We start from the raw sequence: 57,671 nt of genomic DNA, 5'->3' as shown, positions 1-57,671 counted from the left end.
GTCCTTGATCGCGATATGCCTGGCAACGGCCTGTCGCAACTCGACGTTTCGCGCCGCGAAGCGCGAAGCGTTCATCTTCAGGGGAACGGGCCACTGCGCCTGGAAAGGCAGGAGAAAATGGGAAAGCGGCTGACCGTCCGGAAAGGCCGCGCCGGTAAAAAGACCCGCCAAAGCGGCATCGAAGGCCGTGAAATCCGGGCTCCCGTCCGCCGCCAGGGTCGGGGTCAGAAAGTCCAGGACCGGGTCGCCGGCCTGCCGGTAGGGAACCAGGGTGAAGGTGCAGCGGAAATGCCGGAACAGCCGGTGGATGGACAAGAATGTTTCCCGATCGGCCGGCAGCAACCGCAGGTAGTCGCCGTAGGAATTCATCTCCACGAGGAAGGCTGGGTGCACCGGCAAGGTCAGGGGCAGCACCGTCAGCGCCAACGGCAGGGTCGCACCGCCGCCCTTCCAGGTGACGCGGACCTGGCCGTGCACCCGGTCGCACTCGAGCCCCCGGGGCGCGGACAGCTCGACGACGATAGGGAAGGCCCGAAACGCGGCGGTGGGGGGGCGCTCGACGGGCAGCCGGCTCGGAATATCGAAGGAAGGCTTGTCGTCCCCCATGGGCACGGCCACCTCGGGAACGTTCCAGATATGCCAGGCGCGGTAGGCCGTCCAGGGAACCTGTTCGGACAATTCCACCACGATGCGGATGCCCTCCAGGCGCTCCCCGGCCTCGGGCAACAGCACCAGTTGAAAGGCCCCCGTCTCCCCCCGGGCAAGGCGCAGCGTTATCGCCGACCCGTTCCAGACGGGATTGGCCTGCCGCCACGCCCTGGCCGGGACGTCCATGTCGTGGCCGGTCAGCGGATCGAGCATGGTCAACATGTCCACCGCCGCGACATCGGCGGCCAGGGCCGATCGGCAAAGGATCAGGCAGCACAGCAGGAGGCCCAGGGCCAAGCGGTAGGCCCCTTCGATGCGGGCGGCCACCTGGGGCCAGGTGAAATTGCGTCTGACCTTCTCCCGTCCGGCCTGCCCCATGGCCGCAGCCTTCCGGGGATGGCGCGCCAGCCAGCCGACCTTGTCCGCCAAAGCCCGGGAGTCGCCCCGGGCGATGAGGAACCCGGTCTCGTCATGGTCGATGATGCAGGGCGTGCCGCCCACGTTGGTGCCAACGCACGGCAGGCCGCTGGCCATGCCTTCCAGCAGCACCGTGGAAAAGGCCTCCATGTGCGAAGGCGCCACCACCGCATCGGCAAGCTGGTACAGCTCCGGGATCCTGGCCCGCTCCACCCTGCCCAGGAAAACGACGACATCCGTCACGCCGCTGGCGTCCGCCGTCAGAAAGGCACGTTCCAGGTCGGGGCCGTCGCCGCAAAGCAGCCAACGCGCGAACGGAACGCATGTCCGCAGGGCCGCGGCCGCTTCGAGGACGTCGAAAATCCCCTTATGCTCCTCCATGGATCCGACGAACAGCACCGTGAACCACTGCGCGTCGGCATTCCTGCGCCAGTCCTCTCCGCCGCGCGGGGGGTGGAAAAGCTCCGCGTCCACGGCATTGGGGATGCGCAGGATCCGATCGATGGCGACCCCGGCCGTCAGCGCATGGGTTTCCTCGAGGGCATTGAGGGCGATGACCACGTCGGCGCCCCGCAACAGGTCGAGCCAATACACGCGCCGACGCCACACATTCCAATGCAGCCTTTGCCTCAGGGACGCGGCGGCGTGGGCGGCCGCCAGGAGATGGCACGTGCCATGGGTGGTGATCACGTAGGCCCGCCCCAAGCGCCGGGCGGCGCGGGCGGCGGCGTGGGACACGTCCCAGATCGAGTGGGCGTGGATGACGTCGGGATCAAAGGCCTCCATGAGCCCGATCAATTGGTCCTGAGCCCCGGGATCGGCCCGCAGGACCGTCAACCCCTCGGGAGAATGTCCCTGGCCGTCCTCGTTCCAGGTGGCCACGGCCACATGATGGCCCGACAACGCCTGCTCCCGGGAAAGATGCTCCACATGGCTGGTCACACCCGTGACCCGGGGATAGAAATGCTTGCAAGCATGGAGGATTCTCATGTCCCCTCCTCCACGGCCAAGCGGGCCAGCAACTCCAGGGCGGCCGTGTAGGCGCACACCACGGGCCGGTCCCGAAAATAGATGATGCAGCCTTCGCTCGAGGCGTCCACGGCAAGTCCGGCCAATTCGGGCGGGACATCCGACGGCCGCCGGCAGGCGTCCAGGTAGCAAAGCGCCCTGGCCACCGCCGGCAGGGGCCGTGTGTCCCGCGTTGCCCGGGACCATTCGACCAGGGCCAGGGCCAGGGCGGCGGTCGTTTTGGCGCAGGCCCCGAGTGCGGGCTGTCCCTGGCTGTACAACCAGGATCCGTCGGCCTGCTGCGAGGCGACGATGAAGTCGGCGAGCCGCCGCGCCCCCCGTTCGATCAGGCCCGGGGCCCCGAGACGCAAAGCGCCGGCCAGGCCCATGAGGACCCAGGCCTGGCCGCGCAGAAAAACCTTTGGCACCACCCGCCGGGGATGGCTTTTCCACTCCGGAAAAAGAGGGTCCCCGGATTTGCAGGCGCCGACCGGATCCCACCAGGCCCGGCCGATATGCCCATCGGGGCGGGCCGCCTTCTTGAGGATATACCCGGCCGCGCGAAAGGACGCCTCGGCCGACCAGGATTCCCCGGGAAACAGGGCCAGGCCGCGGCCCAGGATGCCTGAATCGTTTATCTGGCCCAGATACCGCCAGGTCTGGGACTGCTCGAAGTAATAGCCGGAAATCCCGCCCGATGGCGTAAGCCCCGAGGAGGCCGCCAGCAGGAGGGCGTCCCTGGCGGCCAGCGTATAGACGGGCACGCCGGTGTATTTGCCCAGCCGCTTCAGGCCGGAGGCGATGAAGGCGGCATTGAACGGGACAACCCATTGGCTGACCCCATGCGGCGATTCGCGATAGCGCGGGTCCGTCCATTCCGGAAAGCCGCCCAGGCAGTTCGGATGGGTCAGCCGCGTGGCCAGCAATCGATCCCCCACCGCCCGGGCCGCGGCATCGAGGCCCGGGACGATCCTGCGGCTGGCGGCGGCCGACAGGGCTTCCAGCACGATCCCCGTGTCCCAGCGCCAACCGGCCAGCCGCAACGTCTTCTCGGTCAGGTCATAAAAGGACCAGACATCCCCGTTTTCGGCGATCATGGCCAAAAGTCCCCGGGCAAGGCCCGAAAGGACGTCGCCGGCCGGCACGCGCGCGGGAGCGGGGACCGAGGCCGGCCCCAAATCCGCGCCATCCAGGGTTTGCAGACGCCAGGGCCATCCCGGCGCAAGGCCCGCCTTCCCGATGTCCGCCAGCGCTTCCACCACCGGGAAAAGCACGACGTCGCCGGCTCCCCGGCTGACGGACAAAAGGTTTTCGTCGCGGCAAAACGGTTCCGGCCCCAAAAGCAGACGCCTTCCCCGACGCCAGCGCACGTCTGCCGGCCGGCCGTTCACGGTGATCCGTCCCGGCGCGCCGCCGCTTTCGAACAATACCCCGGCCAACCGGGCCGGGTCCGCGCCAAGGGCCGGGAAGACGAGCCGTTTCCGCCCGCAAAGCCCCTTCAGGCGGTCCGTCAAGGACGGTCCCCGCCCGTTTGCCCGATCCCCGGCCTGCGGCAGCACGGCGACGTAGCGCTCCATCATGGACATGCCCTCCTCCCCACCTGCGCGAGTTCATCCCGGCAGCGCATGATTTCCTGCTCCACCACTCTGGCGTTGCCGATCCAGGTGGGGCCGGCGAGAGCGGACTGCCTGGCCGCACGGCCAAGGCGCGCCCGCAGGTCCGGATCGCGGCAAAGCCTCGCCAGGGCATGCCCCCAGGCCCCGGCCACGCCCGGATCCACCAGCAGACCGTTCACGCCGTCGGCGACCGCCTCGCGGCCGCTTCCGGTCCGCCCGGAAACCACGGGCAGGCCGCAGGCCAGATACTCGGCCACCTTCATGGGCGAGAAGTAAAAATCCTTGCGTCCCGGATAGCAGGACACGGCGATATCCACGTCCACGAGCAGGTCCGGAATCCGGTCGTGATCCACCGGGCCGACGAAACGCACCCGCTCGGCGATGCCAAGCGCCCCGGCCAGACGACGACAGGCCGCCTCCAGGGGACCGCCGCCGATGACGACACCCGCCGCCCCGGCGCAAAGGGGCAACGCCTGGGCCAGCACGCGGAGAAACTCCTCGCCGCCCCTGCCCGGGGAAAGCGCCCCGAGCCAGCCGATCAAAATCGTCCGCCCATCCACGCCGAGCAGCCGGCGAAGCCTCCCCTTGGGCCGATCCGGACGAAACGCCTCCAAGTCCACGCCGTTTGGCATCACCCGAACGCGGGCCGGATCGGCCCCAAGGGAAACGGCCTGTTGACCCAGCTTCTCGGAAACGCATACGACCCGGTCGGCCCTGCGCCACAAACGCCCCTCCTCCCTGGCGGACCACCAGCCCAGGGCCCGGGCGGACGCCGCCGGGCCGAACCGCTCGTCGGCCAACGAGGCGTTGACCTCCAGGACATGCGGCACCCTGCCCCCCCCGGCCGCGCGCACCGCCCGCGACGCACCCGCCTGGCACAGGGCGTAGCGCTCGTACACGGCGTCAGGCTGGAAACAAGCCATGATCCGGGATACGGCCCGGCCGAACCGAATGGGGTGAAACAGGCACTCCTGGGCCTGGTCCGCAAGCTGCGGCAACGTCTCGTAGTAGAGGCGCGATTTCCAGGACCCCCCGGAGGCGGGGCGGCGGGAGACGTTCCGGGCCCCTTGGCTGGCCGCATCGGCCGCGGCCGGGCCTGCGGCCGCCGAAGCCGCTACCGTCGAGACAGCGGCTTCCCCTGCCCGGCCCCGGACGCGCTCGATGAGCGCGTGCACGGCTGGCCAGATCCGCTCCTCGGCAACGACTTCCACGGGCATGGACAGCTTCGCGGCTCCGCCGGCGTTGCTGACCACCAGCCGCACCTCGTGCCCCAACCCGGCCAGGGCCTTGGCCAGGCAACGCAGATGCACCGAAGACCCCGCGCTTCCCCCCAGGGGGATGCCCCAATCGGCGCAGCAGACGAGAATCCTCATGTCCGCCCCTCCGCCCGCCAGCCGCCGGCCAGGGCCACAATCCGCCGGGCCTGCCCTTCCAGGGTGAACTCCCGCTCCACCCGTTCCCGTCCGGCCAGGGCCAGACGCGCGGCCAGGTCCCCGTCCCGGAGTATCAGGAGGATTTTCTCGGCCAGGGAGACCGGATCATCGGGCTTCGCCAGCAGGCCGCATCCCTCGTCCAACAACTCCGGGATTCCGCTTAACCGGGTGGAAACCACGGGCCGTCCCAGGGCCATGGCCTCCATGAGGGACACGGGGATGCCGTCTTTGTCCCCATCCGGACCCTGGCGGCAGGCCAGGACGAAGACATGGGCCCGCCGCAGCCTGGCCATGGCTGCTTCGGGTTCCAGGGCGCCGGTGAAGCGCACCGCCCCGGTCAGTTCCAACGCCGCAGCCAATCGGGTGAGTTCCGGGCGCAACGGCCCGTCGCCCACCAATTCCGCCTCGAAAGCGATGCCTTCGCCGCGCAGCAAGGCCAACGCCCCCAACAGCACGTCAAAACCCTTTTTCGGCACCATGCGGCCGATGGACACGAGTCTGGACACCGCGCCCCGGGGCGCGGGACAGACCGGCAAGGCCGCCAGATCCACGCCGCAATGCACCACGTGGACTTTTTCCCGGGGCAGGCCCAGGCGCTCCACCAGCATTTTTTTGTTATAGCGGCTGATGGTGGCGACGAAGGCCGCTTCGGACAGCCTGGAGGCCAGCTTGTCCGGCTCCACGAAAATGTCCGCGGCGTGGACGGTCAGGCTGAAGGGAACTCCGGTCAGCCGGCGCACGTAAGCCAGCATCTCCGCTTGTTCCCAGCCGAAATGGCTGTGGATATGGGTCACCCCATGCCGGGTGAAAAAGGCCGCCAGGGCCGGGGCCTTGATGCGGTCCGTCGCTGAAAGCGGCTGCGGTCCCGGCCGCAGCAGACACCCGAGCGCCCTTCCCGGAGCGTCGGCCAGAAGCCGGAGGTGTTCCAGGGCCAGTTCCGGCAGCCGCCTCTTGTCGACATCGCGCCAGTACAGCAAGGCGTCGCCGGCATCCGGCTTCCATCCGCCGCCCTGGCCCGGCCCGGGGCGGCAAAGGGCCGCCACCACCGGCGCATGCCCGGTCAGCGCCGACACGGCGCGAATCTCCCCGCTCACGAATGTCTGCGAAAGCACCGGAAAGGTGCGCAGCAGATATCCCAGTCGCGGTCGACCGCGCGTGCCCGCGTTCATCGCGCCGCCCTCAAGACGCGCCCCGGATACAGGATGCTGGCCGTGAACGCGTCGAAGGGCCTGCGCTTGGCGCTGCGCCGTATATCCATGGGATCCAGGGAGCCTGGGCGGTTGCATCCCGAATACAGGGAAAAGGCCATGGAGTAGCCCGCTTCCCGGGCCATCCGCTTGGTCTCCTCGCCGAAACTGTCGCGCCGTCCCACGGGATAGGCCAGGGAACGGACCGGCCTCCCCAGCTGCTCCTCCAGGAGGCGTTTGCCCTCAACGAGTTCGCGCCGTTGCTCCTGCGGCGCCAGGGTGGCGAGCACACGATGGCTATGGGTATGCGCGCCGACGGCCATGCCGGCCCCTGTCATTTCCCGCAGGTGCTCCACGGTCATGAGTTCGGCGTCCTGCAGCGCGGCCGGCGGGAAGGCCGTTTCCAGCTTCTCGGCCAAAGAGGCCGTCAGATGCCGGGTCTTCGCCTCGGGCAAGGTCTTGTAGCGTTCCTGGAGGATGTTGATGCAGGCCTGCCTGGCGGATGGCCCGTCGAGGCGGTGGCGCACCCCCTCCAGCTCCAGAACCGGCACGGGGCTGCGCCGGACCAGATAGGCCACGATGTCCCACCAGCCCAATCTCCGATCCAGCAGGGGCCCGGTGGGGATGAAAAAAAAGGCCGGCATCCCCCGCTCCCGCAGCGCGGGAAAAGCCAGGTCGTAGTTGTCCCGGTAGCCGTCGTCGAAGGTGAGCGCCACGGCGCGCCTGGGGAAGGCGCGCCGCCGCGCGAGGCAGTCGAGGAGCTCCTCCTCGGAAAGGATCCGGGCGTTGTCCCTGAGCCAGCGAAGCTGCCGGCGGAAATAGTCGAGGGAGATGCCCCCGTACACCGTCGGATCAAAGGGGGTGTCCGGAGCCCGGGCGTAGAGGCGGTGGTAGTTGACGACCACCAGGGCCGTGCGCAACCGCTCCAGCCTGTCCCAGAAGAGTTCGAGCCTCCAGGCCAGGGCCTCGGTCAGAGATTTTACATCCATCGCCATCCCCGCCTCAGGCCAGCTGCCGCCAGGTCGCGTCGAGCAGGACCAGCCCCTCCGAACCGGACACATTGCGGTGGCGCTCATCGCCTTGCACCTGGAAATTCAGCAGGTTCTCGCCGTAGAAAATGCGCTTCTCCACCCCGCCGCCGCTGACGCCCAGGCGCAGGGAGTAGATGCCCGGCGTAAAGGGAATCCGGGAAATACGGCAGACCGCCTCGTGTTCGCCGGGGCCGACCTCGTCTATCCAGATCTCGTCACGGCTGTCGTAGGTGGTCAGGTAAAGGAAATCGGAGGTATGCACGCCGATGCCGAATTTCGGCCGCACCAGGGGATTGCCGTTTCGGTACAGGATGCGGATTTCCACAGGTTCGTTGGCGTGCACCCGCCGCAACGGCTGGCCATCGGGCGTGGTCATCGACAGCGACAGCAACTCGAAGCCGTCCGAAGACTCGAAATCGCCCCAGACAGGAGAAGCCCGATCGTAAATGATCCTGTCGCTTTGTTCGAAAAACGTCTGGCATACTTCCTGTGTCGGCCCATCGGCGACGATCTTGCCGTACTCGAAAAGCAGGACCCTGGTGCAGATGCGCTGCACCTGGCGGATATTGTGACTGACAAGCAACACGGTCTTTTTCTGGTTGAGGATGAGGTCTTCCATCTTATCGAAGCATTTTCGCTGGAAGGCGATGTCCCCCACGGCCAGCACCTCGTCGACGATGAGGATGTCGGCCTCGATGTTCGTGGCGATGGCGAAGCCCAACCGGACCTTCATCCCCGAACTGTATTTCTTCACCGGCGTATCCTCGAAGGGCCTGATCTCCGAGAACTCCAGAATGGGGTCCACCAGTTTTTCGATTTTCCGCCGGGGGACGCCGAGAATGGAGGCGTTGAGGTAGATGTTCTCCCGGCCGGTCAGTTCATGATGCAATCCGGCTCCCACCTCGATGAGCGGAGCCACCCGTCCCCGTACCCGGACGGCGCCCGCGCTCGGCGCGGTAATGCCCGAGAGGATCTTGAGCAGGGTGGATTTGCCCGCGCCGTTGGAGCCGATGATCCCGACGACCTCACCGGATTGGACGGAAAAATCGATGTTATCCAGCGCTTTGAACCGCTCCGGCTTTTCCGGGGTCCGCCCTGTGACCGTGCGCAACACGTTGCTTACGCTCTGCTTGAGGGTCACGATCTGCCCCAATTGGAATTCCTTCGTCATGGCGACGACTTCAATGGCGGTCATGGCTGATTGCCGCTCCTCGGATTTGTTCGTGTCGCGCAAGGGGATTGCAGAGGCGACACTAGATGACATCCGCGAAAGAATGCTCCGCGCGTTTGAAATATTCGTAGCTGGCCGGCAACAGCATCGCCACGAACAGGGCTCCTGGCCATATCACGGAAAAATCCGGCGGTTGGTTGCGCAGCAACACGCTCTGGAAGGCGTCCACAATGCCCACCAGGGGGTTTAGGGTGTAAAGGAAATAGAGCAGATCGGAATGGACTCCGGCGGCTTGCGAGACCAAAAGCACCCGTTTGACCAGGGACAGGGGATAAATGATGGGCGAGGCGTACATCACCAGGGATATGGCCACCGGCAGGAACTGGGACACGTCGCGGTAAAAGACGTTGAGGGCCGCGCCGGCAAGGTTCACGGCCAGGGTCGTCAGGACCAGATAGGCCAGCAAAAGCGGCAGCCAGGCGGCCTGGGTGGTAAGCGAAAGTCCATACCAGGCCATCAGCCCCAAAAGCACCGCGAAATCCACGCAAAATTCCACCATCTTGGTCAGGACGGACACCAGGGGGAACACTTCGCGGGGAAAATAGATCTTTTTTACCAACCCGGCGTTGAGCACGATGCTGTTCACCCCCAAAGCCACGCCCTCCTGGAAGAACACCCAGGGGATCAAGGCGGTGAAGGTCAGCACCGGGTACGGGATCGAACCGCTGTCGATGCCGATAAAACTGCGCATGAGGGTGAACACCAGCATGAGCATGACGGGTTTGAGCACCGTCCAGGCGATGCCGAGGTAGGCCTGCTTGTATCGGACCACGATTTCCTTCCAGACCAGCGTCGACAGCAATTCCCTGTAGTCCCAGAGACGCAAGGCTGCTTTCACGTGCGACATGCCATCGTTCCTCATAAGGAGATGTAGCGCCGAAGCGCCGGACCGAGAGTGTTGGCCACGGCAAGGGGCAGCCGACTCCAGCAGACCGCAAGCGCCCGGCGCGACACGCCGGGGCTGCGTTTTGCAGCTGGCGGCCACCGACGGCCGGATGGAGCGAAGCGCTCCCAGGCAAGCCCCAGCTCCCGCCCGCCCCATTGGAGTTTGAAGCGGTGCGTCCCGACGCCCGGCGTGCAACGGCCCATGTCGAACTCCTCCGCCCCGGCGGCCGCGGCCTGGGACAGCATGGACCAATACAAGAGCATGTTGGGATTGGCCCGGTTGTGTTCCCGCAGGGACGAAGCCCAGGGTTCGAAGGCCGTCCGTCCCTGGACCATCCAGATGGCGGCCGCGGCCGGAGTGCCATCCGACATGGCGACCACGGTCACGCGGGCCAGGTCCTCGAACCCGCGCAGCACCGCCTTGAACCAATCCAGGGAATGGACCGGGGAACCGAGATCGCGCATGTTCCGGGAAAAAACCCGGTAGAAGACCGACAGCAGCTCCATGCCGCCGGTCGCCGCCGTCAGGCCGTCGCGCTTGGGCTTGTTGATCTGGCTGCGCAGTTTGGACCGGAAGGAAGCCATGAGTTGCTGCGCGCCCTGGGGCAGCGCCATGCGGATGAGGACTTTGGCGCATTCCCCCGCTTCGGGCCGCGACTGGCGCAGTTCCAACCCGGCCGCGCCCTGCCGGCGGGTCTGTTCCAGCGCCTGGTCCACCAAGGCCTGCCTTGTGGCGGCATCCTCCGCCAGGGGGCCGCAGCAATCACAATATGGCAAGGAGACGAGCCAGCCGCGAAGACCGGGCAGGCGCATGCGCACAAGGGGCAGCACACCGGCCACCTGGCCGTCGCGCCAGGCCGCGAGCGGCGTGGGGGCAAAGCCGTAGGCGCGGCGGATGGCGTCCATCCAGGCCCAGCGGTGAAACGGGGTCGCCTTGGGGTGGCCGGCCACGAACGCGTCCCAGGCTTCCCGCTTTGCATCGTCGACGACAAGTACGCGCATCCCTGGCTACCCCAACATGTTTTCGAGCGGCGCCAATCGCGCTGACCAGCTGTAGCCTTGCTCCACGCGCCGTCTGGCGCACGCGCCCATGCTCGCCGCAGCTTCCGGGGACAGCAGCAGTTTCAGGGCGGCTGCGGCGAAGGCCTCGGGGTCGTCCGGGGCCACGGCCAGGTCCTGACCGGCGACGGCCTCGATCCCCTCAAAGGCCTGCGGCGTGGCCAACACCGCCTTGCCCATGGCCATGGCTTCCAAGACCTTGTTTTGCACCCCCCGGGCCAGACGCATGGGGGCCACGGACAAGGCCGCCTCGGCGACATAGGGGCGCACATCGCCCACGCCGCCCGTCACGCGCACCCCGGGCAGTGCGGCCAACGCGCGCACCGGGGGGGTCGGGTTGGCCCCCACGATCGTCAGGGTGGTTTCCGGCAGGCGTCGGCGCAGACGCGGCAGAACGGCGGTGGCGAACCAGACCATGGCGTCGATGTTGGGCCGGTAATCCATGGCCCCGCAAAAGACCGTCCGCCCTCGGACGCGTGCGGCGGGATCGGGCGGGACAAAATACTCCAGATCGACGCCGTTGGAGAGGGTGCGGACCTTGTCCTTCGCGCCGCCGATCCGGCGGAAAAGCGACGACTCGGCCTCGGTGACCAGAAGCGTGATCTGAAACATTTCGGAAACCAGGCGCTCGTACCGGCCAAGAAGCCGTGCTTCCAGGGCGTACACGCGGTTGAGCGGCCAGGCGGTGCGGCCGGCGTAGGCGCGCCACTTCTCGGAATCCACATCCACCAAATCCAGGAGCATCCTCGGCGGCAAAGGTCCCGGCGTCGCGCGCAGGTATTCGGCCATGGGCGCGCTGACCGCCAGGGCGGCTTCGATTGGCCGCGAAGCCAGGACCGTATCCACATAGTCCTGCAAGGAGCCGTCGCGGAAGCATTCCACGGAAAACGACGTTCCCCTGATCGCCCCCAAGGGGGATCGCAGTCTGCGCCACCAGGGCATCCGCTGCACCGCCAGGCTTGCGCAGTAAGGCCGCAACGCCTCGCGGTGGATCAGGTCGCCCGGGTCGTCCGCCAACATGCCGAGATGGATGCGCCACCCCCGTTCGGCCAGATGGCGCACCAGATGAAAGGACCTGATCTTATCCCCTTTGTGGGGGGGATAGGGAATGCGATGGCACAACACGAGGATTTCCCGCGCTCCGCCAGGATGCACGGTCGGCGTATCGCCTGTGGATCGTAGCGTGCCTTCACGCAGCATCATCGTTCTCCGGTCACAAGAACTCTGCCGCCGATAACTTCCCTTGCCTTTTGCTTCTCTACGCCGCCGAAACATTCCCCGCGATGGGGGCTGCTACCTAATCCGCGACTTGCGCCGATTGTTTTTTCCCGTCCGTCCGGCGGCTTCGTCGACCCTCCCCGCCGCCTGCGGGAGCATACGCCGGGCGTATGCGGGCCAACCCTCCCGGGCCAACGGGCCGCCCTCCATCGCCCTGCCGGTCGGCAAACCTCGACGGCCACAGTCCCCATCGTTTTGGGAAAGTCTTTCTCCTCCAACAGACTTCAAACACGATCTATTTTCGATGCGACCCGGATCGGCCGCGACCCTGGCCCATCCCCCGCGCACTTCTCTGGCCGCGGCACGTTTCCTGAGACCTCGTCCTTCGGCACGCTCTGTAAGCAATCCCGACAAAGACTGTCGGTTCTGGCCCTCAAAATTCGCCTCCCCGGCACACGCCGATTTTTTTGTTTATTATTCCACCATACTAAGCGCCATCCCCAGAGGCACGGCGCTTGCTCTAGCGGAATCCGAAACATCAACCCCGAACATCGAACCAACGCGGCAACAGTTGAACGCGAACCGCACGCTCATCGCAACGCACCAATATAACTATATAATTTGGCGAGTTCCATACAATATTATGCATATCCTCAACATTTATCACGGCGACCAAGCCACAGCTCCATACCAACCATACAACATACGAGGTAGCCAGCTCATGACCTGCTCAACCAAGCCAATATGTATCGTGACAGGATGCGCAGGAAATGTCGGCTCAAACTTGACGAAGAGGTTACTTCGGATGGGGTGCATCGTCATCGGCGTCGACAATCTTTTCTCAGGATCGTTAGACAACATGACCGACTTCATCGGCGATCCGGCCTTTCTATTTCACAACAAATCCATAACAAATACATTGTTCATGGAACAACTCATTAAAAAACATTCTCCAATATCTGCCATATTTCATCTGGCGGCCATTATCAGCGTGCCCTATTCCATGGACCATGTCGCGCAGACCATGAAGGTCAATCATGAGGCATCCAGCTTCCTGCATTCCAAGGCCATACAGTACGAATGCCGGACCTTCGTCTTCGCTGGTTCCGCCGCCGAATACGGCAGTCCCCTCCTCAGACCGGTTTTCGAAGCGGACGCCGGCGATCCCATAAGCCCCTACGGATTGTCCAAGTATCTGGTGTCGCAGGCCATCGACCAATCGGGATACGGGTGTTCCCTGCGTTTTTTCAACATCTACGGCCCCACCCGCGCCAAGGCAGGGCCCTACGACGGCGTGGTGCGCAAGTTTCTGGAAAGGACCCAAGCGGGACTTCCCCCGATCATCCATGGGGACGGCATGCAACTACGGGATTTTCTTTTTCTGGAGGACGCCCTGCGGGCCTTGACGACGGCCGCGGGCTTCATGAGGGGGTGGCCGCTTTCCGGGGTGTACAACGTAGGCACCGGTTGCGGGGTCAGCATCAACATGTTGGCCAGGTTGACCGTACGCATGGCCAAGCGAACCAACAAACCCATCTACGCCGAGGCGCGTCAGGGCGACATCCGTTACTCCGTGGCCGATAATTCGAAGCTTCTGCGCGACACGGGCTGGATTCCGGGCATTTCGATCAAAGAGGGCCTGGCCAAGACCGTCGCCGGCATGCGCGAAATCGCCGCCCCCCTTGAGCGGGAAGCCCAGGTCGTCCGGTAAAACGACGGCTGCGTCTTTGCCCCTTATGGTCGGGGTGGCCGCCCGCGGCTCGGGAACGGCTTGCCGAGCAAAGCCACGACCCGGGCCGCGTTGTCCGTCCACGTCCGCCGGTTTTCGACCATGGACCGGCGGGCGGCCTGGCCCAATCGCTGGCGTAAGGCCGGATCGCGCACGAGGGAGCGGACCTGTCCGGCGAAGTCGTCCCAATCGCCGGGAGCGAAAAGCAGGGCATCTTTTCCGTGGCGCACCACCTCGCGAATGTTGTCCTGATCCGGGGCCACCACGGCCTTGCCCGCAGCCAGATACTCGAAAAGCTTCATGGGAGAGGCGTATGCCGTAGCCGCCGGCTGAATCGCGATATCCACCCCCTCCAGAAGGCCGGGCAGGACCCGGCGGTCCGTGGGTCCGGTGATGGTCACGCGGTCCTCAAGGCGGCATCGGCGAATCATCCGTTCCAGATCCGGCCTGATCGGCCCGTCCCCGACCAGCAGCAAAGCGACCCCCTCCCGGAACAGACCGTGTTCATGGAGGGCGGCGACCATTTCCAGCAGCCCGTGCCACGGCCGGAACCAGCCGACAAACCCCAGCCTGACGGGGAATGCGGCCTGGCCTGCGGGCTTTGCCGGGTCGTCGAAGTCGCCGGGATTGACCCCGTTGTGCATGACCGCGATCCGGGCCGCCTCGGCCCCCCTCTCCACCAGCATGCCCCGCAGCACGCCGGTGACGGCGATGGTCCGGGTGGCGTGGTTGACGATATACGTCTCCATCGCCTGGGCCAGGCGTCGGAAGGCCAAACCTCCGTGCAGCGCCTTTTCCCTGGCCAGGGGGGAGTTCACCTCGAGGACCAGGGGGACGCCCGTCAGTTTGGACACCACGATTCCGCTCAGGTTGTAGAGCGAGTACCGCTCGTAAACGAACGCGGGGCGATGCCGTCGGACGGCCCGGTAGAGCCGGGGCACGCCGACGAGGTTGTACCCCAGTTCCAGCAACTCGTAGGCCGCGGGCGGCAGGCGGGCGACAAGACGGCTGACCAGGCCCGGACGGGAATCCCGCCCCACCTGTTCCCGGGCGTGCAGCGCCACCTTGGCCACCGTGTAGCCCAGCGTTTCGAACGCCCGGCACATCTCGTGGACGTGGATGCCCTGGGCGTCCACGCCTTGGGTGCGGTGGTGATAGACCACGACGGGCCGTTGCGGTTCACTGGACATCTTTGCCCAACGCCTGCCATTCCTTGAGGGAATAGGTCCGCTTGTTGTCGGGGGATTCGCACACGGGAAAGGTGCTGGAATAACGGTCGCCGGCGGCGGTCATCGAGGCGATGACGGCCGGACTGAACTGGAGCGGGATCACGGCGGCGTTGCGGAAATCGTTGCCCGACAAGCGCAGGCCCGTGCCATGGGCCAGGCCGAGGACGCCGCTCCAGGCGCATGACTCGAAGGTGTTGGCCTCGATCACGGCATTGGGGGCGTCGAGGGTGATGCCCTGGCCGTAGATGTTCTTGAAGTGGTTGCGCGCGACCATCGGCGCCGTGGTCCCGCCGACGAGGGTGAGGCCGGCGCCGCCTTCCTTGGTGGGGAAGGAGCCGGTGCGTTCGAGCTGGTTGTCGGTGATGACCGGCCCGGCCACCGCGCCGTTGATGTGGATGCCGTTGACGTGGGTGTCGCGGATGATGTTTTTGGCGATCACGATGTTCGCCGCCACGTCGCTGACATAGATGCCGTGCTCGGAATGGCAGCGCTCGATGCGGTTCTCGACGATGGCCGTGCCGTCGCTGCGGTAGGACATGATCCCGTAACTGTCCACGTCGCGGATGGTGTTGCCCTTAAGGGTCACCGACTGGCAGTTCCCCACGGTGACGCCGCGTTGGAACCCGGAGATGGTCAGGCCCTCGATGACCACGTGGCTGGATTTTTCCAACAGGATGCCGGAACCGTGAGCAAAGCTTTTGGCTCCCTGATCTCCCCGCCCCTCCAAGGAGGCGCCCGGTGCGGCGGCAATGCGGATGGGGGCTTGGGGCGTGCCCCGAAGCTCGGATATGCGCAGGCTTTTGCCGTATGTCCCCGGCATGAGCCGCACGACGCTTCCGGGGGCCAGGGAACGGAGCCGATTGCTGAGCGTGTCCGGATCGTCGCCTGGCCGCACCTGGACTTCCTGGCCGGCAAGGACGGAAGACGCTTCAAGGAGCAGAAGCGGCAGCAGGGCCGCGAGCAGCATTTTTCGGAAGAAACTCATGGGAGACCTCCTGCGGGAAGTTCGGGGTGTGCCGCAACACGCACGCATAAAGCGCCGCATACCGCGCGGCGATGCGCGACCAATCGTGCGCGGCCGCGATTTGGCGCAGTGCGCAAGGATCAACGGTTAAGGCCAGGACGCGCCGGATGCCCGCGGCCAGCGGCTCGGGCTCGGCCGAGTCAAGCAGCACCCCGGCGCGGGGATCGGCCAGGGCCTCGGCAATGCCGCCCAAGGCCGGGGCCACCACGGGCGTCCCGCAGGCCAGGGCCTCATGGATCACCGTGGGCCAGCCTTCGCTGTGGCTGGAAATGGCCAGCGCATCGGCGGCCTGGTAATAGGCAGCCAGCGCGTCGTGGGACACCCGGCCGGCAAAGCGCACGCGCCGGGCAAGGCCAAGCTCCCGGGCCAGGCGCTGGAGGGCCGGCCCCTGGCTGCCGTCTCCGACCAGCGCAAGATGCACGTCCGGGAGCAGGACCAGGGCGCGCAACAGGCGGTCGTATCCCTTGACCGGCTCCAGGCGTCCCGCGGCTGCGACCAGGGGAACCCCTGCTTCCAGGTGCAGGTCCCGACGCGCTTGCCCCTTGTCCGCCAAGGGGAACCTGTCGCAATCCACCCCATTGGGAATATGGAGGATGCGTCCGGGGTCTACGCCGAGGCGGGCGATTTTTCCGGCCAAGTCCTGCGAGACCGCCACCACGGCCGCAGCCTGACGCAGGGTCTTTGCGATGATGCGCCTTCGCGCCGGATGCCGGGCCAGGACATTGATGTCCGAACCGTGGCAGGTGACCACCAAGGGAAGCCCGGACCGGGCGGCCAGGCTGGCTGCCGCGGCGCCGTCCGGATAGGCGTAGTGGGCGTGGATGAGGTCGGGCTCGAACGCCAGGGCCCGGCGGAAGCATTTGCCGCTCCACCAGGCCATGAAACGGCTGTCCAGGGATTTGAGCAGCCTGGGGATGGTCCAGAAACGACAGCGATCCGTCTCGACGATCCCCTCCTGGGGCTGGCCGCAGCGGCGGGGAACGGACGCCAGCCAGTGGTAGCCGTTTTCCGGGACCACCAGCCGCACCTGGACCAGCCGGGTCAGGGCGAGCACCAGTCGGGCGACGAATATGCCGTGAACGGCGTTCGCCGCATTGGGATACAGCGACGTGTAAACCAGAACCTGCATGGGAGTGGCCCCCTGGCCAGGCTGCAGCCATGGACCGCCCAGGACCGGAAACGCCGGCCGGGGAATGTCCTCTACCCGCCTGCCAGCCCTTCGGGTTGCATCTTTATAAAATATCCCTGTATCGACGGGAAACTAGGCTTGGCGCACCGCGCCAGTCACGCCACGGACAGCCGCCCCTGCCGTCAAGTCGGCGGCCCTGCTTGCCGGCGAGGGCAGCGCGCGCGGAACAAGGCCGGACAGCACGGCCGCCATGGCGATGTAGACGAAAAGAAGCTCGGAATTTTCCCGACTCAGGAAGGAGCCGCCGACGCAGAAAGCGATTATCCCTGCGATGACTCCGCGGCAATGCAATTGCGCCCAGGCATCCCCGGCCCGCCTGGCCCGCAGATAGGCCCGAAACGTCGCGACAAGCGTCAACACGATCATCATGGCATAGAGGAAAAGCGTTATCTCTCCAGCTTCGGCCCCCACTTGAAACCAGGTGCTGTGAGCCACAAATCCTTCCGTCGTGTTGAGGCGTCGTTCGTATTCCTTCACAAAATTACCCCATCCCACCCCTTTGAGAGGATTCTCCCGCATGACCTCATAAGCAATCCTCCAGTAATACACCCTTTCCGTACCGTTGTATTCCTCGGGATCGTCCGACGGCCTCTCCCAGGCCGACTCGGCCTGTTGTCCGAGCCCGAAAATGCTCTCCACCCTGTCCACATAAGAGCCGGGCATATAAAAAGAGACCACGAGCACCATCAAGCAGCCGACCCAGACGGCCCGCCACGGCTTGCGGTCAAGGAGCAAAAAAACCAGTCCGGACATGGCGGCAGCCAGGAAGCCCCCCCGCGAATAGGTGAGGGTCAGGGTCAAAAGCCCGCCGATTGCCGCCAGCCCGAAGAGGATGCGCGCCTTCCACCCCCGGTGCCAGTGAAGGGCCAGCGCGACGTAGAACAGCGGCAGCCCCATGGCCAAGGCCAAGGCCCAGTCGTTGGAGTCATTGATCCAGCCGGCGACGCCCTGGATGCCGACCCAGGCCTGTCGCGTTTGGGTTTCCACAAGGCTTTTGAGGATATCGTAGGACAAGCAGGCCACTATTCCCCAGAAAAAGAAGCTGTAGTCCTTTCGATCCGCCATGGCCCAGACCGTCAGCATCGTCAGCAGCCCCACCTTGAGGAATTCATCAAGGCGCTTTTCCGCCAACTCCGGCTGCACGGCCGCCAGGGCGCTCACACAGGCCATGACCAAAAAGGCGGCCATGGTCATCATGGTCAGCGGGAAACGGAAGTTGAGCCTGCGCACGTTGAGCAGGCAAACGGCCAGCCCCATCCCGGCCGTGATCTTGGCCAGGGGAATGCCCATGAAGATGGGATAGCTCGCCTGGGGGTTCATGATGGAAGTGCCGAAATACATGACCATGGCGGCGACCGGACGCACAATGGCCAGACACCCCAGGGCGATGTAAAAGAGCAAGAAAAATACGGTCATCACCCACGGCTGGCTAAATGTCATCGATCCGAAAAGCCCCAAAAGGGAATTGATGCCCATGATGCGATCCTGCTGGCTCGTGGTTTGGCGAGCGGGTGGGATGTTTAGGAAAGGCGGCTTGCGGGAAGCGGGCGTTCCAGGGAAAAGACAGGGAGCGGCTCCAACGCCGCCAAGACCATGCCCATCGGTGCGAACGCCATGTTTTCAAACAAGTCGCGTAAGCGACGTTCCATCTTCTCCAGGTTGTAGTAGTGCCGGAACCGGGACTTCCAGCCGGCCTTTATACGGGGCTGACCAGGATCGATTTCCCAGGGATGGAAATACACGGCGCACGGCCGGCCTTCGTCGCGAGCCAACCGGGCGAGCCCCCATCGGGTGAACCAACCGGGGAAAAGCCGGAGATATCCTCCCCCCGCGATGGGCAGGGCCAGGGAACGGACCAGGAAGTTCAGGCGCAACGTCGTCGGAGGAAACTCGAGGATCTTGCCGCAAGGGCGCGCTATGCAGTGGGGATACGGCGGGGCTCCGGGAAACCCGTACAGGTCGTGCACGACAGGGAACACGCTGGAATCATACGCGAACCCCTCCTCTATCAGGATATCCAGGGCCCATGCGGTCGCCGGCGTGATGGAGTAGCTCGGGGCGCGGTATCCCCGGATCGGCTGGCCGGTGATATCCTCCAGCAGGGCCTTGGCCGACGCAACGTCCCGGCGGAAGGCTTCTGGCGTTTGGAAGAGGATGCGTCGGTGTTGAAAACCGTGGCAGGCGATCTCATGGCCGGCGGCCTGGACGGCCCGCACCAGATCGGGGTGGCGCTTGGCCACCCAGCCGAGCACGAAAAAGGTTGCGGCAAGCTTATACGCAGCCAGCAAATCCAGCGCGCGCCGGGTGTTGGCTTCGACCCGGGATTCGAGTCCGTCCCAGGTCCCGGGCGCGATGACGGATTCGAAGGCGCTGACATGATAATAATCCTCCACATCAACCGTCAGGGCATTGCTGGGAGGATCAGACATGCTCGCCTCAGAATCTTTTTGTGAGGGCTAGGCCCACGATATTGACGTGATAGGTCGAGCTATCGGAATTATAGGAATCGTTCAGCTTAAGCCGGTAATAGCCCTTGAGTTCGAATTCCTTCGGCAACTCGTAGCGCACTTCGGCCGTGCCATAGACCCTCTGGACGCTGTTGTTGCTCGTGATCGTGTCCACACGGCTTGCGGAAACGAGGGCCGCCAAACGCGCGGTGAGTTCGTATTCAAGTTGAGCCGACAGGGTGAAGTCATTGGAATGCTGCGTATCAGGCCCGGAAAAGTCGGAATAGCCCGCATTGGCCGTAACCTTGGCCCGGTCGAACGCATGGGTGACTGTGGCCGTATACAGAGCCCGGAACGAATCGTAGACCGAGGTGGGATTGTCCACGTAATCGCCCTGACTTTCCAGAATGACGGCTGTCCTCCCAAAGGAGTGGGTCAGGCCGGCTGACCAGGTGGGCATAAGGTTGACCGAAGCGTCGTCAGGGATTGTCTCCACGGCGCCAATGCGGCCGTAAACAAAGCAATCCTGCTTGTACGTATATCTTCCGACCACAGAAGCGATATAGCGGTTGAGATTGCGCTGTTCCGTGAACTGCCGTTCGCCCCGCACGCTGACCCCGACCTCCAACCGGTCTGTCATCTCGTGCAGAAGATCCGCGAACGCCGCATTGATGTTTTTGTTCACCGTGTCGCTGCCCCCGGAATAGAGATCTTCCTTTGCCATGACGCCAAGCCTCGCCTGGGTGCGGTCCGTAATGCGGGGGGTCAATATAGCGGCGAACGTGGAAATATTCTGATTGGTCTGATCGGCTGTGGAGTCGGCCGCCCTGGTCTGGCCTTGGGCAGCATTGGTGAAGACCATGTGATTGCTGTCCGTGGCCTCGACGGCCAACAGATCCTTTATGAGTTGCAGATTCAGTTTAGCCTCAAGATTGTTGATCATTTCATTCTGCCGCTGCCCATTGTCATAGATGCGAAGTTCACCTTGGTAGTCAACGGAAGCCAGGAACCGACTGGCGGAATATTCCGCCTGAATGGCCGGACTGAGCAGCGAGACAAAGTCCGACCTTGGATGCGATGTCTCATTGACGTTGTCGTTATATTCCTGGCCCACGGCAATGGTACCCTTATAATTCAGCTCGGCCCGCGCAGAAGGCGATGCCCCAAAGATAAAAACGACTAAGCCGATGAGGAAACAGTATTTTTGCATGGGCCCGTACCTGCCGGTTAAGGTAATCACTCAACTTGCAGCGGGTTTATAAACTGCATCCTCGGTATTATCAAGTTTCATGGATTTCCTAACAGCAATCTTTTAAACCATGATCTGCTTTTTTCTTTGTGCTCCAAAACGGAAGAAATGGAACCATCCTCCAGGACTTCCTCTGTTAAATCAATTACATTTGGATCGCATGTCAGCAATGCCCTTTTTTCCGAGTCCGTTACGAGAGGCTGCGGCGGCGCTTGCATTATTTTTGAATCGACAGGCAGGGACGCCATTTTCTCTCTTCCGGGATTGGGAAAGGCAAGCCTCGAATCCGTCGCTCTGTTCGATACTGCACTGGCCGAACCGTTGCCCCCTCCCGCCATGCATTGGCAAATGGCATCCACCCGCTGGTTCAGGGTTTCGAAAATCCGGCGCAGTTCCCCATTGAGGGTCTGAAGCTGGCTGACCTGGCGCGACTCGAGGCGTTGCAATCGGCGATCGATTTTCAGCAATATCCCCTGCCGGGAGAGTTGATTGAACCGTGCGTCCACGGCGCCATCTCCCTTGTCCTGCTCTTCGGGGACGCCTCGGGCGGTGCTTTGCCAATACTGCTCGTTGAAATTCAGGTCCTGGGCGATTTCATGGATCATGCCCGGCCCGACCTCGTGGGTCTCGTTGGCGAAGGCGTCAAGCAGGACATAATCGCACAATATATTGATGAGCCGTGGAATTCCCCGAGTGTAGGAGTGGATGATGGGAAAGCATTCCGCGGCGATCCGGAGGGCGTCCCGATTTCCCGCGGCCTCCAGACGGTAGCGGATATAATGCTCGATCTCCCCCTCGGCCAGAGGCTCGATGTTGCAGATGATCTGTATGCGCTGGCGCAGTTGCAGCAGGTCCGGATCCGACAGCACCCGCCGCAGCTCTGGCTGCCCGACCAGGATGATGTGCAACAGCTTGCTGTTCTCTGTTTCCAGATTGGAAAGCATCCGGACTTCTTCCAGAACACTCTTCGAGAGGTTCTGGGCCTCATCGATAATCAGCACCACCGGACAGCGTTTGGCATACTGCTCGATGAGAAACTCCTGCAGGTCGCGCAACAAGGCGGGCTTGTCCTTATCGCCGATGTCCAGGCCAAAATCCGCGTTGATCATGGCCAGAAGCTGTTGCGACTCCACCTTGGTATGGAAGACGCGGGCCAAAAGCACATTGCGCAGATGTTTCTTGATCAACTCCCGGATAAGCGTCGTCTTGCCGGTACCGACCTCGCCGGTGAGCAGGATGAACCCCGAATGTTCCCGAATGCCGTAGTCAAGGTAGGACAGCACCTTTTTGTGGGACCGGCTTGGGTAAAGAAAGTCAGGGTTCGGCAACAGCTCGAAAGGCTTTCGCCGGAAATTAAAGAAACTCTTGTACAATTGCTGCCCCTATTATCCTCATTCCAGGCATGAGGAGTAATCGTAATCCGCGTAAGATGCGGCCGTCGGCGCGTAACTCGTGGCGTTGTAGACCAATCCCAAAACCTTATTGTTGAGCAACGTCATGCATTCCCGGACCTCCTCAAGGGAACATTCCCCTTCCCTGACCACCAGGACCACGCTATCGGCCAGATCCGACAATGCGCGCGTTTCGGCAAAAAGAAGTACAGGCGGCGTGTCGACGAGCAGGATCCGGTCGGGGTAACGCTGCTTCATTTCCGTCATGAGCCGGCGCATCGAATTGGAGGAAAGCAACTCCAGGGGATTTTTGACGGTCTTTTTCCCCGCGGGCAGCAGCACCAGTTTGGGGATGCCGGTCTTGACCAACGCGCTGCCCACGTCCAGCCCTTCGGCCAGGCAGTCCGCCAGCCCCTTCTCGGGTTTGACGTCCAGGTATCGATGGCAGGACGGCAGGCGCAGGTCGGCGTCCACGACCATCACGGTATGGTCGTATTCCTGGGCCAGGCTGATGGCCAAATTGGCAGTGATGAGCGACTTGCCCTCGCCGTGGTGGGCGCTGGTGATCAAGACGATGTTATTGAAGGTTCCCGGCGACGTGATCGCCTTGACCAGGGATTCCTTCAACTTCCGGAACTCCTCCGCTTCCAGGGAGGCGGGATTTTTGAGCACCACCAGTTTTTCCTCCGAAAGACGGCCTGGTTCGACCGGCGTCGGAGGCGGCAAGGTCGTGTTTTCGTGTCTGAATGAGGACCATGCCGCGGGCGGGGAAATTCCGGATTGCCGTTGGGTGGCTTTGCTCAGGGCGTCTTCGATTCTGCTCATGGTGCACGTTCGCCTTTTTCGGTTGCTAAAGGGAATAGAGACCGATTTTCTGCAGCCAAGTGCCTGTCACGCCCATGGCCTTGAGACTCTCCACCGCCAACACGCCCAGAACGAGGACGAAATAACCGCCAGCCATGGCCAGGACGAGCCTGTTGCGCTTGGCCTGCTGCTTGGCCTCCACCGCGGTGGTCATGAGGGGAATCACGGCAAAGACAGGCAGTCCCAAGGTTCTGAGCTCCTGAAGGGACCGGATCGAATGGTCGTAGCGCTCGGACAATATCACGGCGGCCACTCCAGCGACCAATCCCAGGAGAATTCCGATGAGAATGATGACCGGCCTGTTGGGGCTGACCGGAACCTCGGGAGCCACGGCCGGATCGATGATGCGAAAAACGGTAGACTTGTCTTTCAGCTCCATATCCTTCGAGATTTCAGATTGCCCGTATCGGGTCACCAACTGGCCGTAGAGGGCGGCATCCTGATTCTTTTTGGCGATCAGGTCATCGAGGGCGGCCATGACGCGGGGCCGTTCCCGAAGCAGGGCCATATTGCCCTCGATGATCTTGTTTTGGCGCTCCAGCATGGATTTGACGGTGTCGATCTCGGCCTGCAAAAGCCGCGAAGGGGGTGCGCCATCCCGGGCGCCTGCCCCGGCTCCATTGCCCGCGGAACTGCTGCGGTTTACCAGCAAAGCCGCCCTGGCCCGAATGACCTTGGGATGCTTTTCGGTATAGATGTGCAGCAACCGGTTCAATTCGGCCTGCCTCTGGCTGACGTTGGATCGGTAGACCGGGGCCTTGGCGTTGAGCGCCAGGTTTTGTTTGGCCTCAATCTGGGTTTGGCGGGCTTTGAGCTCCACGATCTTCTGCTCCGCCTCCCTGATGTCGGTACGGAGATAGGCCTCGTCGCTGGTCAAGATAATGGTGTTTTCGCTCTTGAAATTATTGATGACGACGTCGGCTTCCGCCAAACGTTTCTTGTATACCTCGATTTGTTCGGCCAGAAATTTTGTGGCTTCCGTTGATTCCTCGCGTTTGATGGAAGTATTTTGCTCGATGTACAGTGACGCCAAAGTATTGATAAAATTCTTGGCGAAGTACGAGGACCTGTCCCAGAAACTGATGATGACCACGCCTTGCTTTTCATTGAGATTGACCATGATGCGGTTTTGCAGGTCCTTGATGTACGCTTCCTGGTCGTTTCTGGTCGGCAGCAGCATATCCTGATCCAAGTCCTTGATGACCTGCAAAAGAAGGTTTCGGCTGGTCAGGCGCACGGCCAAAGTCTGTATCTTGTTCTGCACGGACGGCGAAACAGCCAGGCCCTTCACCAGATCAGTCAAGACGTTTTGTTGTATAAAGATAGTCGTTTTCGCCTCGTATTTTTTCGGAATGAGATAGCTTACCGCAATGGCGGTCGTCATGGCCAGGAGCGCCACCAGTAAGAATATCCCCTTCTTGAGATAAATAAGCCGCTTGTAATGCTGGTATTCTTTTATAACAGCAAACATACCCCCCCCGTGTGCTAGAAGAAACTTTCGTCCACGATAACGAGGTCCCCGCCGCGCAGGACTACGTTTTGCGTCAAATCGCCGTCACGAATCAGTTTTTTAGCCTGGACCTTTATGATTTGCCCGTTTCCTTCCGTTGTCCGAATAATCCTGGTGTCGTTGGGGCTGGCGAACTTGGAAAACCCTCCGGCGTCCAGAATGGCTTCGAGCAAGGTCATGCCTTCACGGTAGACCACGAGCTTGGGGACGTTGACCGCGCCGACCACGTACACGCCCCGGTTGGAAGCGGTGGGCGGCAGCAGGATCGTGTCCCCGGCCATAAGCGGGATATCCTGGGAAACATCACTGCCCACGATGAGGTCATGGAAATCCTTTTTGATGTCCCGACCATCGCGCACCACGCTGGCGGTTCGCAAATCCGCGCCGCTGATGTCCCCGAGGCTGGTCAGCAGATTGAGCAGCGTGGCATGCTGCGTGATGTCGACCACCGCAGGCTTCACGCCCCCGCCCGTCACGAAGACCTTGTTGTTGCCGGAACCGACCACCGAGATGTTGACCGTCGGCTTGAGGATGTATTCCTTGACCCTGTCGGTGACCTCGGCTTGCAGTTGCGCCGCGGTCATGCCCACGGCCTGGACCTCCCCGCCGTTGGGAACGGCGAGCTTCCCATCGGGGCGTACCGTTGCATCGCCCGAAAATTCAGGCTCGCCGGCCACACTGATATGGATTTTGTCACCGGCGGTGAACGTGTAATCCTTGGCCTGGGCCGCGAAAGGCACAAGGGTGAGGAACGTAAAAAGAACCATCGCCATGAACTGGTTTTTATCCGCGGAACACCAAGGCCCCATGACGCCAGAACAGATCTTGCGCAGCATAGTGCTTCTCCACTTCAATGAATTCTCAAACGTTTCCAACACGACAGGTCCATATTGCACAATAAATCTTCGCATAAGCACACATAGACAACTATTTCACTTATAATAATGGCTGCACCACACTTCAAACATCACTGCCAAAACCTCGACATGTTCATCTCGACCCCTTGCACAACAAGACAACGCCTATTGTTTTCAAGATAATGCGCAAGTCAAACAAGATGGAAATATTTTTGATATAGTATAAATCGTAACGGAGTTTTTCCAGGGCATCCTCAACGGAGGCTCCGTAGGGGTAACGGACCTGGGCCCAACCGGTCACCCCCGGTTTCACGAAATGCCGTTCGGAGTAGTAGGGAATGATCTTCTTGAGCTTGTCGATGAACTCGGGGCGTTCCGGCCGCGGGCCCACCAAGCTCATTTTGCCTTGCAGGACGTTGATGAGCTGGGGAACCTCGTCGATGCGGCTTGCCCGCAGGAACCGTCCGAGCCGCGTCACCCTGGGGTCGGCCGTGGCAGCCCAGACGGCCCCGGTGCCGTGTTCGGCGTCCTGACGCATGGTGCGCAGCTTGTAGAGCACGAAGGGTTTGTCGCCCCGCCCCACCCGCGTTTGCCGAAACAGGATGGGCCCCGGGGAATCGAGCTTGATGGCCAGCATCAAAAGCGGGGCGAACGGCGCCAACAGCGCAAGTCCGACCAGGGAACAGCAAACGTCCAGGAAGCGTTTGACCAGGAGCAACCCCGGGGTGATGTTGAAACCGTGACAGAAGATGAACCAACTGGGATTGATGTCTTCGATGAGGAGCTTGCCGGTGATGCGTTCGAAAAAACTGGGCGCATCCAGTACCTCGATGCCGCTGAGCTTGCAGTTGAGCATTTCCTGGAGAGGAAAAACCCCGCGCCGCTCCACCAGGGAAATGACCACTTTGTTGGCCTTGAGCGCTTTGGCGACTTCAAAGATGTCCTCGGACTTCTGCTCCGGCAAGGATTCGTCACGGCGCGGAAAAGAGAAGGCCCCCGCCAACTGGAAACGCTGATTGGAGAGGCCGACGAGCTCCTTGGCCTTCTCCATAAAACCGTCATTCCCAACCAGCAGCACCCGGTTGACAAGATTCGGCAAGGCCATGGGGATATTTCGGGAGATGTCCCTCACCAGCATAATGCCAATGAACATGCTCAGTGCGTACACAACGATGTCGGCATCATCCGCCGAGACAGGCCTCAGTTCGGCTATCGTGCGGAAAAGCGCCACGGAAATGGCACAGGAGAGAGCCGCCTTAAGAAAAATGTTGGCGAGCTTCATCTTAAATTGCATCAATGAATACAATAGATTTACAAAAATATATGGCATTGCCACAATTACAACATACCAAAAAACCTTGCCACAGCACGATTTCTCTTCAAAAATATCAATATTTATAGCAGCCAGCACGGCGCATGTTACAACCACAGCAAACAGCACATAGACTCCGAACCATTTCAAAAGAGACTCATGCTCATACTCTTTAAGGCAACAGCATTCTGACATGGTGCACCTCATGAATGTCAGCCCATACCCAATCAGTCCTTATATACAATCGCCATAGAGAGGTGACGGGAAATGTCTTCATTGTTCGGAGCCAGAAAAGCAGCTTCTTGAAGAATAAATATCGCGTCTGGCTGGCGATCGTTTTTGAGCAAAGCATAGCCCAGCGTATCGAGAATGATCGGATTATCTCCTTCCAATACATTCGCCGCCATGGCATATTCCAGCGCTTTCCCGACGAGCGACGGCTTATCCGCATAGATCATGGACAATGTGTTGAGCACCATGGGAATGCTCTTGTCCCGACGCCACATGCTTTGCCGGTTCCAAACCATGCTGTCGCCTTGCGCAACGTATTGCCCGGCCTCGCCCCCAGGCGCGGTGGCCATGCCAGACGCCGGGGCCGTGGAGGCGGATGCGTCAAAATAACGCGCCGCTTCCTGGGTCCGACCCATTTGCAGCAGCAGCGCCACCAATCCCAGCCGCGCGCCGGCCACGGACGGCTCCGCCGCAAAGCTCTGACGGACGATGCGCTGCGCGCCGGACAAATCCCCTTCCTCGACCAGCGACACGGCGCGGGCCATGTCGTTGGCCGAAGCCACATGGCGCTCCATGAGCCTGGTCGCTTCGGTTGCGGCCCGCTGCCAATCCTTGCGGTACACGGACAGACGGAATCGCTCGGCAAGGGCCGTATCCTGATCTATCGCCTCGATTTTTTGGATGGTGGCCAGACTGGCGGCCGCGTCGCCAAGGGCGGCCTGGAGACGGGCCATGGCGACGAGCGCAGGAAGGTGATCCCCCTGCGCCCCACGGCAATCGCCCAGCACCTTCAAGGCGCTTTGCAGATTGTCCCTGCGGACGAGAAAGGCGACCAGGTCAAGGACGATGTCGCACTGCCTGGATTTGGCCGCTTGCTCCAGATGGGTGCGGGCCTCCTCGAAACTGCCCTCCTCCTCGAGACAGGCGGCCAAGGCGGCATGAGCGACGGGATCCTCGGGAAAACGGATGAGGAGCTCCCGATACTGCTCCACGGCTTTGGCCGTGTCGTGCACCTGGAAAGAGATCGCGGCCGAGAGGCAATAGGCCGCCGTCAGGGCCGGATCCAATGCCTTGGCTCTTTCCAGCAGTCCCAGAGCCTCGTCCGTTCGGCCTTGCCGGGCAAGGATGCCGGCCTTCGCGAGATGAGCCAGGGCCGCGTCTGCCTGGCTTAATCCTTCCTGATCCAGCACGGCGGCAGCCGCGTCAGGGCGTTGCCGTTTGTTGAGCAGGCCGGCAAGGGTCAGCCGCCCCTCCAGGCTGTCCGGCCTCCTGGCCAGGGCCTGCCGCAATTGCGCTTCGGCCTGATCCACGTGGCCCAGCAAAACCAGGATGCGGCTTTTCTGCAGCTGCGCGGCGATGGCTTGCGGCGCATCCTCAGGAATGGCTTCGTAATAGCCCAGGCTTTTGTCGAATTGTCCTTTGAGGAGATAAATATCGCCGAGCATGCGTTTGGCCTGTGCATCCTCAGGCTTGAGTTGCAGAATTTTTTCCAATTCTGCCCTGGCGGCCTCGGGCCGCCCCATCCGGAAATGCAGCCTGGCCAGCAACTGTCGGGGCTGGACTTGCTGGGGGCTGTTGTCGAGAACAATTCCCAGCTCGCTGATGGCCATCTCCAGTCTGCCGTCGCGTTCATACGCCTGGGCCAGGTAATAATTGGTTTGTATGTCGGAGCGCAGGCGCAGGGCCTGCTGGAAGTTGCTTACGGCCTGCGCCGACGCCCCGCGGGTCAACTCCAGGAGTCCCTGGAGCTTGAATCCCTCGGGGCGATTGGGAAAATCCGTCATCAGTTTGCGCGCGACGCCTTCGACACCCTCGAATGCGCCCTGACTGGCGAAGCGATAAAAGGCTCCGTAGTAACGTGCCTCGATATCATTGGGAAATTTGGCGACGATGCGCTCATAGGTTTGCATGGCCCCGGCAAAATCATTGCTCATGGCCTCGACTTGGCCCAGCAGGCGCAATCCACGGTAATTGTCGGGATTGGCGGCCAGCAAGACATCCAACTCGGCCCGGGCTTGCGAAAGCTGCCCCTGGTCGAGCCGAACCCCGGCAAGCCCGATCCTGGCCTCGATCTGTCCCGGGTTCAGGGACAGGGATTGCTGATAAGCTTTGGCGGCCTCGGGCAAATTGTCGACGCGGAAATAGGCATGGCCGAGCACTTCCCAGGCCTCCGCCGAATCGGGGTTCCGGGACAGGTAGCCCGCGAGTTCCTTCAACGCCTCCTCGGTCTGGTTCAGGGCGACACGAATCCTGGCGATCAGGAGCGGAAGCTGGCTGGGGGGATTGGGGCTGTCCGCCAGCTGCTGCGCTTCCTTCTCGGCCTGCTTCGACTTGCCGAGGGCGAGATAAGCCGAGGCCAGTTCGTAACGCGCCTGGCTATCCTTGGGGTCGCGTTCCAGAAGCGCCTTGTAGACGACCATCGCGCCCTTGGCATTGCCTGCCGCCGCGAGACGGCTCCCCTCGGCCAGGGCCTGATCTCTGCCTTGCTCCCGGCAGCCGGTCATAAACAACGTCAGACCGACCAGGAAAAGCATCACCCACCTGACAGTTCTCGGCATCGCCTCATCCTTGGTAGCAAGTTGGCGCAACATCACGGCCCGACCCCCTCCCCGCGCCCGCGAGTTGCTTGCAGGCAGGCGTCCGTATCGGGGGCATTCTTTAGGATAGGGCTTTACTGGAGGCATGAAGCGGAAGAAATGGGGATGATGCCCCATTCGGACTGGGGGACTGCTCCCATCCGCCCGGTGAAGCATCTGGAATTGCACATATAAAATCTGGCCAGACGACAATTCGTACGGGGGTAACGCACGCTGCCCCGCTCCGAGAGGATAGCCGAGGCACTGGCCGCCTCTGTTAAAGCGCTCTATTTATCAAAAAATATCAGGATATTATAAGGCATCTGGCAAATCCTTGGAACCGAAGATGATAGCCTTGCCCTACCGATTTGTTAATATTATTTCGTATTGTGTTTTCCCTCCTTTTGATTAGACTATAAAAATGGAAACTCAGATTATTATCCCCGAACCGCTCAACGAACTCGTTCACCCTTTCCGTCGCACGAGCTACGGTCCGGGATATCCGTCCATTATTGCCGCCATTGACGTAACCAAGGCCGACCATCGATGCGCCGTCCAGAATTTTTCCTTCACTGTACCGAATATGCATGTCAGGCAGGGAGACACCAGGAAGATCTTCTGCCGGGTTTGTTTCACTATCCATCCGCATTACGAAGTCATCGCCGAGGTCACGACACACTGCCAAATCAACCGAGCGAAAGGCATCTCCTGTCGCACAAGGAGTTGCACAACCGGTTTCCCGTATCATTCGCCTGGTGTTCAAACCCGCGCACCGGCAGAAAGAGGCCGGCAATTGACCTAACGCCTCGTCGAGGAGGTGAATCATTTGTGGCTGGTCCTCTGGAAGTCGGAGTTGAGCCGGCCAACAATCACGACGAACATCTCCCGCGCTTTGCCGTGCTCCGGCCAAAGGCACACTTCGCCTCCGCGAGTGGGAATGGCTCTCCGTCGGTGGAACGCCATCCCCTGCGATGGGCTCGTCGACTGCGCGGCAGGAGGATTTTCACATGTTCGTTGACGCCGTCCGCGTTCTCCACCGGAACCGCCCGGGCCAGCGAATGGATTCAAGAGGGTAAAGGCGGCTCCTGTGAGCGTTTACCATTGGCAAACTCGCTCTGGAGAAAAAGCGATGCGGAAATCTCGATTTTCAGAGACGCTGATCGTCAAGATGCTTATGGGAACCGAAGCGGGACGGCCCACCTCGGAAATTTACCGCAAAAACTGCATCAGCTCGATCAGGATATTCAAAGGCAAGTCAAAATACGGAGGCATGGAACCATCTGGCGTGCGACACCTTGCGCCAAAAAGACAAGCCAGCGAATCTATCAAGCAGACAGACACATTCTATCAGTCTATCGTAGAAAATCAAACCGAACTCATTAGCATATACAAGTCAAACGGGATTTGTATTTTTGTCAACAATGCTTTTTGCCGCTTTTTTGGCCAGAGCAAGGAGCATTTTATTGGTAACTATTGGCACCAGAACGTGTTTTCGGAAGACATTCCTAGCGTATACGACCGAATTGCAAGCCTAACACCCGACAATCCGGTTGTTGTCACAGAATATCGTGCAATCAACGGATCCGGCGAAGTGCGTTGGATACAGTCAGTAAACAAAGCTCTCTTCAACAAAAGCGGAACAATCGAAGAGACACGGGCCGTGGGCCGAGACATCACCGAGCAGAAGCAGAAAGAGAAGTTAAAAGATGACGTCGAGCGCATGATCCGACACGACATCAAAACGCCCCTTGCAAGCTTGATCGCACTGACACACTTAATATCCAAAGGACGCCTGAATGAACAGCTTGTAAGGCACTTGCCAAGACTTTATAACGCCGTGAGACAGATTGCCATCTTGATGGATTCGAAAGAAAAAATTGAAAAAATGGAACGGGGGACCTTCATACCACAAACAACTCAAATTAAATTTATCGACATTTATCAAAACATATCCTCGACGCTTGCAGACATATTGGCAGAAAAAAATATTGCCCTGACCCACAGATGTGACGATTTGAATATTTACGGCGACGAATTTCTTGTCGAAAATATGTTTCAAAATATAATCAAAAACGTCATAGCACTATCTCCGCCGAATAATGCAGTTACCATCTTGCACAGATCAACTACATCTCACATATTTGTCGACATATGTATCAAAGAAACAATTCCTCAATCCATAAAAGACGCTTTTTTTGAAAAACAATCTACAAATATAAAAGATTTCAAGAACAGCCTGGGTGCATACCATGCATGGTTAATCGCCAAAGCGCATGGCGGGCACATTATCTTCACTGCTTCGAACATCAATGAAACAACATTGACAGTAAAATTTCCAGCCCCAACACAACGCCGGAATAATCAAGGAAACTGGCCATGACCACCCAAGGAACCATGCATAAGCCATGAAGTGATACGGCAATGAATATACACTCCCGCACGAGGGGCTCCGACCCTTCCCAATCAGGGCCCTCTTGCGAACCAACATGGCCATGGACAAATAGTGAGGTTGCCATGAAATCTATCCGTTTGATCCTTGTCGACGACCACGAACTCGTGCGTGAAGGCGTTCGCTTTTGTCTCAGCGGACTCCCATCCATCACAGTCGTAGGCATTGCGGCAACCCCGGCGGAGGCCTTCCAGCTTATCACACGAACTTCCCCAGATGTCGCCATGATAGATCTGGGCCTGCCTACCATAGAGACAGGGATAGGCGTCATAGAGGACATCAAGTCCCGACATTCCAAAATAAAAGTGCTCGCATTCACCGGCCACGATGAAGCCGCCGTGATCCGTGGCGCCCTCGCCGCAGGAGCCGACGGCTATCTCCTCAAGTCGGCATCCATCATCGAATTTTCCACAGCCATCAAGGCGATAGCTAACGGGAAAAAGTACTTAACACCTGACGTATCCGCCAATGTCGTATGCGGATACCTGGGCTATAAAAACGCACAAGATACGCCGACACAAGGACTTTCCAGGCGCGAGAGAGAGGTTCTTAGCCTTTTGCTGCAGGGCAAAGGGAACAAGGAGATTGGATCCATCTTATTTATTAGCCACAGGACTGTTGAAAAACACAAGGCAAATTTAAAGACAAAATTGAACTGCGAAACGACTGTCGAATTGGCTGTTTATTGCATGAAACACGGTGTCGCCATATAGACAATTAGCCTTTCACATACTCCGGCCCTGTCAATTCCTGCGGGCGGTGGCCCGGATTGAATTGTTCCCGATCATTCGGGAGCAAGCTCCGGGCGTCATTTACCCAGTCCCGGATGCGTGCGTACCTCGCCCTAAGCCCTACCCCGGCCCTTGATCACCACCTTGGCTTCGAGCCCGGACCGAAATCACACCACACAGAGGCATTCGTCTCGAATTTGCCATTGAAGCTTCCGACGATGCTCTTTTGCCAAGGCTTGCCAGGGGCCAATCAAGACCATGCCCCGCCCGGGTCAGCGCACAGCGAAACAGCGACACAGCAACGAGCTCAGGGTCGTTATCCAACACAGAGGGCGCGACACGGCGCGTTCGCTCGCCAGGCGCGAAAACGTCCTCTCAATTGGCTTCGTAACCATTGAAATATCAATAGGTTAATACTTCCCCAGCCAACCATTCCCTTCCCAGATTCTGAAAATCCTTTTGGGGGCGGTGAGGGTAACAACTCCATCGGCTCGTGAATCACCCCAGGTCGAATGGGGCATTCCCCGCATTCCGTCTATCCCATGCTTTCGCAAACAATGCGCACTCAAATGGAGGAGCAGCTTTCACAAACCAAGCATCCGTGCAGGCTGGAAACAATCTTCGACAATGCATCAACGTGTTAGACATGCAAGACATTCTCAATTCATACACAGCATAAGCAGCCCCATAGAAGTATGGCACGATAAAACAAGTCGTATACAATAAAACAAATTAAATATTTAAACACTATACAGGAACGACCATGCACATAACACGTGGCACAGTGCACAAACAGTCAGACACCCACTCTGCCTCCATACAATCCTACACCCTGGGACCAGCCATTCGCATGCAATGGCTTCCACTCGCGCTAGGGATTGTTGTTCTCGCTCTGTGCTATAGTCAAATAATACCGTCTATGGTCCGAGATTGGTATTTTGACGACAATGCTTCTCACGGGTTCTTCATTCCTTTGATCTCCTTGTATATCGTATGGATGCGACGATCCGAGCTGGCAACAAGCCCTGTCGACTCCAGCAAGATCGGCCTGTTTCTGATCGCTGCCTCGGTGATCATGCTTGTGGCGGGTTGGCTGGCCTTCGAACTTTTTACCATGCGATTGTCGCTCGTGATTGCGCTGTGCGGTTGTGTTCTCTATTGGTTCGGCAAAAGGGTATTCTCTCTGCTGGCCTCAGCGCTGCTCTTTCTTGTGTACATGATTCCTCTTCCGGCAATTGTGTACAATGCTGTCGCCTTCCCTTTGAAGCTCTTCGTCAGCTGGCTTTCCGTCGGCATCCTCCAAGCCATGGGGATGATGGTCGTACGTGAAGGAAACATCATCATGTTTCCCAACATCACTCTGGAGGTCGTGGACGCGTGCAGCGGCCTGCGCTCCCTCACCGCGCTTTTCGCCCTGTCGACAGCCTATGCCTTGATCCTCATCCGGTCTCCCCGGCATCGCATCATACTGGTGGCCTCCACTCTTCCCATCGCTGTCGGCGCCAACGTCCTGCGCGTCACCGTCACGGGAGTCCTGGCCCGTAAATTTGGAGCCGCGGCGGCTGAAGGCTTTTTTCATGAGTTCACCGGCTTAGTCACTTTCGTTTTGGCTTTGGCCGCCTTGGCCGGCCTGCATCAGGTATTAAGGAGGTTCAAGTGAGAATTCACTGGCTCCGATTTGTATTCGTTTACAGTCTGTTCTTGGCCGCATATGGGTACATGACCCTGCACAAAGAAAAGATACAGCCCCTACCCAGACCGCTTTCAGAATTTCCTGCACAGCTTGGTGACTGGCATTCTGCCAATGCTGAATACTTTAACCAAGAATTGTTGTCTGTTCTTCGTCCAAGCGACTATCTCTATCGCCACTATCTAGGTCCTGACGGGAAAACAATTGACCTCTACGTTGGCTACCACGACGGGGCACAAGGGGCAGGACCGATCCATTCCCCTAAAAACTGTCTGCCGGGGAACGGCTGGCTGGAAATTTCCTCACACACCCAGGAGATGGAGATTGGCAAGAACCATATACATCTGACGAAGGCGCTGTATCGACAGGAAGATCAGCAGAGACTGTTCTTGTATTGGTTCATGGTCCGTGGTCGAACCCTCTCCACCGAGATCGGACTCAAACTGGCTGAAATCGCCAATTCTGTCCAAAATGGACAACGCGGAGCTTGCTTCGTGCGCGTATCCCTGCCCATAGAGGAGGATTCGACCGAAGCTGTGTTCGCAGCCGAATCATTCCTCAAACAGCTGTACCCGATCCTTCACACCTTCATATCCTCATAGACAAGGCGGAATGCCATGCAAACCATTCTTGTCGCCCTCTCCAGCATTTTCGGATTGCTTGTGTGCATGATGGTCCTGTTTAGGCGTCAATTCACCTGGCCCGATACGCTCCTGCTTCTCGCCCTGACGGGATTGATCGTCACCGAACTCCTGAACTTGCCAGCCGTCGGCTCTCTCGCCGCCCCCCTGACCTTGGAACGCTGGAGTCTTGCGTCCCAGGGACTGGCCGTGTGGGCTCTGGCAGGTTTCAGTCTGGCCTATGCCAGGATCAGCCGGCCCCATTCCATGTCCTGGTTGAAGGCGCTCTTCCTCTCCTCCTGCGGCCTCTTGCTTCTGATCCCGCTGACCATGCCCGCGCAAGCCCTGTTCTCGCCCCCCCTGCGCCAGACCCCTTGGATCATTCCCCTGACGAAATTGGGGTTCTACCACCATCTGGGCCTTCTTATCGCCGTTCTCTGGTGCCTGTTCAATCTGGAAGCGACATTGGTCAATGCCACGCATGTCAAACGCTGGCGCATCAAGTTTTTCGTGCTGGGCCTCATGGCCATTCTCACCGCCCAATTCCTGGTCGTCAGTCAGGAACTGCTCTACAGCGCGCTGGATCTCTCCCAAAGCCCGACGCGCGGGATCGGCGTTCTCTTGGGAGTCGTTCTCATGGGGTATTCACTGGCGACCAGAGGCGGAGAACAAAAAATCATATTTTCTCACCGCCTGGCATACAAGTCCCTGGTCATTTTCGCAGCGGGCATCTATCTCATCAGCATTGGCCTGATAGGTCAGGCCGGACAACATTTCGGATTTATCAATAAATCAGCGATCATCTCTGGATTATCCCTTTTCGGGGGGATATTCCTCGCCGCAATATTTCTCTCTGAAACATTACAGCGCAATATCAAGCTGTTCATAAGCAAGCACTTTTACAAAGACAAATACGATTACCGCTTGCAATGGCTGAATTTCATCCATCGCCTGGCTGAAACGCACCAGGCTCAGGACCTCTATCAAGCCGTCCTCCTCCAATTTTGCGAAAGCCTGGGCATGGGGCAAGCAGCCTTGTACCTGCGAAATGCCAAAACCGGCGACTTCGATCCGGTCCATCAGTGGGCGATGGCCAATGCCGATACCGTGCTTCCGTCGAATCATCCTCTGTGCCGACCCCAAACGTCCCCAAAATTCGTGGCGGACCTGCGCCATGCAGCGACGTTCCCTCCCGCGCCCCCGGCCAGTTTTTGCATCGCCCTTCCGCGTGGACAGGTCCTGGAAGGATTGATTCTCATCGCGCATCCGTTCAACGCCGAAGAGGTGTACGACGAAGAGGACTTCGAACTCATGGAGGCTCTGGCCCATCAGGCGGCCTCCGCCATCATCAATATGCATCTGGCCGATGCCTTGGCCGCTGCGCGGGAAATGGAAGCCCTGGGCAAGGTTTCGGCCTTTGTTCTTCATGACCTCAAAAATCTCGTCCATGCGCTGTCCATCCTGGTGGAAAACGCCAAGACCTACATCCAGGAACCGGAATTCCAGCGGGATCTGTTCGAAACCTTGGACAACACCGTGGCCAAGATGACCTCGCTCATCCGCAAGCTACGGGAAATCCCTCCAAGCGAATCCTTGAGGCGCGAAGCGGTGGATCTCTTGGAATTCACCCAGGAGTCCCTGCGAATCGCTCCCCAGGGCACCCTGCGGGTGCATGGCGACAGCGTACCCGCCACAATTGATCGCACTGAAATGTCCAAAGTCCTTATCAATCTCTTCCATAATGCCCAGGAGGCGTGTCAGGGGAAATACCCCGTGATGGTTGAGGTCGGCCGACAGGGACAACCCTATATCAAAATCAGCGATTCCGGATGTGGAATGGATGATGAATTCATAAACAAACATCTGTTTGTTCCTTTCAATACCACAAAGAAGGATGGAATGGGCATCGGACTCTACCAAAGCAAACAGATTGTCGAAGCCCATGGTGGGCATCTCGTGGTGGAAAGCCATCCAGGCCAGGGATCCACCTTCACGGTCCTGTTGCCTGAAAGCCACCACTCCTAGCGGCAGGGGTCGAAGACATGGCACACATCCTCATTGTTGACGACAACAACGAGATCCGGCAGCAGCTCAAATGGGGGCTTTCCAACTCCCCCTATGTCTTGCATTTCGCCAGGGATGCCAAGGAAGCCATGGAAATCTTCCACTCGGTCAAGCCGGGAGTGGTTGCTCTTGACCTGGGGTTGCCGCCTCGCTCCGAAGACGCGTCACAGGGAGTGAGCTGTTTGGAAAAAATGATCGCGGAAAGGCCTTCCTCGAAAATCATCGTCATCACGGGATTCGACGGCGAGGCCAACGCCCGAAAGGCCATCGAACTCGGCGCTTACGACTTCTTCCGCAAACCCGTTGACATCGGGGAACTCAGGGTCATGATCCGACGGGCCTTCCATCGTCTGGAGATCGAAGGCTCCGCACCACCGCCCCGCCGCAACCAAGCCCGCGGGCCCAAACCCGTCCACGGCATTGTCGGCGGCTGTGAAGCCATGGGTGAAATATTTGCTTTCATCAACAAGGTGGCGGCCTCGGATGCGCCTGTTCTCATTTACGGCGAGTCCGGCACGGGGAAGGAACTGGTGGCCAAGGCCATCCACGAGGCAAGTTCCCGGCGGGAGCAAGCGTTGGTATCCATCAACTGCGGGGCCATTCCTGAAAATCTGCTCGAATCCGAATTTTTCGGCCACGAGCGCGGGGCCTTCACCGGGGCGACCAGCACGGTGCGGGGCAAAGTGGAATATGCCGAGAACGGCACGCTGTTTCTGGACGAAATCGGAGAATTGCCTTTGAATCTGCAGGTGAAACTGCTTCGCTTCCTGCAAGACATGAGCATTCAAAGAGTCGGCGGACGCAAGACCATCGAAATCAACGTTCGCGTCCTGGCTGCCACCAATGTAAACATTCATGAAGCCATGCGCCTCGGGCAATTTCGTGAGGATTTATATTATCGTATTGGCGTGGTCAGCATCCAGTTGCCGCCGCTGCGCGACCGGGGTGAGGACGTCGTGTTGTTGGCCAATCACTTCCTGGATATCCACGGCCGCCAACTCCCCAAAAAAATCCTGGGGTTTTCACCCCAGGCCTTGGACGCCATTCGAAATTATCCCTGGCCGGGCAATGTTCGTGAACTGGAAAACAAGGTCCGGCGCGCGGTGATCCTGACCGAGCAACCGTACATCGCTCCTGCCTGCCTCGGATTCGGAGACGAGTTCCCGGCGGCGGGCATCGTCAATGCCAACAAGACGCTCCGGGACGCGAGAACCCAGTTGGAGCGGCAGATGCTGGCCCAAGCCCTGCGGCGCTTCGAAGGAAACATCGTCAAGGCCTCGGAGTCTCTTGGGGTGAGTCGGCCAACCTTTTACGATCTCTTGCGCAAGCACGATATCGATCCGAAAGCCTTCAGCAATCGGTAACATCCCGGCATAGCGGCCAATGGGCCTCCTCGGAAGCCAGGCTTGTCCAGGCCCAGGCGCTGGAGCGCGTGGGCAAGGCCATGGGCCGCGGGCTATCGGCGCGGCAGACCCGCATTCCAGCTTCCTTCATTATGCAAGGATGTTGCACAGTACGCCCTTCATGAACGCAGCCGAAGGTTGACAAAGTTTTCAGCCGCAATGTTGGCGTTCTTTACAACTCCACAGGCCAAGTCCCGACAATTCAATAAAATATCCTGACGTTTCTTTATGTTACGGCATGGCACGCAACATGCTAATACACTGTCAGTGCTGAGGAGTTCATCGCAACAACTTAATCGATGGAGGAAGACACAATGTTACGCAACAGTATTCTCGGACTGCTTCTTGCCTTTGCTCTTGTCGCCAGCACCGCGCTGGTTTCTTCTGCGGCCGACAGCCTCGACCTCAACGCCACGCAGTCATTGGGTCACGGCGGCGACGGCTGGGGTCACGGCGGTGGTGGCGGCGGTGGCGGTGGTGGTGGCGGCGGCGGTTGCGATCCTGGCGCGACCCCCGAACCGGCGACCATGCTGCTCCTCGGCTCCGGTCTGCTCGGAATGGTGGCTTACAGAAAGCGTATGCGCGCTTAACCGCCCAGCCCAGACTTTTCGCGCGCAGGATCGATATCGATCCTGCGCGCGCTTTTTTTTTCGCCGCACGACACTGCAGGGTGCTGCTTGAGCCGATGTCCGCCGCCTGGAAGGCAAGATCAACCCGGTTGTCGGGTCTTGTTTCCATCGAGCCGATTTTCCATGGCCCAGGCGAGCACCTTCACCAGCTTGTTCAAGGACACGGGTTTGGCGAGGTATTTATCCATGCCGGCCTTGAGGAACCGTTCCTGGTCGCCGACCAGGGCGTGGGCGGTCAGGGCCACGATGGGAATCGTCGAGGACACCCCGGGGGGCGGCGTTTGCCGGATGATCTTTGTGGCCTCCTCCCCGTCCAGTTGCGGCATCTGCACGTCCATGAACACCAGATCGAAAGCGCCATGAGCCAGCTTCTCGAGGACCTCCTTGCCGTTGGCCGCCTCCCCCACGACATGGCCCAGGTCTTCCAGGGACACTCGAAGATACAACCGGTTGATGGGATCGTCCTCGGCCACCAGGATCCGAAGGGAGTCCGAGGGATGTTCCGTCGGCCTTGCCGGGGCCTTTTCGGCCGGCTCGGCAGCTTCGACCGCATGGAAGGAAGCCGTGAAGAAAAAGGAGCTCCCGGCGCCCGGCCGACTCTCCAGCCAGAGGCGCCCGCCCATGAACTCCACCAGCCGTTTGGATATGGCGAGCCCCAGCCCCATGCCGCCATAGTGCCGGGAGAAGCTGCCATCGACCTGGACGAAACTCTCGAAGATGGCTTCCTGCTTGTCCGGGGCAATGCCGATGCCCGTGTCCTCCACGGCGAACTGGAGCATCACCCCGGCCGAGTCAGCCTGGCCGGGGGCTTCCATGACCGCCACCCGGACCGTGATAGAGCCTTGATCGGTGAACTTCACGGCATTGCCCACCAGGTTGGTGAGCACCTGCCCGAGCCGGGTCTGATCGCCGACCAAATGTTCCGGAACCGCGGGGGAGACGTCCATGGAAACGGCGAGGCCCTTGGACTTCGCACTGGAGGCGAACAGTGCCAACGTCGCTTCCAGGGCCGGGCGAACCGCGAAGGGGGCGGGCAAGAGCACCAGCCGTCCTGTTTCGATTCGGGTCAGATCGAGGATGTCGTTGATGATGGCGAGGAGCTGTCGACCGGATTCACTGGCCAGGAGCAGATACTCCGCGGCGCTTTTGCCAAGGCCGCCTTCCCGGCGGACCAGATCGATCATGCCGAGCATGCCGGCCAGGGGGGTGCGCAGTTCGTGGCTCATATTGGCCAAAAAATCGCTTTTGGCCCGGCTGGCCGCCTCGGCATCCAGCTTGGCCCGCATCAGGTCCTCCCGATCCCGATTGCGTTGGCTGATGTCCACCAGGACCGTCAGGCAGGTGGTTTCGCCTCCGGGCCCGGGCTGGTCCGTGCTCACGGCTTGCAGGTCAGTATGGGGTTCAACGGAGCGGAGGGTCAGCTCGCATTCCTGTCGGCCGCCGCTTTTGAAGACCTTGGCAAGGTGGGAGTACCAGATCGGCTGGGAGTCCTTTGCCAGAAACGGGAAAAAGGGGCTTCCGACTATGCGGGATCGCTGTGAGCCCAACATGGCGCAAACCGTGAGGTTGGCGTCGGACACGAGTCCATGCCGGGTCGTCGTCATATAGCCTACCGGGGCGAAATCATAGAGCTGGACATACTTGTCGCGCAGGATCTCCATGTGGTCCCGGGCCTCCCGCAGCTCCTGGTTCTGCTGCTCCAGCTCGATCTTGTGCACGTCGAGATTATGGCGCAGGCACCGGACATCATCGGCCTGGCCGACCCGCTGGGCCGTCTCGAGGTGAGCGCGGAGTTGGTCGTCCCAAAAAGGGTTCACCAGCACCGCCGAGGCCCCGGAATCGAGGGCAAGATCCATGGCGGAGGCTTCCATGGCCTGGACCACCAGGACGATGGTCGCGGCCGAGGCCGCCCGGATGGTCCGGCAGGCCGCCGAGGGATCGGCGACGCCGAGACTGCCGCCCCCCAGGAGCACGACCTGCGGGTGCAGCTGCCCGGCGAGGCGTGCCGCCTCCTCGGCCGTGGCGGCTGTTGCGGCCACGGTGTAGCCCAGGTCCTTGAGCCGGTCCTCCATCTCCAGGAGCAAAGCCGGAGCCCCTGCCAGCAGAATGTCGCGCGTCGCCATAATGCCAGTAAACCTTCAAGACCAAAGGTTGCGTTGAGAATTGCTACCCGGAACCTTCCTTGGCAAACGTAAGCAGGATATTGGCGCTCTCCTCGCCCTCGACCGCAATCAGACGCACATCGACCCGCAACGCCCCTGTGCCGAATCCCGCCACATCGTGCTCCACGACGACGTTCTCCGTCACGGGCCGCCCCTGCCGGGCATTTTTCAGCGCCTCGCGCAGGTCCGGGACATCCCATATGCCGTTTCCCACTTCAAAAAGAAACTGGCCGACGATTTCTCGCGGCGTGGTCTGAAACCCCATGCAATAGGCATGGTTGGCCATGGTCACGCGCAGTATCCCGTCCAGGACGAGAAGCGGGGTTTGCATGACGTTCATGATGCCGCCGAGCAGGCCCAGGGCCTGCGCGCCCCGCTTTTCGGTCATTTTGAGCTTGGTGATGTCGTTGAAGGTCAAAACCAGGCCTTCGATGACATTGTCCACCGTACGGTAGGGCAGGATGCGCATCTGGTACCAGGCCCCGTCCTTGGCCCAGACTTCGAACTCCTTGGAACGCAGGGTTTCCAGCACCTGCCGGGCGTCATCCACCATGGACACGTAGTTGAGGTTGGTGGCGATGTGGCTCACCGGCCGGCCCACATCGGAGTGGATGAGGTTTAAAATCCGCTGGGTGGCCGGAGTGAAACGCTTGATGTTGAGGTCCGCGTCCAGGAACAGGGTGGCGATGTCCGTACCCGAGAGCAGATTGGACATGTCGTTGTTGACATGGGAGAGCTCGTCGATCTTGCTTTGCAGTTCCGAATTGAGGGTGACCTGCTCCTCATTTATGGATTGCATTTCTTCCTTGGCCGTCTCCACCTCCTCGTTGGTGCTTTGCAATTCTTCGTTGGAGCTTTGCAGCTCCTCGTTCATGGATTTGAGCTCCTCGGTGGTGGTGGCGTACTCCTCGGACACGGTCCGGAGGTTCTCCCGCATGGCCTGGAGTTCCAATTCCAATTCCTGGACGTATCGGCTCTTTTGTCCGCCCCCCTCGGTCAGCTCGGCCTTTTTCCTGCACCTGGGCTTGTCCACATCGGCGAAGGAGACCAAAAGCAGACTCTGGCCATTGGGCGCGGTGGTCACGAAGTGGACGGTCAGCTGGGCGTGCTGGATTCCGCCGTCGATCTTGACGGCCAGGTGGCGCAGCGACACGTCCTTTTTCGTAGAGGCGGCCAGGCCCACGGCTGCGGTCAGGTCGGCCTTGATGCCCTCCCTGGCCATGGTGAAGATGTTGGCGGCGGGCTTTCCCGGGGCCAGTTCCAGGTATTTGCCGGTCCTTCCGTGGATGTAGAGGATCTCGCCGGATTGGGTGGCCAAGACGGCGGCCGGAGTGCACTTCTCCAGAATGAAGCGCTCGGCGATGATCCTGGGGTTCGGGGCGGGCGCCTGGCCGGGCTCGACGTCGTTGCCGGCCTGATCGGCCGTATCGGCCCGGGAGAAGGCGAATGGGGTGGACCGGGAATACAGGCCGTGAGACACGTGGGAGACCTTGCGCAGGTAAATGCGCCACTTTTTGTCCTGCTCGTGAAACAAGTCCGTCAAGTTGCCCAAACTCTCCGAAGTGCCCAAAAACAGGAGGCCGCCTTCCACCAGGGCGTAGTGGAACAAGGCCAGCACCCGTTTCTGGGCGGGCATCTTCAGATAGATGAGAAGGTTGCGGCAACAGATCACGTCGAGCCGTGAAAAGGGCGGGTCCTGCAGGACGTTTTGCACCGAGAAGACGATCATCTCCCGGATTTCCGAACGGATCTTGTAGCCCGCGTCAGTCCTGGAAAAAAAACGCGACAGCCGTTCCTCGGGCACGTCCGAGGCGATGTTCAGGGGATAGGTTCCCTGTCGGGCGCCCTCGATGCTGTGGCCGTCAAGGTCCGTGGCGTAGATTTGGATGGCGAATTCCCGCCCGGTTTCCAGGAGGGCCTCCTTGGCCAGCATTGCCAGGGAATAGGCCTCCTCGCCGCTGGAGCAGCCCGGGACCCAGAAGCGCAAAAGCTTTTTCACCGCAGGCTGAGCTCTGATGTAGTTGACCAGTTCCTGCTTGAAGGCCTGGAACGCCTCGGCATCCCGGAAAAAAGTGCTGACCCCGATGAGCAGGTCGCGAAACAGCTCCTGGACTTCCTTGGGATTCTCCTTGAGGAACTTGGCATAATCCGGGAGTCGGCGAATCTGCTGGAGGTCCATGCGCCGTTTGATCCGGCGGTTCACGGTTTTGTGTTTGTAGGGCGAGAAGTCGTTGCCGGTGTTCGTGCGCAGGATAAGGAGGACCTTTTCCAGGTCGCTCTGGGGCGTCTCCTCGCCCTGGGCGGCGCCCCTTCGGGAAGTCGTGGCGGCCCGTTTCATGTATTGAATGATCTGGGCGGGCATCTTTTCCGGCGGCAGGATGAAATCCGCCACCCCGGCTTGGGCGGCGCTGGCGGGCATGACGTTGAATTCGGCATTGGCCGGGTCCTGGACGATGACCAGTCCGCCCAGTCCCTTGACCGCCTTGGCCCCCAAGGTGCCGTCCGTGTCCGCGCCGGAGAGCACCACCGCGCCGGCCTGTTCCTTGAGGTCCTCGGCCAGGCTGCGGAAGAAGAAATCGATGGGCAGCCGCTCGCGCTGGCTCGGCTCCTCCTTGAAGAGTTGGATACGGCCGTTGAAAACGCCCATGAGACGCCCGGCAGGGGGCACGAGCAGCCGGTCCGGCTCGATGCGCATGCCGTCGTGGATTTTCACCACGTTCACGGCGGCGTGGGACTTGAGGAGCGGGATGAGGATGTCGTCTTTGGCCAGGGGCGAGCGGTGCTGGGCCAGGATGAAGGCGATGCCGGTCCTGGCTGGCAGATTCTTGAGGAAACTGGTCAACGCGGCCAGGCCGCCGGCCGAGGCGCCGATGCCCACCACCGGGACGGCTCTCGTTTGCCCCGATGCCCTGGCGGCCTCCTGCTCCTCCTTCCCTCGCTTGGCTTGGTCCTCGGACAGGCACTGGGCATCGTCGGGGGAAGGCTCTTGCGGATCGGGCCTTGCGGTGACAACCCTGGACGTGGGGCGAGCCTTGGGAATTCGTTCCTTTTCAGCGTCTCCGTGGAGGGGGGCGGGCTGGTCTTGCTCGTTGCCGGGGGCCATACGGGTATCCTTTCTCATACTCCCTAACGATAGAACAGATTCCTAGCTATTACAAGAAATTCGCCCCCTCGTAACGCAAATACGCAGCGGCGAAGGGATGCGCGGCTGGCAATGCCATCCCGCAACAATCCTGTCCGCAGGGCGGTCCAGGTTTACAGCGCGGCCGTCGCCAAGGCGTGCGGGCTCGCGTGCCCGAGAAACCGTATTCACTCCAGCCGGAAATGATTTTATGAAGTCCAAAACGAGACGGAAAGAATTGTAAAAGACCGTCGAAAAAATGAGAGTCATTTGCTCTTTTCGGAGCTATGCTGAAAACAATCCCAAACCCAAGACACCATGCCGCAGGAAGCGGAGGGCTTGCATCATGAAGGTTCTTCTCATTTATCCAGTTTATCCAGACACTTTCTGGAGCTTCAAACATATTTTGCCGTTTATTTCCCGCAAAGCGGCCTTCCCGCCGCTGGGGCTGCTGACGGTTGCCGCCATGCTGCCGACGCAGTGGGAGAAGCGACTCGTCGACGTCAACGTCGCTCCCCTTCGGGACGAGGACCTGGCCTGGGCGGACATGGTTTTCATCAGCGCCATGCTCGTGCAGGAGGCCGGAGCCAGGGACGTCATCGCCCGAGCCCGGAACATGGGCAAACGCATCGTGGCCGGCGGCCCGGCCTTTACCGCCCAGCCCGAGCGTTTCCGGGGAGTGGACCATTTCGTGCTCAACGAAGCCGAAATCACGTTGCCGCCCTTTTTGGACGATCTCGCCCGGGGAACGCCAAAGCCCGTATATGCCTCCTCCGAAAGGCCGGACATCTCGCGCACGCCCCTGCCGCAATGGGATCTGATCGACTTTCGGGACTACGTCACCATGTCCGTGCAATACTCGCGCGGCTGCCCGTTCGATTGCGAATTCTGCGACATCGTGGTCATGAACGGCCGTCGTCCCAGGGTGAAGCCCGTCGAGCAGATGCTGCGCGAACTGGAAAGCCTGCACGACGCCGGCTGGCGCGGCCCGGTCTTTATCGTGGACGACAACTTCATCGGAAACGTCGCCTCGGTGAAGCAGTTCCTGCCCCGGCTCATCGACTGGCAGACCAGGCACGGCTATCCCTTCAAGTTCATGACCGAGGCGAGCATCAACCTGGCCCGGGACGGCGAACTGGTGCGCATGATGAGCAACGCCAATTTCCACAAGGTCTTCATCGGCATCGAAACGCCTTCCACGGACAGCCTCGAGGAATGCGGCAAGAAACAGAACGTGTCCATGGATTTTCCGGAAGCGATCAAGACCCTGCATCAAAACGGCCTGCAGGTCATGGGCGGATTCATCGTCGGGTTCGACAGCGACACGGAGGGCATCTTCGAACAGCAAATCCGCTTCATCCAGAAGATCGGCGTGGTCACGGCCATGGTCGGCATCCTCACCGCCATGCCCCAGACACGGCTCTGGCGGCGTCTGAAGGCCGAGAACCGGCTTCTCGGCGACGCCACGGGCGAAAACACGGACGCCAGCCTGAACTTCATCCCGGCCATGAACCGCGAGGCTCTGATCAACGGCTACAAACGCCTCCTGGCCACGCTCTACTCCCCGGAATACTATTATGCCCGCATCAATACCTTCCTTAAGAACTATACGCCCACGGCCCGGGGTAGGCTGGCCCGAAGCGACTTCCGGGCTTTCCTCAACAGTCTGTGGCGCATCGGCATCCTGTCCCGGGCCAGGTTCGACTATTGGAAGTTGCTTGCCAAAACGGCCCTGACCAAGCGCAAGGCCCTGCCCGTGGCCGTGGAACTGGCCATCCTCGGCCGGCACTTCCAGTTGGTCGCCAAGCGGGCCCTGTCGGCCATGGATGCCTGGGCCGACGCCCCTGAGGGCGATCCCTCGCAGACCGGATGAGCAGGCCGGGGTGAGGCGAGGCCGCAACGGTCCAAGCGCAGGAGGCGAGTCGGGAAAGAAGGCGGCACGGCAGCGTCGCGACAGCGCGCCGGGCCTCGGGAGAGCCCTCGTTGCGGGCGCACCGGAGGTCGGACCCGCAAACATGGTGAAAAACCGGCTTAAGATCGCAGCAGACTGATGAAATAAAGCCAAACCTGCGCGCAAGATCTCGGGCTCGATCAAGGAATGCCGATGAGCCTCAAAGAGTTCGGATTGAAAACTTTGGCGCGCCACGCCTTGCGCAACGACCAGAACACCGAGTTGCTGCGATCGGAACTGTACAGTCTCAAGCAGCTCAATCTCCACGCCGTCAAACTGGCCGGCCAACATGCCCTCGAGCCGCGGCCCGGGCCGGACATGCTGCTGCCCCGGCTCGCGGACAATGCCCGGGTTTTGCGGGCGGCCTATGACATCGTCACGGCCACGACCACGCCGGGGGGGCGCATCGCGCACCGCCGCGAGGAACGCGACACGGCCATCTTCTGGGCGCAGCGCATGCAGGTCACGGCTGAAAAGGAACCGAAGAAGCTTATCCTGCTGCTGGCCGAGTTCGCCAACGCCGATGTGCCGCTGACCGCGGCCTTCGTGGAGGAATTCCACGCCAGGCTCCATACCCAGGGAGCCTCCATGGCCTTCATTCAGACATGGATCGGCCAAAAACTCCTCGAACAAGGGGTGACCGCGACCCAACTTTCCGAGGCGGCCGGACGCACGGCCGCGACCAACCAGCTTTCCATCGCCAACAGCATCGGCAGCCTGCGTTTCATCGGGGCCATGGACTGGAAAAACTACGTCGAGTCCTTGAGCCTCGTCGAACAGACCTTGCGCGACGATCCCGCCGGTGTTTACGCCCTTCAGGATTTCGCCACCCGCGACCGGTACCGGCATGTCGTCGAGGATGTGGCGCGAAGCAGCGCGCGAGGCGAGCTGGCGGTAGCCCGGCAGGTCCTTTCGCTGGCGCGCGCAGCGGCGCAACGCCTGGACGCCGACGACCGCGCCGCCCATGTCGGCTACTATCTGCTCGACAAGGGACGGCCCCTGCTGGAACGGTCGGTCGATTGCCGCCTGTCGCTTGCGGCCTGGGCCGGCCGGGCGAACCGGACGGTCCGCCTTTTCCTGTACCTCGGTCCCGTCCTGCTCCTGTCCGTCGTCACGGCCGGGGTCGCGCTGGCCGTTTTCGGCGGGTTCGCGCCCGGGGACTGGCGGTACTGGCTTGTGGCGATCACAGGCCTGCTTGGCGGTTCGGCCCTGGCCGTGCCGCTGGTCAATCTGGCGGCCACCCTCGTCCTGCCGCCGCGAACCCTGCCCCGGCTGGATTTCTCGCGCGGCATCCCCGCCGAGCACCGCACCATGGCGGTCGTCCCCACCCTGCTCGGCTCTGCCCAAGACGTCGACAGCTTGGCCGGGGCCCTGGAGATCCGCTATCTCGGCAACCGCGACCCCAATCTGTTCTTCGCCCTGCTGACGGATTTTCCCGATGCGCCCGCGCGCGAACTGCCGGGCGACGCCGCCCTGCTCGCCCGGGCCAGGGCGGCGATCGAGGCGCTCAACGCCACCTACCGGGACGACCGGCCGTGCATCTTCTTCCTGTTCCACAGGCCCCGGGAGTGGAATCCCTCCGAACGGACCTGGATGGGCCACGAGCGCAAACGCGGCAAGCTGGAGCAGTTCAACGCCTTGCTGCGCGGGAAGGCCGTATCCACGTTTTCGGAGATCGCGGGCGATGCGTCCATCCTCTCTTCGATCCGCTACGTCATCACCCTGGACACCGACACGCAACTGCCCCGGGACGCGGCGCGCTCCCTTGTGGGCAACATGGCCACCCTGCTCGACCAGACCTGCAAGGCCGCCGTGTCGCGCCAGATCGGATACGGCCGGCAACGCGGCGTACCCTGGGGCATTTCCGAATTCTGCTACAACGCCGTGGACCTCACGGGCCGGGGCGGCTGGACCTGGTACACCGGGGCGGCGTCTTGGCGAAAAGACCACACAGGAAATCCAGGTGACGCTGGACGGCGTCCTGGTCGCCGAATCCCCAGGGGCGGGCGCGGGACGGGCCCGGGGCCTGATCCCCCTGGCGGACGACCGCCGGGAACATCACGTCGCGGTGGACTTGCGCTGACGGCAGCGCCGTTCCAGGCATCCAGGCCCTGTCTCAATTGTCCCGACAGGATGGACAGGACCTCACATATGCAATATATAGCAACAGTAGCCAAAGGCCATGGGGGCAATCATATGGAGATGTCCCGCAAAAACGGTTCTTTGGGAATGGCTAGCAAGAGGCTGTTATGTATGACTCATTCAAGCTGTGCTGCCGGGTGATCGCTGCTTTCGCAGTTGTTTTTCTTGTTTTTGCATCCCCCGCATATTCAATGACTCTCCCCATCCATGGCGCGGTGCTTAACAGCACCGAGACATTCACAGGCAAGGCGACTGTGCATTTTTGGGGTGACGGGAATTTGACCCTCACGACAAACAAGGGCGTGATGTGCAAGGGTGACTTCGTTCATGCCTCACAGCAAAAAGGCAGCGGCACGGTCACGTGCGAGGATGGCCGCCTGGGCACCTTCGAGTTTGTCACCGCCGGATTCTCGGGCACGGGCGCCGGAATGATCGGCCCGGAGCACTTCAATTTCCGTATCGGGAAGTAGCCGCCCAGGCGATCCTCGCGGTTCAGGTGTTTTTCCCTGAACAGGAACACCGTCTTGGGCAGTACAAGACATCAACGCAGCTGGCCAACAAGCATGGCGCAATTCCCGGGGTTCTACCGACCTTTTCTCCTGGCCATTTTTGTGGCGGCGATCAGCATCATGGCGACGCTTCTGTGGCCGTTCCGGCACGCCATGGTCCTCGCCCTGGTCCTGGCCACCCTGATGCACCCCTTGCGGGCGCGGCTGCCCCGTCCCGTACGAACGCGGCGCTTTCTCGCCGCAACGACGTTGACCCTTCTGACGATCCTGTTCGTCCTCCTTCCCCTGGCGGGCTTGGTGACCCTGCTGACCAGCGAGGCCGTCACCTTCATCCATACGGCCATTGCCTGGTTCAAGACCGGCGGGCTCGTCGAAGCCGTCGTCTGGGTCCGGGCGCGCCCCCTGCCGGACTGGGCCAAAAGCTATCTTGACGCCTCGTCCATCGATTTGCGCAAGATCGAGGTCTGGGCGTTGTCTTCCGGAGGGGACATCGGCCTTTGGTTCCTCTCGGCCGGCAAAGGGATCGCCAACATCGGGCTGCAACTGCTCGTGCTGGTCATGTTTCTGTTTTACCTTCTGGCCGAGGGGGAGCGTCTCACGGAACTGCTGCGCAAGGCGTCGCCGCTGCGGCGGGCTCAGGAAGACGCGATCATCGCACGATTCAAGGCCGTGTCCCAGGCCGTGCTCCTCGGAGGCCTGGGCACGAGCGTGGCCATCGGGGTCGTCACGGGCATCGGACTTCGGATCGCGGGGATCAGCCCCGTTCTCTGGGGGGCCGTGGCCGTCATCGCTTCGCTCATTCCCGTTGTAGGCCTCAGCCTGATCATGATTCCGGCCCTCGTTTATCTTGTCGCCACGGACTCGGTCAAAATGGCGGTTTTCCTTGCCCTGTACTGGCTCGTGGCCGTCAGTTCGGTCGACAACGTCGTGCGCCCGCTTTTCATGCGCGGCACGGCGCGCATGTCCCTGGTCTGGGTGTTCGTCTCCATCGTCGGCGGGGTGCTGATGTTCGGCCCCCTCGGGTTGTTGTACGGGCCTTTGGCGCTGAGCATCTCCTTTCTCTTCCTCGAGATCTTCTTCGATGCCCAAAACGAGACGGACGACGCGGCGTCGCCCGAAGCATAACCCACGGGGACGCTTCTCCTGGAGGAGCGCCTTGCCATGGTGAAACCGAGGGGACGGGAAGATTTCCGAAGGATGCCCGGGCCTGGGGGGGGTTGCCGGCGGCGGCCAGCGCGTCTTTTCACCGCCGGGCGGCCCCTCCCGTTCGGGATTCGGGGAGACCGCCCGCGATGTCGCCGACGGATCAGATCCGCGAATAGGTGGCGACGTCTTCCTTGAACTCCTCGACCATGGCTTCCGTCAGGGAAGGCCTGAACGAGGCAATTTCCTCGGCGATCATGTCCGTCGTCACCGGAACGTCACCCCTGGTCTCGCATTCCTTTTCAAAAGCGCGCTGGGCGACGATCTGGAAGAGATATTCGATGTCCGCCGGAGTGAATTTCGTCGTCAAGGGCACGATGCGGTCCATATCGACAATCCCGGTGTTCATCTTCTCCAAATAGTATTCCAATATGGTTCTTCTTCCGTCGTCATCCAGGGTTCCCACCGGAATGATGCAATCGAAGCGCCCGGGCCGCAGCAAGGCGACGTCGAGTTGGCGGATGTAATTGGTCGCGCACACCAGCAACACCTTGTTGGACTGGCTTTTGATAAGCGGCACCTGCTTGAGGAACTCGTTGGTGATGGACCTGTCGACCCGGTTGGCCGTGTCCCGGCTGCCGGCGAATTCCTCGAACTCGTCGATAAACAGGACGACCTCATTCAAGCCTCGTACTTTTTCCATTATTTCGCGAAGGTGCGCTCCTATCTTGTCCACTCCGTCGGTCATGAGCATGCTGGGCGCGATTTCGATGAACCACCAGGCCAGCCTTCCGGCCATGGCCTTGACGAAATGGGTCTTGCCGGTGCCGGGGGGGCCGAAAAAGATGATGGTCTTCGGCGGGATGACGCCGTGCTTGCGGGAGAGCTCCCCTTCGACCAGGGGCAGGACAATCCTTTTTTGGATCAGTTGCTTGGGTGGCTGGGTGTCGGAGATGGTGTCCCATATGTCCCGGCTGATGGTGTGCGCGCCCATCTGCACCAGAAGCTTTTCCTGGTTGTGCGTGGCGAGTTCTTCGTCCGTTCCGATGTTTTCGAGGAAGTCGTTGCAGGCGATCCTGAAACCGACATCCCGATTGAGCCGCTCGGACAGTATCCACTTGTGTCGCATGATCTTTTGCCAAATATCGGGCGCAACGTCCGCATCGAATTTGGCCCCGCTGGCCTCGAAAATCTTGCTGGCGCACACTTCGGGGGCGGGTGACTCAAATATTTGATTGTCCAAAACATCAGCTCCTTATTGCGGCATTTCCCATAAACACTGCCGCTACGCACTTGCGACGGGACGATGTGCCGCCTAGTCAAAATATCGCGGCGACAAGAGCGCAGTTGACGTTTATGTGCCTCTTGACACGATAAGGCTTGATTGAAGATTGTCACAGGATATTTTCGATTTTCCGCCTCGAACATCATGAAATAACGCCAAAATTTCTTGGTGAGAGCACGTCATGGATTTGTCCTCTCCTCGGCATCGCCTGTCCTTGGCATGGCTCCAAGCACTGCAGCGCAGTATTCCGTCTCAATTCGGCCACAAGACGAGACATCCTATTCCAACGACTTCCCATGCCCCTGCTTTGGAGCGGCCCTACCGTCGGGATTGGCGAAAAAGGGACCGAACCCTGGACGAGTCGCAAGGGCCGCCCGGGAGACGCGGCCATGGCCTTTCCGGCGGCGAGGGCCATCTTGGGCCTTCATTGCGGCCGCAAAGGCGTCCGGCCGATTGGCGGTTGGGACCGCCGACCGCGTCTGGCCGGCGTTCAGGCCGCGGGAGCGCTACAGGATGCCGGGGCGGGGCAGCACGACGGTCACCCTGGTTCCTTCGGCCTCGGAGCTGGTGAACTCGATGCGGCCGCCGTGCGCCTTGGCGATGAGCTGGGCGCTGTAGGTCCCCAGGCCCGTGCCGAACAACTTGCCGGCCGTGACATACTTCTCGAAGAACCTGCCCCGGACGGCTTCCGGCACCGCGCCGGCATTGTGGATGGCGATGCGCAACGCACCCGGCTCCGTTTGACAGGAGATTGTGACGAGCCCTTCCTTGGGCGAGGCCTCCACGGCATTTTTCACCAGATTCATGAGCATGTCTTCAAGCAGAAAAGCTTCCCCGCATAGCCATGGCTCCCCGGGCGAGCAATCCAAAGCCGTGGCCTGGAGAGCGATGCCCACATGGTTCTGCGAGGACAATACCGCCAGGGATTCTTTCACCGTGTCCAGAATCTGATAGATTTCGACAGGTTCGCTAGCGGGTGTGTATTCTCCTTTCTCCATTTGCCGCAAGGGCTCGGCGGAATTGATGAGATGGACCACCTGCCGGATGCCAAGAATGATTTGCGGAAACGCCTCCATCAGGGAGACATCGTGCGCCCCTTCCATGACCAACTGCGCCAAATTGAAAAGATTGATAAGGGGGCCTTTAATGTCGTGCTGAATGATGCGTTCGACATCCTCCCGAAACCGCTCCTCCTGCTTGCGCTCCGTGATGTCATGCACCACGATGCGGCATACGGGAGCGCCTTCGGCATCCTGGGCGATGACGGCCGCAAAGTGCGCCCAGAATTCGGTCCTGTCTTTGTGCAGCAAGCGCAACTCGTACGCGGCCGGCACAGCGGTCTCAAAGAGCTTTTTGCGTCGCTGGTAATAAAGGCCCTGATCCTCCTTGTGAATAAACCGGGTCCAAAGCTTCCCGACCAGTTCTCCCCGGGCGAGGCCGAGCATCGTTGCCACGGTGAGATTGGCCTCCAGGACCAGCCCTTGCTCGCTCACCGTGCAGTACCCGACCGGAGCGAGGTCATAGAGATCGAAATACCGGGCCCGAGCGGCGTCCAGTTCCGTCTGGGCCCGGCGCAGCTCCTCGTTTTGCATCTCCAGCTCGATCTGGTGCACGCGCAGTTCGTGCAGCGCCCGCCGCATCTCCTCGGAGGAAAAGGTTCGCTCGTTCGCCGAACCGTCTGCCCGAGCCAACGCTTCGGCTTGTCGTCGCAGCTTGTCCGTCATGTGCCGAGCCTCCCTCGGGCGATTCGTTGCGTGACCGCCATGGCATAGACGCGGCCGGTCTCGTCGACCAGGAAGCTGGCCGTGAGCCATACGGGCAGTCCGCCCGTCCATGGTCAGGCGCCGCGTCTCATAGGCCGCCTGCATGTCGCCCGCCGCCACCCGCCGCATGTTCTCCATTTCCTGCGCCTGGATATCCTCCGGAATCATGTGCCTGATGTTCATGGCCAAGGCATCGCCTTCGGCCCAGCCGAAAAGCCTCTGCGCCGAAGGATTCCAGGCCAGTATATACCCATCCAGGTTCGATACGGCAATGGCGTCCTGCGAGTCCCGGGCGATTCCCGCCAGACGGAGTTGGTCATGTGCCTCCTGCAACAGCGCATGCGACCTCTTCATCTCGGTGATGTCGACAAAGGTGAGCACCGCCCCCTCGATCACATTGTCGAGTGTGCGGTAGGGCAGGATCCGCATCGTGTACCATCTCCCTTCCGCCGTCTGTACGTCGAACTCTTTGGGGATCAGTGTCGCCAGCACCGACTGCACGTCGGCGACCAGGCTTGAATAACCCACCATGTTGGGAACCATGTGACCAACCGGCCGCCCGATATCGGTCTGCATCATGTTGATGATCCTGGTGGCGGCCGGAGTGAAACGCAGTATACACAATCGACGATCCAAGAATATCGTGGCGATGCCCGTCCCGGCGAGCAGGTTGCTTATGTCGCTATTGGCCTTCGACAGGTCGATCAGCTTTTTTTGCAGTTCTGCATTGACTGTGGCCAATTCCTTATTGACATATTGCAATTCTTCTTTGGACGTCTCGAGCTCTTCATTCGAAGATTGCAGCTCTTCGTTTATGGACTGCATTTCCTCGTTGGAGGATTTGAGTTCCTCATTGGAGGTTTCCAGTTCCTCGATGGCGGTCTGGAGATATTCTTCCTTGGCGTGCAGTTCCTGCCTGAGCGCCGCGACACCGGCATCGCTCGCCTTGACCGATTCGCATGCCCTCTCGCCAGAGTCCGGCAACACGGACTGTCGCGCCTGCTCATGGTCCAAATGCGGCGACCCCTCCAGGATGACCAGATAAAGGGGCACGTCAAGAACCTCGCCCTGGCCTGTCGTCACCGGGCACACCGTCAGGTCGACCGACGTGAAGTCGCCATTGGTTTTCACACGAAGCGCCCGGCTGCGTACGGTCTCCCGGGATGATCGGGCCTTGTGCAGGGCCGTGCTCAATTCCCGACGCAACCCTTCCCGGGCCATTTTGAGGATGTTGTTGACGCCGGCTTCCCCCGGCGCGGGCTCCAGGTATCGGCCCGTGCGCCCATGAAGGTAGAGGATGTCGCCGCGGTCGTTGACCAGCGCGCCCGACAGGCCGATCTGTCGCAACAGAGCCTGTTCGGTCAGTTCACGCAAGGGCAGTTTGGCGGGATCGGCCTCCTTGGCGACGGGCCGCGGGAGCGATGCGTCCAGGGCCAGCAGGGGGGGAAGAAACCGGCCCACGGCCAGGAGTTGTCTGCCATGCAGGTCGTCCTTGCGCCGATACAACTTCAACTTGCGATCCAGAACGCTAAAAAGGTCCCCAAAATCCCCCACCGTTTCCGAAGTCCCCAAACAGAGGAAACCGCCGGGAGCCAATGCGTAATGGAACAGGGGAATGAGTTTTTTTTGCAGTTCCCCTCCCATGTAGATGAGGAGATTGCGGCAGAGGATGCAGTCGAGTCTGGAAAAAGGAGGATTCTTGATCACGTCCTGCTCGGAAAAAACCAGCATGTCGCGGATGCTTTGGTGGATCCGATAAGCACTGCCGTCGGCCTCGGCGGCAAAAAAGCGGGCCAGCCGTTCCGGCGAGACATCGGCGGCGATGCTGGCCGGATACCGTCCGCTTCGGGCCGTGGCGATCGCCTGGCTGTCGATGTCGGTGGCAAAAACCTGCACCGCGAACCGTTGCTGCGTCGCTTCCAGATGCTCCTGCAGGAGGATGGCGATGGAATAGGCTTCTTCTCCGGTGGAGCAGCCCGCTGACCAGACGCGGACCAGCGAACCAACGGGCTTGCCGTCAAAGAGCTTCGGAACGACCTGCGTTTCAATGGCCTTGAACGCCTCGGGATCGCGGAAGAAGCTGGTCACGCCGATGAGCAGGTCACGAAAAAGCGCTTCCAGCTCTGCCGGGTTCTGCTGCAAATACCCAATATAGGCATCCAGCACGGCGATTTGATGCACGGCCATGCGCCTTTCGATGCGGCGATGAATGGTGCTCGGTTTGTATTGGGAAAAATCGTGCCCCGTTTGGGCGCGCAGCAGAATGCATATTTTCCGCAGCGCGTTTTCGGTCGTATGCGTTGGCGCGGACACCGTCTGCAGGGGCTTGCCAAAGGCATGGGCCACATAGGCGCTGATCTGGGCGGGCATTTCTGCCGGCGGCAACTCGTAGTCCACGAGGCCGGTGGCCAGGGCGCTTCGCGGCATGCCGTCGTACTCGGTCGTGGCGGGAGTCTGGGCAATGACCATGCCCCCCTCGCCCTTGATGGCCCGAACGCCCTGGGCGCCGTCGCTGCCGCTGCCCGAGAGAACGATGCCGATGGCCCGCTCGCGCAGCCCCTGGGCCAGGGAGCGAAAGAAGAAGTCGATGGGCAGGCGTTGGCCCCGCGGGGAGGCTGGTTCCATGAGCTGGAGCCTGCCGCCCAGAAAGGCCATGTCGCGATTGGGCGGAATGATATAGGCGCAGTTGGGGCGCACCTCCATCCCGTCTTCGACCTCGAAGACCTGCATGCGGGTATAGCGGCGGATGAGTTCGGTCAGCAGACTTTTGTGGTCCGGGGCCAAATGCTGCACCACGACAAAAGCCATCCCCGGGTCAGGCTCGGCAGGCATGCCGGAAAAAAAGGCTCCAAAAGCCGCCAATCCCTCGGCCGATGCGCCGATGCCCACGATGGGGAAATTCCCTCCCGTCCTCGGGGCCAAGTCCATTCCCGCCTCGTCGGTCGAGGCAGGATCTGTTTTCTTTGTCATGAAGCCATCTCCGTGCTCGATCTGCCTGCGGGAATCATGTAAAATTGTTCGCGTCTCCTATAGATAAAGCCAGCACCTGCGCTTTGTCGAGGCGAATTGGAAGCGGAGCCGGCGAATGGGAAGGCCTTCTCCTCTTCAACGAGAATGATGCATTACTATTGCATGCTGGCGCAAAACGATTCACGACATCGCCATCGGCCTGTCTATCAAAGCAGAAATCGAGGATTGTATACGGAGACACGTATACTAAAAGCCTCCGCAGCGAGCATTTCCCCCCTGACGCGAGAAAGGAACGACACATTCATTCCTCCGTTCCCCACGCTACGCGACTTGCCGCTCACCTGCCGCATCCGACGCAAGGCCGGCGTGTCGCGGACAGAAACCGTCGGAAAAGGCTTACCGATAAGCGCGCCTGCCTCCCGGAAGGCGCACCTTGTCGCGCCATCCGTCGCAAGCCCTCGTCTCTCCCATCCCAGGAGCATCGATGGGCTAAAGGAATTCACGAACGCAACGTCGCCCGAAGGCGGCGAGCAAGCGAGCCTTTCCCTGCTCCACTTGCTCCAATCTTGCTCCCTCGGGAGGCGAATCGAGGCGAAAAGGCGGGGGAAAACGAGAGCAAGCACGAGAAGCGTCCCGAGCGAAACGTCACGACATGTCGCTCTGACATGCTGCTATATCTTGGCCTGTTACGAGACCGCGAATCCACAGGTCGCAGCTTCGAATCCTGCCATGTGCACCAAAACTTCAAGGGGTCAGACCGACAAGGCCCAACCCCGTTTTCTTTTGGACGGCTTTGCCCAACGCCTGACGAACATAAAAATAAACGAGGCGGTTGAAAAAAACCACCCCGTTTCGCGTATCCGGCCCCCTGTCTGGAAAGGGCACGCCCTCATGTCCAAGCGCCGGACATGGGAACAACGGCTAGGCCAAGACGCGCACCAGGACCACGGTCACGTTGTCCCGGGCCTGCCGGTCCAGGGCGGCCCGAATGAGCCGGCCGCAGGTCCGTTCCGGTCCGTCCGCGCCGTCCCGCCCAAGGAGCGCCGCCAGGGCGTCGGGACTGACCGCATCCGTGAGCCCGTCGGAACACAACAGGAAACTGTCGCCTGGCGCGCAGGCCACGGGGAGGATGTCCGCCTCCACCTCCGAAGACATGCCCAGGGCCCGGTAGATGACGTGGCGCTCGGGACTGCGCGCGGCCTCCTCAGGGGACAGCACTCCCTGCCGCACCTGCGCCATGACCAGGGAATGGTCCTCGCTGCACTGGGCCAGCGCTCCGGCGTGGAAACGGTACAGCCGGCTGTCGCCCACATTGGCCATGACGAAGCCGTCCTCGACGCGGTACAGCCCGACCAGGGTACTGCCCATGCCCGAGGCTCCGGATGCGCCGAAGCGGGCCCGGGAGGCGTCGTGCACGGCCCTGTTGGCCTCGCCCACGGCGCGCTCGAGCCGCCGCGAGGCGGGAAGCCAGGCCGGGGTTCCCGGCGGGGCGTACTCCCGGGTGTCGAAAGGCGACGGCGAGGTCAGCAGCCGGGCCACGGTGGTCACCGCCAATTGGCTGGCCACTTCCCCGGCGGCCAGCCCGCCCATGCCGTCCGCCACGAGAAAGAGCCCCTGGGCGGCATCGACCCAGAAGGCGTCCTCGTTATTGTCCCGGACGCTGCCGCGATCCGTGGCTCCGGCGGCCTCGATCCTCAT

General features: G+C 60.9%; 39 protein-coding genes (2 of these 39 cut by a window edge). 12 read left to right on the top strand and 27 right to left on the bottom strand.

Annotated elements, in window-relative coordinates; genetic code table 11:
- The 9 genes in view from Q1K70_RS04660 to Q1K70_RS04620 are tightly spaced (at most 58 nt apart) and all read right to left on the bottom strand, a layout consistent with a single transcriptional unit that may run on beyond the window.
- Positions 1 to 2,055: the 5' portion of a glycosyltransferase gene (locus Q1K70_RS04660; RefSeq protein ID WP_300156363.1), read on the bottom strand. 762 nt of this gene lie to the left of the window's left edge; the window shows 2,055 of its 2,817 coding nt (coding positions 1–2,055); it begins with the start codon at positions 2,053 to 2,055; its stop codon lies beyond the left edge, outside the window.
- Positions 2,052 to 3,659 (bottom strand): PBS lyase, encoded by a 1,608-nt coding sequence (locus tag Q1K70_RS04655; protein ID WP_300156361.1) that lies wholly within the window; start codon positions 3,657 to 3,659, stop codon positions 2,052 to 2,054. Before Q1K70_RS04655 ends, Q1K70_RS04660 begins: the two co-directional genes overlap by 4 nt.
- Positions 3,650 to 5,062: a glycosyltransferase family 4 protein gene (locus Q1K70_RS04650; RefSeq protein ID WP_300156359.1), complete on the bottom strand. Its 1,413-nt coding sequence runs from the start codon at positions 5,060 to 5,062 to the stop codon at positions 3,650 to 3,652. The genes Q1K70_RS04655 and Q1K70_RS04650 overlap by 10 nt, the downstream gene beginning before the upstream one ends.
- Positions 5,059 to 6,291 carry a glycosyltransferase gene (locus Q1K70_RS04645; RefSeq protein WP_300156357.1) on the bottom strand — a complete coding sequence of 411 codons (1,233 nt, stop codon included), beginning with the start codon at positions 6,289 to 6,291 and terminating at the stop codon, positions 5,059 to 5,061. Before Q1K70_RS04645 ends, Q1K70_RS04650 begins: the two co-directional genes overlap by 4 nt.
- Positions 6,288 to 7,298 (bottom strand): polysaccharide deacetylase family protein, encoded by a 1,011-nt coding sequence (locus Q1K70_RS04640; protein WP_300156355.1) that lies wholly within the window; start codon positions 7,296 to 7,298, stop codon positions 6,288 to 6,290. The genes Q1K70_RS04645 and Q1K70_RS04640 overlap by 4 nt, the downstream gene beginning before the upstream one ends.
- Positions 7,299 to 7,311: 13 nt before the next feature.
- Positions 7,312 to 8,535, bottom strand: a complete 1,224-nt coding sequence (locus Q1K70_RS04635; protein ID WP_300156353.1) for an ABC transporter ATP-binding protein — start codon at positions 8,533 to 8,535, stop codon at positions 7,312 to 7,314.
- A gap of 58 nt (positions 8,536 to 8,593) precedes the next feature.
- Positions 8,594 to 9,418: an ABC transporter permease gene (locus Q1K70_RS04630; RefSeq protein ID WP_300156351.1), complete on the bottom strand. Its 825-nt coding sequence runs from the start codon at positions 9,416 to 9,418 to the stop codon at positions 8,594 to 8,596.
- An 11-nt stretch (positions 9,419 to 9,429) separates the two neighbouring features.
- On the bottom strand, positions 9,430 to 10,458 hold the full coding sequence (locus Q1K70_RS04625) for a GNAT family N-acetyltransferase (protein WP_300156349.1): 1,029 nt from the start codon (positions 10,456 to 10,458) through the stop codon (positions 9,430 to 9,432).
- 6 nt (positions 10,459 to 10,464) lie between these two features.
- The gene (locus tag Q1K70_RS04620) at positions 10,465 to 11,640 is read right to left on the bottom strand and encodes a TIGR03087 family PEP-CTERM/XrtA system glycosyltransferase (protein ID WP_300156329.1); all 1,176 of its coding nucleotides are present in this window, start codon (positions 11,638 to 11,640) and stop codon (positions 10,465 to 10,467) included.
- Positions 11,641 to 12,454: 814 nt separating this feature from the next.
- Here Q1K70_RS04620 and Q1K70_RS04615 point away from each other — a divergent pair.
- Positions 12,455 to 13,444, top strand: coding sequence for an NAD-dependent epimerase/dehydratase family protein (locus Q1K70_RS04615; RefSeq protein ID WP_300156327.1), 990 nt, complete (start codon positions 12,455 to 12,457; stop codon positions 13,442 to 13,444).
- Positions 13,445 to 13,467: 23 nt separating this feature from the next.
- Here the strand turns inward: Q1K70_RS04615 and Q1K70_RS04610 are convergent, their stop codons facing one another.
- The 12 genes from Q1K70_RS04610 to prsT all read right to left on the bottom strand — a co-directional run bounded on the left by Q1K70_RS04610 (position 13,468) and on the right by prsT (position 29,299).
- On the bottom strand, positions 13,468 to 14,652 hold the full coding sequence (locus Q1K70_RS04610) for a glycosyltransferase family 4 protein (protein ID WP_300156324.1): 1,185 nt from the start codon (positions 14,650 to 14,652) through the stop codon (positions 13,468 to 13,470).
- Positions 14,642 to 15,676 carry a nitrous oxide reductase family maturation protein NosD gene (locus Q1K70_RS04605; protein ID WP_300156322.1) on the bottom strand — a complete coding sequence of 345 codons (1,035 nt, stop codon included), beginning with the start codon at positions 15,674 to 15,676 and terminating at the stop codon, positions 14,642 to 14,644. The genes Q1K70_RS04610 and Q1K70_RS04605 overlap by 11 nt, the downstream gene beginning before the upstream one ends.
- Complete coding sequence (locus Q1K70_RS04600; protein ID WP_300156320.1) at positions 15,621 to 16,844, bottom strand: glycosyltransferase family 4 protein; 1,224 nt, start codon at positions 16,842 to 16,844, stop codon at positions 15,621 to 15,623. Before Q1K70_RS04600 ends, Q1K70_RS04605 begins: the two co-directional genes overlap by 56 nt.
- A 132-nt stretch (positions 16,845 to 16,976) precedes the next feature.
- Positions 16,977 to 18,380, bottom strand: a complete 1,404-nt coding sequence (locus Q1K70_RS04595) for an O-antigen ligase family protein (RefSeq protein ID WP_300156318.1) — start codon at positions 18,378 to 18,380, stop codon at positions 16,977 to 16,979.
- Between the two features lie 44 nt (positions 18,381 to 18,424).
- Entirely contained in the window at positions 18,425 to 19,333 is a 909-nt protein-coding gene (locus Q1K70_RS04590) for an XrtA system polysaccharide deacetylase (protein WP_300156316.1), read from the bottom strand.
- A 7-nt stretch (positions 19,334 to 19,340) separates the two neighbouring features.
- Positions 19,341 to 20,561, bottom strand: coding sequence for a hypothetical protein (locus tag Q1K70_RS04585; protein WP_300156314.1), 1,221 nt, complete (start codon positions 20,559 to 20,561; stop codon positions 19,341 to 19,343).
- Positions 20,562 to 20,638: 77 nt separating this feature from the next.
- Positions 20,639 to 21,973 (bottom strand): XrtA/PEP-CTERM system-associated ATPase, encoded by a 1,335-nt coding sequence (locus tag Q1K70_RS04580; RefSeq protein WP_300156312.1) that lies wholly within the window; start codon positions 21,971 to 21,973, stop codon positions 20,639 to 20,641.
- 18 nt (positions 21,974 to 21,991) lie between these two features.
- On the bottom strand, positions 21,992 to 22,816 hold the full coding sequence (locus Q1K70_RS04575) for an XrtA-associated tyrosine autokinase (RefSeq protein ID WP_300156310.1): 825 nt from the start codon (positions 22,814 to 22,816) through the stop codon (positions 21,992 to 21,994).
- A 25-nt stretch (positions 22,817 to 22,841) separates the two neighbouring features.
- Positions 22,842 to 24,326 carry an XrtA system polysaccharide chain length determinant gene (locus Q1K70_RS04570; protein ID WP_300156308.1) on the bottom strand — a complete coding sequence of 495 codons (1,485 nt, stop codon included), beginning with the start codon at positions 24,324 to 24,326 and terminating at the stop codon, positions 22,842 to 22,844.
- A 14-nt stretch (positions 24,327 to 24,340) separates the two neighbouring features.
- Positions 24,341 to 25,201: a polysaccharide biosynthesis/export family protein gene (locus tag Q1K70_RS04565; protein ID WP_300156306.1), complete on the bottom strand. Its 861-nt coding sequence runs from the start codon at positions 25,199 to 25,201 to the stop codon at positions 24,341 to 24,343.
- Positions 25,202 to 25,355: 154 nt separating this feature from the next.
- On the bottom strand, positions 25,356 to 26,729 hold the full coding sequence (locus tag Q1K70_RS04560) for a TIGR03013 family XrtA/PEP-CTERM system glycosyltransferase (RefSeq protein WP_300156304.1): 1,374 nt from the start codon (positions 26,727 to 26,729) through the stop codon (positions 25,356 to 25,358).
- 32 nt (positions 26,730 to 26,761) lie between these two features.
- Positions 26,762 to 29,299 carry an XrtA/PEP-CTERM system TPR-repeat protein PrsT gene (gene prsT / locus Q1K70_RS04555; protein WP_300156302.1) on the bottom strand — a complete coding sequence of 846 codons (2,538 nt, stop codon included), beginning with the start codon at positions 29,297 to 29,299 and terminating at the stop codon, positions 26,762 to 26,764.
- A 1,129-nt stretch (positions 29,300 to 30,428) separates the two neighbouring features.
- Here prsT and Q1K70_RS04550 point away from each other — a divergent pair.
- The 7 genes from Q1K70_RS04550 (at position 30,429) to Q1K70_RS04520 (ending at position 38,888) form a co-directional block, all read left to right on the top strand.
- Positions 30,429 to 31,721 (top strand): PAS domain S-box protein, encoded by a 1,293-nt coding sequence (locus Q1K70_RS04550; protein WP_300156299.1) that lies wholly within the window; start codon positions 30,429 to 30,431, stop codon positions 31,719 to 31,721.
- Positions 31,722 to 31,855: 134 nt separating this feature from the next.
- Complete coding sequence (locus Q1K70_RS04545; RefSeq protein WP_300156297.1) at positions 31,856 to 32,503, top strand: response regulator transcription factor; 648 nt, start codon at positions 31,856 to 31,858, stop codon at positions 32,501 to 32,503.
- A gap of 868 nt (positions 32,504 to 33,371) precedes the next feature.
- Positions 33,372 to 34,181: an exosortase/archaeosortase family protein gene (locus tag Q1K70_RS04540; protein ID WP_300156415.1), complete on the top strand. Its 810-nt coding sequence runs from the start codon at positions 33,372 to 33,374 to the stop codon at positions 34,179 to 34,181.
- On the top strand, positions 34,178 to 34,813 hold the full coding sequence (locus Q1K70_RS04535; RefSeq protein ID WP_300156295.1) for an exosortase C-terminal domain/associated protein EpsI: 636 nt from the start codon (positions 34,178 to 34,180) through the stop codon (positions 34,811 to 34,813). Before Q1K70_RS04540 ends, Q1K70_RS04535 begins: the two co-directional genes overlap by 4 nt.
- Positions 34,814 to 34,828: 15 nt before the next feature.
- The gene (gene prsK, locus Q1K70_RS04530) at positions 34,829 to 36,856 is read left to right on the top strand and encodes an XrtA/PEP-CTERM system histidine kinase PrsK (RefSeq protein WP_300156294.1); all 2,028 of its coding nucleotides are present in this window, start codon (positions 34,829 to 34,831) and stop codon (positions 36,854 to 36,856) included.
- Between the two features lie 17 nt (positions 36,857 to 36,873).
- Positions 36,874 to 38,259, top strand: a complete 1,386-nt coding sequence (gene prsR, locus Q1K70_RS04525) for a PEP-CTERM-box response regulator transcription factor (protein ID WP_300156293.1) — start codon at positions 36,874 to 36,876, stop codon at positions 38,257 to 38,259.
- Positions 38,260 to 38,612: 353 nt separating this feature from the next.
- Entirely contained in the window at positions 38,613 to 38,888 is a 276-nt protein-coding gene (locus tag Q1K70_RS04520; protein WP_300156291.1) for a PEP-CTERM sorting domain-containing protein, read from the top strand.
- A gap of 119 nt (positions 38,889 to 39,007) precedes the next feature.
- On the opposite strand, the gene Q1K70_RS04515 is transcribed toward Q1K70_RS04520, so the two are convergent.
- Both Q1K70_RS04515 and Q1K70_RS04510 read right to left on the bottom strand, forming a co-directional pair.
- Positions 39,008 to 41,050, bottom strand: a complete 2,043-nt coding sequence (locus Q1K70_RS04515; RefSeq protein ID WP_300156289.1) for a PAS domain-containing hybrid sensor histidine kinase/response regulator — start codon at positions 41,048 to 41,050, stop codon at positions 39,008 to 39,010.
- A 43-nt stretch (positions 41,051 to 41,093) separates the two neighbouring features.
- The gene (locus tag Q1K70_RS04510) at positions 41,094 to 43,970 is read right to left on the bottom strand and encodes a CheR family methyltransferase (RefSeq protein ID WP_300156287.1); all 2,877 of its coding nucleotides are present in this window, start codon (positions 43,968 to 43,970) and stop codon (positions 41,094 to 41,096) included.
- 586 nt (positions 43,971 to 44,556) lie between these two features.
- On the opposite strand from Q1K70_RS04510, the gene Q1K70_RS04505 reads away from it, so the two are divergent.
- From Q1K70_RS04505 to Q1K70_RS04490, 4 genes are all read left to right on the top strand, one after another.
- Positions 44,557 to 46,083, top strand: a complete 1,527-nt coding sequence (locus Q1K70_RS04505) for a B12-binding domain-containing radical SAM protein (protein WP_300156285.1) — start codon at positions 44,557 to 44,559, stop codon at positions 46,081 to 46,083.
- 231 nt (positions 46,084 to 46,314) lie between these two features.
- Positions 46,315 to 48,444 (top strand): hypothetical protein, encoded by a 2,130-nt coding sequence (locus Q1K70_RS04500; RefSeq protein ID WP_300156283.1) that lies wholly within the window; start codon positions 46,315 to 46,317, stop codon positions 48,442 to 48,444.
- On the top strand, positions 48,411 to 48,773 hold the full coding sequence (locus Q1K70_RS04495) for a hypothetical protein (protein ID WP_300156281.1): 363 nt from the start codon (positions 48,411 to 48,413) through the stop codon (positions 48,771 to 48,773). The genes Q1K70_RS04500 and Q1K70_RS04495 overlap by 34 nt, the downstream gene beginning before the upstream one ends.
- Before the next feature lie 93 nt (positions 48,774 to 48,866).
- Positions 48,867 to 49,937 carry an AI-2E family transporter gene (locus Q1K70_RS04490; RefSeq protein WP_300156279.1) on the top strand — a complete coding sequence of 357 codons (1,071 nt, stop codon included), beginning with the start codon at positions 48,867 to 48,869 and terminating at the stop codon, positions 49,935 to 49,937.
- A 181-nt stretch (positions 49,938 to 50,118) separates the two neighbouring features.
- Here Q1K70_RS04490 and Q1K70_RS04485 read toward each other — a convergent pair whose 3' ends face one another.
- Positions 50,119 to 51,198 (bottom strand): ATP-binding protein, encoded by a 1,080-nt coding sequence (locus tag Q1K70_RS04485; protein ID WP_300156277.1) that lies wholly within the window; start codon positions 51,196 to 51,198, stop codon positions 50,119 to 50,121.
- Between the two features lie 548 nt (positions 51,199 to 51,746).
- On the bottom strand, positions 51,747 to 55,973 hold the full coding sequence (locus Q1K70_RS04480; RefSeq protein WP_300156275.1) for a chemotaxis protein CheB: 4,227 nt from the start codon (positions 55,971 to 55,973) through the stop codon (positions 51,747 to 51,749).
- A 921-nt stretch (positions 55,974 to 56,894) separates the two neighbouring features.
- Positions 56,895 to 57,671, bottom strand: a complete 777-nt coding sequence (locus Q1K70_RS04475) for a protein phosphatase 2C domain-containing protein (RefSeq protein WP_300156273.1) — start codon at positions 57,669 to 57,671, stop codon at positions 56,895 to 56,897.
- On the bottom strand, positions 57,668 to 57,671 hold the end of the coding sequence (locus Q1K70_RS04470; protein ID WP_300156271.1) for an FHA domain-containing protein. 1,475 nt of this gene lie beyond the right edge of the window; only the last 4 of its 1,479 coding nucleotides appear in the window; its start codon lies beyond the right edge, outside the window — the gene reads right to left on this strand; its stop codon occupies positions 57,668 to 57,670. The genes Q1K70_RS04475 and Q1K70_RS04470 overlap by 4 nt, the downstream gene beginning before the upstream one ends.

The sequence above is a fragment of the Solidesulfovibrio sp. genome (assembly GCF_029978005.1).
GTDB lineage: Bacteria > Desulfobacterota > Desulfovibrionia > Desulfovibrionales > Desulfovibrionaceae > Solidesulfovibrio.
The sequence above is the reverse complement of the archived record's forward strand: the minus strand, read 5'-3'. Positions and strand labels throughout refer to the sequence as shown.

Bases quoted from the DNA above. Each gene is read 5' to 3' on its own strand.
- Q1K70_RS04655 (WP_300156361.1), bottom strand. From the start codon at position 3,659: ATGTCCATGATGGAGCGCTACGTCGCCGTGCTGCCGCAGGCCGGGGAT.
- Q1K70_RS04650 (WP_300156359.1), bottom strand. From the start codon at position 5,062: ATGAGGATTCTCGTCTGCTGCGCCGATTGGGGCATCCCCCTGGGGGGA.
- Q1K70_RS04645 (WP_300156357.1), bottom strand. From the start codon at position 6,291: ATGAACGCGGGCACGCGCGGTCGACCGCGACTGGGATATCTGCTGCGC.
- Q1K70_RS04640 (WP_300156355.1), bottom strand. From the start codon at position 7,298: ATGGATGTAAAATCTCTGACCGAGGCCCTGGCCTGGAGGCTCGAACTC.
- Q1K70_RS04635 (WP_300156353.1), bottom strand. From the start codon at position 8,535: ATGACCGCCATTGAAGTCGTCGCCATGACGAAGGAATTCCAATTGGGG.
- Q1K70_RS04630 (WP_300156351.1), bottom strand. From the start codon at position 9,418: ATGTCGCACGTGAAAGCAGCCTTGCGTCTCTGGGACTACAGGGAATTG.
- Q1K70_RS04625 (WP_300156349.1), bottom strand. From the start codon at position 10,458: ATGCGCGTACTTGTCGTCGACGATGCAAAGCGGGAAGCCTGGGACGCG.
- Q1K70_RS04615 (WP_300156327.1), top strand. From the start codon at position 12,455: ATGACCTGCTCAACCAAGCCAATATGTATCGTGACAGGATGCGCAGGA.
- Q1K70_RS04610 (WP_300156324.1), bottom strand. From the start codon at position 14,652: ATGTCCAGTGAACCGCAACGGCCCGTCGTGGTCTATCACCACCGCACC.
- Q1K70_RS04605 (WP_300156322.1), bottom strand. From the start codon at position 15,676: ATGAGTTTCTTCCGAAAAATGCTGCTCGCGGCCCTGCTGCCGCTTCTG.
- Q1K70_RS04600 (WP_300156320.1), bottom strand. From the start codon at position 16,844: ATGCAGGTTCTGGTTTACACGTCGCTGTATCCCAATGCGGCGAACGCC.
- Q1K70_RS04595 (WP_300156318.1), bottom strand. From the start codon at position 18,380: ATGGGCATCAATTCCCTTTTGGGGCTTTTCGGATCGATGACATTTAGC.
- Q1K70_RS04590 (WP_300156316.1), bottom strand. From the start codon at position 19,333: ATGTCTGATCCTCCCAGCAATGCCCTGACGGTTGATGTGGAGGATTAT.
- Q1K70_RS04585 (WP_300156314.1), bottom strand. From the start codon at position 20,561: ATGCAAAAATACTGTTTCCTCATCGGCTTAGTCGTTTTTATCTTTGGG.
- Q1K70_RS04575 (WP_300156310.1), bottom strand. From the start codon at position 22,816: ATGAGCAGAATCGAAGACGCCCTGAGCAAAGCCACCCAACGGCAATCC.
- Q1K70_RS04570 (WP_300156308.1), bottom strand. From the start codon at position 24,326: ATGTTTGCTGTTATAAAAGAATACCAGCATTACAAGCGGCTTATTTAT.
- Q1K70_RS04565 (WP_300156306.1), bottom strand. From the start codon at position 25,201: ATGCTGCGCAAGATCTGTTCTGGCGTCATGGGGCCTTGGTGTTCCGCG.
- Q1K70_RS04560 (WP_300156304.1), bottom strand. From the start codon at position 26,729: ATGTCAGAATGCTGTTGCCTTAAAGAGTATGAGCATGAGTCTCTTTTG.
- prsT (WP_300156302.1), bottom strand. From the start codon at position 29,299: ATGCTTTTCCTGGTCGGTCTGACGTTGTTTATGACCGGCTGCCGGGAG.
- Q1K70_RS04545 (WP_300156297.1), top strand. From the start codon at position 31,856: ATGAAATCTATCCGTTTGATCCTTGTCGACGACCACGAACTCGTGCGT.
- Q1K70_RS04540 (WP_300156415.1), top strand. From the start codon at position 33,372: ATGCAATGGCTTCCACTCGCGCTAGGGATTGTTGTTCTCGCTCTGTGC.
- prsK (WP_300156294.1), top strand. From the start codon at position 34,829: ATGCAAACCATTCTTGTCGCCCTCTCCAGCATTTTCGGATTGCTTGTG.
- prsR (WP_300156293.1), top strand. From the start codon at position 36,874: ATGGCACACATCCTCATTGTTGACGACAACAACGAGATCCGGCAGCAG.
- Q1K70_RS04520 (WP_300156291.1), top strand. From the start codon at position 38,613: ATGTTACGCAACAGTATTCTCGGACTGCTTCTTGCCTTTGCTCTTGTC.
- Q1K70_RS04515 (WP_300156289.1), bottom strand. From the start codon at position 41,050: ATGGCGACGCGCGACATTCTGCTGGCAGGGGCTCCGGCTTTGCTCCTG.
- Q1K70_RS04505 (WP_300156285.1), top strand. From the start codon at position 44,557: ATGAAGGTTCTTCTCATTTATCCAGTTTATCCAGACACTTTCTGGAGC.
- Q1K70_RS04500 (WP_300156283.1), top strand. From the start codon at position 46,315: ATGAGCCTCAAAGAGTTCGGATTGAAAACTTTGGCGCGCCACGCCTTG.
- Q1K70_RS04495 (WP_300156281.1), top strand. From the start codon at position 48,411: ATGTATGACTCATTCAAGCTGTGCTGCCGGGTGATCGCTGCTTTCGCA.
- Q1K70_RS04490 (WP_300156279.1), top strand. From the start codon at position 48,867: ATGGCGCAATTCCCGGGGTTCTACCGACCTTTTCTCCTGGCCATTTTT.
- Q1K70_RS04480 (WP_300156275.1), bottom strand. From the start codon at position 55,973: ATGACAAAGAAAACAGATCCTGCCTCGACCGACGAGGCGGGAATGGAC.
- Q1K70_RS04475 (WP_300156273.1), bottom strand. From the start codon at position 57,671: ATGAGGATCGAGGCCGCCGGAGCCACGGATCGCGGCAGCGTCCGGGAC.